Here is a 56,215-nt window from a genome sequence, read left to right as displayed (position 1 = left end):
CGGCCGTGCGGCTCGAAACGTCTCCGGTCAGGTCCACATGTACGCGGACAACATGACCGATTCCATGGCGAAGGCCATCGAAGAGACCGAGAGACGTCGCGAGAAGCAGATCGCCTACAACAAGGCCAACGGCATCGACCCGCAACCGCTGCGGAAGCGGATCGCCGATATCACGGAGGTCCTGGCGCGGGAAGGTGCCGACACCGCCGACATGATGTCCGGACGCGGACGCGCATCGGGCAAGGGTAAGTCCCCGACGCCCAACCTGCGCCGCACCGGCATCGCCGCCGAAGGGGCGCAGCAGCTCGAGGCGACCATTCAGGACCTTTCCGACCAGATGCTGGCGGCTGCCGCCGAGCTCAAGTTCGAGTTGGCCGCGCGACTGCGTGACGAGGTGCAGGACCTCAAGAAGGAACTCCGCGCCATGGAACGCGCGGGCCACGCCTGAGAGGTGCGCCGTTCATGGACGCTGCAGGGGAGGAGCTCGCTGACCGGATCAAGGCGTTGCTCGGCGCCGACCCCGCGGTTGAGGAGAGACGGATGTTCGGCAGCCGCACGTTCCTCGTCGACGGGCGGATTCTCGTGGGCGCGCGAGCAGGCGGCGTGCTCCTCGTGCGTGTGGCCGAGGAACAGGGTGCTGCGCTGAGCGTGCGGTCGGGTGTCTCTCCGGCGGCGATGGGGGCCAGGACGATGAGCGCTCGCTGGCTGGACGTCGCACCAGCGGTCATCGCGGATGACCAGGCATTGATGTTCTGGCTCGACGTGGCGCGGGAGCACGACGACGGCCGACGTCATGCGGCGCGGGGAAGCCGGTCCGAGGGGAGCGACGCGTGCCGGCTGCGGCGCTGCTCGATGCCATCGGTGCGGTCCCACCCGGCCCGCGCCGCACGTGCGCTCCTGCTCACGGGCACTGCATCAGCCTGCTCACGGTCAGTGCGTCAGCGTGCTCACGGGCAGTGCATCAGCGGCTTCGGCCCGGAACGATCGATCTCATGCTGCCTCATCGGAGCGCCGCAGAGGGGACAGGCACGTTCAGCCCTCTCGGCAGCGCTGGGCGGGGGCGTCTTCTCATACGGTCCGACGGATGCCGGTCCCGCGAAGCGGATGAGGTTTCGGTTGATCCAGCTGTAGAGACCGCCCGCCTCACGGATGCGGTCGCGGAGGGGGAGCCGGTCGGAGTCCGTCATGATCCTTAGTGTACTAACTATTAGGGTGGCTGTATCGTTGTGCCGTGCCGGCACCTGACGATCCCCTTGCTCTCGAGAACCAGCTGTGCTTCGCCCTCGTGACGGCGGCGCGCACTGTGGTGTCGGTCTATCGCCCGATCCTCGAGCCGCTCGGGCTGACCCACCCGCAGTACCTCGTGATGCTGGCTCTGTGGGAGGAATCGCCGCGATCCCTCAACGATCTGGCGGCTGCGCTGGCGCTCGAGCCGGCGACGGCGTCGCCCCTCGTCAAGCGTCTCGAGGCCGATGGTCTCATCGTGCGACAGCGCAACGCGGAGGATGAGCGGCGGCTCGACATCACGCTCACCGATGCGGGCCGATCGCTTCGCGAGCGGGCGCTGGCGGTGCCCGGTCGCGTCATGGCGGCGGTCGGCATGGACCTCGAGGAGATCGGTGCGCTGCGAGACGGCCTCGCGCGCTTCGCAGGCCGCCGCCGTCCCGATGCCGAACGCGCCACCAAGGCGGGGCCCGCCGAGATCGTCGGGCCCGCGGAGGCCTGAGAGGAGCCAGTGTCCGTGGCCCCTCGTAGACTTGGACGGTGCCTATCGTCCCGGTTGCAACCCCAGGAAAACTCAGTGTTCGCGGTGCCCGCGTCCACAATCTGAAGAACGTCGACATCGACATCCCCCGCGACTCCCTCGTGGTGTTCACGGGGCTGTCCGGGTCGGGAAAATCCAGTCTCGCGTTCGACACGATCTTCGCCGAGGGTCAGCGCCGCTACGTCGAATCGTTGAGCGCGTACGCGCGGCAGTTCCTCGGTCAGGTCGACCGGCCAGACGTCGACTTCATCGAAGGATTGAGTCCCGCCGTCTCGATCGACCAGAAGTCGACCAACCGGAATCCGCGTTCGACGGTCGGTACCATCACCGAGATCTACGACTACATGCGACTGCTGTGGGCGCGCATCGGCGTGCCGCACTGCCCTGAGTGCGGCGAGAAGATCCAACGCCAGACGGTGCAGCAGATCGCCGACCAGCTCATGGCCCTGCCAGAGCGCACCCGTTACCAGATCGTCGCTCCCGTCGTCTCCCAGAAGAAGGGGGAGTTCGTCGACCTCTTCCGCGAACTGGGGGCGAAGGGCTACTCCCGGGCGATCGTCGACGGTGAGCTCATCCAGCTCGCGGAGCCGCCGGCGCTGAAGAAGAGCTACAAGCACGACATCGCCGTGGTGGTCGACCGCCTCGTGGCGTCGGACGACATCCTCGGGCGCGTCACCGACTCGGTGGAGACGGCGCTCGGGCTCGCGGGCGGCGTCATGCAGGTGAATTTTGTGGACGAAGAAGGCGACGACGCCTGGCAGTCCTTCTCCGAGAAGCTCGCGTGCCCGAACGGCCATCCGATCACGCTCACCGAGATCGAGCCGCGCACGTTCTCGTTCAACGCCCCCTTCGGCGCATGCCCGGCATGCTCGGGCCTCGGCACACGCATGTCCGTCGACGTCGACCTTATGCTCGGCGACGAGGAGCTTTCGATCCGCGAGGGTGCCATCATCCCGTGGACCACACAGGGGAAGGGCCTGTTCCAGTACTACGAGCGCCTGCTCGAGGGACTGGCCGCCGATCTGAACTTCTCCCTGGACACCCCCTGGAAAGACCTTCGCGTCGATGTGCAAGACGCGGTGCTGAGAGGCGACAACTACAAGGTCACCGTCAAGTGGAAGAACCGGTACGGACGCGAGATGCGGTACGCGTCGGGGTTCGAGGGTGTCGTGCCGTACATCGAACGCCAGTACGCACAGGCCGAGTCCGACACCCAGCGTGCGCGCTGGGGCGAGTATCTGCGCGAGGTTCCGTGCCCGGTCTGCAACGGCAATCGCCTCAAGCCGGAGGTGCTCGCCGTGAAGGTGCACGGTCATTCGATCGCCGAGGTGTCGCACCTCAGCCTCGCGGACGCACGCGCTTTCATGGAGAAGCTCGTGCTGACCGAGCGCGAGGCGAAGATCGCTGCGCAGGTGCTCCGCGAGATCCGACTGCGCTTGGACTTCCTTCTGCAGGTGGGGCTGTCTTACCTCAACCTCAGCCGCTCCGCGGGCTCGCTCTCCGGAGGTGAGGCGCAGCGCATTCGGCTCGCCACCCAGATCGGATCAGGCCTCACCGGGGTGCTCTATGTGCTCGATGAGCCCTCGATCGGGCTTCATCAGCGCGACAACCGGCGCCTGATCGAGACCCTGCTCACCCTTCGCGACCTCGGCAACACCCTCATCGTCGTCGAGCACGACGAAGAGACCATCGAAGCCGCCGACTGGGTGGTCGACATCGGGCCGGGAGCAGGAGTCAACGGCGGAGAGGTCGTGCACTCCGGGCCCTACAACGCACTGCTGGGCGAGAAGGCGTCCATGACGGGCGACTACCTCTCAGGGCGTCGTGAGATCCCCACTCCGGCGAAGCGACGAAAGGTCGACCGTAAGCGCATGCTGACGGTCGTGGGCGCGCGGGAGAACAACCTCAAGAACGTCACCGCGGAGTTCCCGCTGGGATTGCTCACGGCCGTGACGGGCGTCAGCGGCTCAGGGAAGTCCTCTCTCGTCAACGACATCCTCTATCGGGTGCTCGCATCGCGGTTGAACGGTGCGCGGACGGTGCCCGGTAAGCACACCAGGGTGTCGGGGCTCGACAACCTCGACAAGGTCGTGCACGTCGACCAGGCACCCATCGGACGCACTCCGCGGTCCAACCCGGCGACCTATACGGGTGTGTTCGACCGCATCCGCACGCTCTTCAGCGAGACGCCGGAGGCGAAGGTGCGCGGCTATCAGCCGGGGCGCTTCAGCTTCAACGTCAAGGGCGGCCGGTGCGAGGCCTGCTCGGGCGACGGGACGATCAAGATCGAGATGAACTTCCTGCCCGACGTGTACGTGGACTGCGAGGTCTGCCACGGCAAGAGGTACAACCGTGACACTCTCGCCGTGCACTACAAGGGCAAGAACATCGCCGAGGTGCTCGAGATGCCGATCGCCGAAGCCGCCGAGTTCTTCGAGCCGATCCAGTCGATCCACCGCTACATGAAGACACTGGTCGACGTCGGCCTCGGCTACGTGCGCCTCGGTCAGTCTGCGACGACGCTCTCCGGAGGCGAGGCGCAGCGCGTCAAGCTCGCGACGGAGCTCCAGCGCCGCAGCAACGGACGCAGCATCTATGTGCTCGACGAGCCGACGACGGGTCTGCACTTCGAAGACGTCCGCAAGCTGCTCGAGGTGCTCAACGGCCTCGTCGACAAGGGCAACACCGTCATCGTGATCGAGCACAACCTCGACGTCATCAAGTCCGCCGACTGGGTGATCGATCTGGGCCCCGAGGGCGGTTCCGGCGGCGGTCAGATCCTCGCCACAGGCACCCCGGAGCAGATCGCGCGCGTGGAGGAGAGCCACACGGGCCGGTTCCTGGCCGAGATCCTCGGCGAGGGGCGGTCGGCGCGGAAGGCCAGTTGATGGCCGACGTCCTCCCGTACCGGCCACGCACGGGCGAGATCCCCACCGACCCCGGCGTCTACCGGTTCCGCGACGCCGACGGCAGGGTGCTGTACGTCGGCAAGGCGAAGAACCTGCGTCAGAGGTTGTCGAACTACTTCGCCCCGCTGCACACGCTGCACGAGCGCACCCGCCGCATGGTGACGACCGCGGCATCGGTGGAATGGACGGTCGTCGCGACCGACGTCGACTCGCTCCAGCTGGAGTACATGTGGATCAAGGAGTTCGATCCGCCGTTCAACGTCCGTTATCGCGACGACAAGTCGTACCCCTTCATGGCGGTGACGCTGGCGGATGAAGCGCCACGGGTGATCGTGACGCGCAACCGCAAGATCCCCGGCGCACGGTACTTCGGTCCCTACCCGAAGGTGTGGGCCGTGCACGAGACGATCGACCTGATGATCAAGGCGTTCCCGATCCGCACGTGCAGCGATGCCAGCTATAAGCGGGCGATGCAGACCGGGCGCCCGTGCTTTCCCGGGCAGATCGGCAAGTGCGGCGGGCCCTGCTCGATGACGGTGACGATCGAGGAGCATCGGGCGATGGTCGACGACTTCGTCGCGTTCATGGCAGGAGGTGACGAACGTTTCACCAAGGAGCTCACGAAGCGGATGCTCGCCGCCTCGGCGGCCATGGACTACGAGGCCGCAGCGAAGTATCGCGACAAGCTCTCCGCTATCGAAGCAGTGCTCGGCAAGAGCGCCCTCGTGCTCCCAGCCGACGAGGATGCCGATCTCTTCGGCATAGCCGAGGACGAGCTGTCCGCGGCTGTGCAGCACTTCGTGATCCGCGGCGGGCGTGTGCGTGGTGTGCGCGCCATGACTCTCGACAAGGAGATCGACATCGCCGGTGCCGATCTCGTCGACCAGGTCCTGCAGCGTGCGTACGGCGAGGGCGGCGACGTCCCGCGGCGCATCCTCGTCCCGGTTCTCCCTGACGACATCGCTGAGCTCGAGGAATGGCTGCGTGAACGCCGCGGACGGAAGGTCGAGATCGCCGTCGCCCAGCGCGGACAGCGAGCCGACCTCATGCGCACCGCGACTGTGAACGCCCAGCAGGCGCTCATCCGTCACAAGACCCGACGAACGAGCGACTACGTCGCACGCACGCAGGCGCTCACCGACCTGCAGGATGCTCTGGGCATGCCGGAGGCGCCGCTGCGCATCGAGTGCTTCGACATCTCGCACCTCGGTGGCACCAACGTCGTCGCGTCGATGGTCGTCTTCGAGGACGGGCTGCCGCGCAAGGACCAGTACCGCTCCTTCAACATCGCCGAGACGACCGACGACACCGACTCGATGTATCAGGTGCTCATGCGGCGACTCGCATACCTCGACCGCCCGGAACATGCCGACGACGACGGGGCGGACGAGACCACCACGCGGAAGAAGCCACGGTTCGCGTACCCTCCGCAGTTGCTGCTCGTCGACGGGGGCACGCCGCAGGTCGAGGCGGCAGCCCGCGCCCTGCGCGACGCGGGGCACACCGAGATCGCCGTCTGCGGCATCGCCAAGAGACTGGAGGAGATCTGGCTTCCCGGTGAGGACTTCCCGGTGATCCTGCCGAGGACGAGTGAAGCCCTGTACCTTCTGCAGAGGCTGCGTGATGAAGCCCACCGATTCGCCATCACGCATCAGCGCAAGCGGCGGCGCAAGGACATCACGACCGTTCTCGCCGAGGTCCCCGGGCTCGGCGCAGCGCGCATCAAGGTGCTGCTGAAGCACTTCGGCTCCGTCACGGCGCTGCGAGGCGCGAGCCCCGAGGAGATCCAGCAGGTCCAGGGCATCGGGCCGGTGCTCGCCCAGAACATCCACGCTCATCTCGCCACTCGCTAGGCTGGTCTCGTGGGGGAGAAGGAGCGACGATGTCAGACGGGGACCAGGGCGAATTCCTGATCGTTACGGGCATGTCCGGGGCAGGCCGCACCACCGTGGCCAACGCGCTGGAAGACCTCGGATGGTATGTGGTCGACAACCTCCCGCCCCAGATCCTCCGCCCATTTCTCGACCTCACCGACATGGGCGGCGACGCCCTCCCGAAGATCGCCGCGGTCGTCGACGTGCGAGGACGCAACCTCTTCGACGACTTCCCCGGCGTCGCCCGTGCTCTGCGGTCGCGCGGGTCCGTCCGAGTGCTTTTCCTGGACGCGTCCGATGACGTGCTCGTCCGTCGTTTCGAGGCCGTCCGCCGTCCGCATCCGCTGCAGGACGACGGAACGCTTCTCGACGGCATCCGCACCGAACGATCCCGTCTCGCACCCGTTCGGGAGGCGGCTGACCTGGTGATCGACACCTCGTCGCTCAACATCCATCAGCTGGCGACCAAGGTCTCCGACCTGTTCTCCGAGGAGGGGGCGGCGCGTCATCGGGTGACGCTGCTCAGCTTCGGGTTCAAATACGGCCTGCCGACCGACGTCGACCTCGTCGCCGACATGCGGTTCCTGCCCAATCCGTTCTGGAACGAAGAGCTCCGCGGGCTGACCGGACAGGACGAGGCCGTCCGGGAGTACGTGCTGTCTCGCGAAGGCGCGTCCGAGTTCCTCGAGGCATACGCCGCAGCGCTCACGCCGGTGCTGGAGGGGTATCAGCGTGAGAACAAGAGCCACTCCACGGTGGCGATCGGATGCACCGGCGGCAAGCACCGATCCGTCGCGATGGCGGAGGAGCTGGCTCGCCGGTTGGCGGCCGTCCCGGGAGTTGCCGTGAACGTCCGTCACCGAGACCTCGGGCGAGAGTAGCGGCGCCCGCGGCCGAGTAAGCTGGAGGTTTGCGTCGCGATCCGACGCGTGATCGTGAAGGAGTCCCGTGGCACTAACCACCGACGTCAAAGCCGAACTCGTCAGCATCCGCAACGCGCCGCCGACGGTGCGGGTGGCCGAGGTGACCGCGATTCTTCGGTTCGCCGGTGGTCTGCACTCGATCGCGGGCCGTGTGGCTGTCGAGGCCGAGGTGGACGCCGAGGTGCTCGCACACCGCGTCGCGCGTGACCTCGCGGAGATCTACGGCGTGCGCCCGGAGATCGCCCAGGTGCAATCGAGCACGGCCAACGACGGTGCCCGCTGGGCTGTCCGCGTGATTGCGGCAGGGGAGACCTTGGCTCGCCAGACCGGACTTCTCGATCAGCGTCGTCGGCCCGTCCGCGGACTCCCGAACAGGCTCACGACGGGATCGCGCGCCGAGATCGCCGGCCTGTGGCGCGGGGCGTTCCTCGCCGCAGGGACGCTCAGCGAGCCGGGACGCTCCGCGATGCTCGAGATCTCCTGCCCTTCGTCCGAGGCCGCCATGGCCCTCGTCGGCGCTGCACACCGCCTCGGTGTCGCGGCGAAGGCGCGCGAGGTGCGCGGCATGCCCCGCGTCGTGGTGCGCGAAGGCGAGGCGATCCGCACGATGCTCAGCGAGATCGGCGCGCATCGCACGGCCGTCGCGTGGGAAGAGATGCGCCAACGTCGAGAAGTGCGCGCCGGCGTGAACCGCCTGGTGAACTTCGACGACGCGAACCTGCGACGCTCCGCTCAGGCCGCGGTGGCGGCGTGCGCACGTGTCGAGCGCGCTCTGGAGATCCTCGGAGAGGACGTGCCGGAGCACCTCAAGGTGGCCGGCGAGCTGCGTCTTGCGCACCGGGACGCAAGCCTCGACGAACTCGGCCACCACGCCGACCCGCCCATGACGAAGGACGCGGTGGCGGGCCGCATCCGCCGCCTGCTTGCGATGGCGGACAAGCGCGCGCAGCAGGAGGGGATTCCCGGCACGGAAGCCGCTGTTCCCGCAGGTCTCGACGTCTGACGTCACACGCGGAAGGTTCCTGTCCGGCGTCGCGTTGTCGTCACTAGGATGAAAGTGTCCGCTCCGCACCGCACTTCGGCGTGGCGGAGGATCGGCAAGCGCCGCGGCGCGGCGCGGATTGGATGAATGCGACATGGCAACCTATACGCTCCCCGACCTGCCCTACGACTACGCAGCCCTCGAGCCGCACATCAGCGCCAAGATCATGGAGCTCCACCATGACAAGCACCACGCGGCCTACGTCGCCGGCGCGAACACCGCGCTGGAGCAGCTGGCGGAGGCGCGCGAGACCGGCAACCTGGCGAACGTCAACAAGCTGGAGAAGGACCTCGCCTTCAACCTCGGTGGTCACGTCAACCACTCGATCTTCTGGACCAATCTCTCGCCGAACGGCGGCGGTCAGCCGGAGGGTGAGCTGAAGGCGGCCATCGACGAGTTCTTCGGTTCCTTCGAGAAGTTCCAGGCGCACTTCACCGCGGCCGCCACGGGAATCCAGGGCTCCGGCTGGGCTGTGCTGAGCTGGGACCCGATCGGCGCGCGACTGATCATCCAGCAGCTGTTCGACCAGCAGGCGAACACGGCGCAGGGCACGATCCCGCTGTTCCAGCTGGACATGTGGGAGCACGCGTTCTACCTCGACTACCTGAACGTCAAGGCGGATTACGTCAAGGCGGCATGGAACATCGCCAACTGGGAGAACGTGGCCCAGCGCTTCGATGTAGCCCGCGAGAAGACGAGCGGGCTGCTGGTACTGTCGTAACCAAGACGGGCGTCCCGACGGACTTCTCGCCCGTCGGGACGCCGTTGTCCATGCTTCTCTAGTTTGAAACCGCGCATTCGCGCATGAGAAATCAGGAGACCTTCGTGTCTGTCAAGATCGGTATCAACGGCTTCGGCCGCATCGGACGCAACTACTTCCGCGCGGCTCTCGCGCAGGGCGCGGACATCGACATCGTCGCGGTCAACGACCTCACCGACAACAAGACCCTGGCGCACCTGCTGAAGTACGACTCGGTCGGCGGGGTGCTCGACGCGGAGATCAGCTACGACGACGAGAGCATCACCGTCAACGGCAAGGCGATCAAGGCGTTCGCCGAGCGTGACCCCGCCAACCTCCCGTGGGCCGACCTCGGCGTCGACATCGTGATCGAGTCGACCGGCTTCTTCACCAAGGCGGAGCTCGCCAAGAAGCACATCGACGCCGGCGCCAAGAAGGTGCTCATCTCCGCTCCCGGAACGGGCGTCGACGCCACGTTCGTGATGGGTGTGAACGAGGACACCTACGACCCGGCATCGCACCACATCATCTCCAACGCGTCGTGCACCACCAACTGCCTCGCCCCGCTGGCAAAGGTGTTCAACGACGCTTTCGGTATCGACCGCGGCTTCATGATGACCGCGCACGCGTACACCGCTGACCAGAACCTGCAGGACGGGCCCCACAGCGACCTGCGCCGCGCTCGTGCGGCGGCGATCAACATCGTCCCCGCCTCGACCGGGGCTGCGAAGGCCATCGGCGAGGTGCTGCCCGAGCTGAACGGCAAGCTCAGCGGATCGTCGTACCGCGTTCCGGTCCCCACCGGGTCGATCGTCGACCTGACCCTCATCACCGACCGTGAGAACCTCACCGTCGACGAGGTCAACGAGGCATACAAGAAGGCCGCTGCCGAGGGGCGTCTCGCCGGCTACCTGCAGTACAACGAGGATGCCATCGTCTCGAGCGACATCGTGCACAACGCGCACTCGTCGATCTTCGACTCCACGCTGACCAACGTCAGCGGCAACCTCGTGAAGGTCTCCAGCTGGTACGACAACGAGTGGGGCTACTCCAACCGTCTCGTCGACCTCACCGAGTACGTGGCCGAGCGTCTCTGAGCTCGAACCATGACTCTGCGCACCCTGGACTCACTGGGTTCGCTCGAGGGCAAGCGCGTCATCGTCCGTTGTGACCTGAACGTCCCGCTCCGGGACGGGGTCATAACGGACGATGGCCGTGTTCGCGCCTCGCTGCCGACCCTCAATGCCCTCATCAACGCCGGCGCCCGCGTCGTCGTGTGCTCGCACCTCGGCCGCCCCGACGGTGCTCCCGACCCCCGGTACAGCCTCGAACCGGTCGCCCAGCGGCTGGCCGAGCTCCTCGGCAAGCCGGTCGCCTTCGCCCGCGACACGGTCGGCGAGTCCGCACGTGACGCCGTCGCCTCGCTCGAGGACGGCGAGGTCGTCGTGCTCGAGAACCTGCGGTTCAACCCCGGAGAGACGTCGAAGGACGACGAGGCACGCGGGGCCTTCGCGGCGCAGCTCGCGGAACTCGGCGACGCGCTCGTCTCCGACGGCTTCGGCGTGGTGCACCGCAAGCAGGCGAGCGTCTACGACCTCGCGCAGCTGCTGCCGTCCGCCGCCGGCTTGCTGATCGCGACCGAGCTGGACGTGCTCGACCGTCTCACCGAGAACCCCGAGCGTCCGTACGCCGTGGTGCTCGGCGGCTCCAAGGTCAGCGACAAGCTGGGCGTCATCTCGCACCTGCTGCCGCGCGTCGACCGCATCCTCGTGGGCGGCGGCATGCTCTTCACGTTCCTGAAGGCGCAGGGCCACGATGTCGCTGCGAGCCTTCTCGAGGAAGACCAGCTCGACACGGTGCGCGGATACATCGCCGAGGCCGCCGAGCGCGGTGTCGAGCTCGTCCTGCCGACGGATGTGGTCGTCGCGGAGAAGTTCGCCGCCGACGCGGCGCACGAGGTCGCCCGCGCGGACGCGCTCGAGGACACGACCTTCGGCGCCTCCGGAATCGGTCTCGACATCGGGCCCGAGACCGCCGCCGCGTTCGCCGAGGTGATCCGCGGTTCGAAGACGGTGTTCTGGAACGGTCCCATGGGCGTGTTTGAGTTCCCGGCGTTCGCGGCTGGGACCAAGGCAGTCGCCGAGGCGCTCACGAAGGTCGACGGACTCGGCGTCGTGGGCGGTGGCGACTCCGCCGCGGCCGTGCGCCAGCTCGGGTTCTCCGACGATGCGTTCGGCCACATCTCGACCGGTGGCGGGGCAAGCCTCGAGTTCCTCGAGGGAAAGAAGCTTCCGGGACTCACCGTCCTGGGATGGGAGTGACGACGATGGCGACGAACAAGCGCACCCCGCTGATCGCGGGCAACTGGAAGATGAACCTCGACCACCTCCAGGCGGTCGCGTTCGTGCAGAAGCTGCACTGGACTCTCAAGGACGCGAAGCACGAGGACGGTTCGGTCGACGTCGCCGTCTTCCCGCCGTTCACCGACCTCCGGAGCGTGCAGACGCTCATCGACGCCGACAAGATCCCCTTCGCTCTCGGTGCTCAGGATCTGTCGGTCCATGACTCGGGTGCGTACACCGGCGAGGTGTCGGGTGCCTTCCTCAGCAAGCTCGACGCGACCTACGTGATCATCGGCCACTCCGAGCGGCGCGAGTACCACAACGAGACCGACGAGGTCGTCGCAGCGAAGGTCCGGGCGGCGCTGAAGCACGGGATCGTCCCCGTGATCTGCGTCGGTGAGACGGCCGAGGATCTCGAGAAGTTCGGTGCGAGCGCTGTTCCCGCTGGCCAGCTGGAGGCGGCGTTGCAGGGCGTGTCCAAGGATGCCGACATCGTGGTGGCCTACGAGCCCGTCTGGGCCATCGGCTCCGGACAGGCAGCGACTCCCCAGCAGGCTCAGGACGTGTGCGCGGCCCTGCGCGGCGTGATCGCGAAGGTGCTCGGAGAGGACGCTGCGTCTCGCACGCGCATCCTGTACGGCGGGTCCGTCAAGGCGGCGAACATCGCGAGCTTCATGCGTGAGCCCGACGTGGACGGCGCACTGGTCGGCGGGGCGAGCCTCGTCGTCGACGAGTTCGCCGCGATCATCCGGTTCGAGAAGCACGTCGGCGTGTGAGTGTGGCGGGGCCGCGGCCCCGCCACACCGTATACTTGACCGTTACCGGGGCAGTCGTGCCCCAGCGAAAGGCTCTTCCTCGTGGATATTCTCGAGTTCGTTCTGCAGGTGCTGCTGGGCATCACCAGCGTCCTGCTGACTCTCCTCATCCTCCTCCACAAGGGTCGCGGAGGCGGCCTGTCCGACATGTTCGGCGGAGGCATGTCCTCGGCCGTCGGCTCGTCCGGTCTCGCGGAGCGGAATCTCAATCGTTTCACGGTGGTGCTCGCGCTCGTCTGGTTCGTGGCGATCGTGGCACTCGGTCTCATCACGAAGTTCGAGGTGATCTGATGGCAACGGGAGGAAACGCCATTCGTGGCACGCGTGTCGGCTCCGGCCCTATGGGCGAGCAGGACCACGGGTATCACGCAGACCGCATCGCGGTCTCGTACTGGGACGGGCTCGGCAATGAGACCGTGCGCTATTTCGCAGCTGGACTGCCGGAGGACGAGATCCCGGAGATCATCGACCATCCACAGACCGGTCTGCCTGCCGGGCGCGACAAGGACAACCCGCCTGCCCTCGCCAAGACCGAGCCGTACAAGACGCACCTCGCGTACGTCAAGGAACGTCGCACCGACGAAGAAGCGATGCAGCTTCTCGAGGACGCGCTGGCTCAGCTGCGGGAGCGCCGCGGGCAGTAGTCGTTTCATGAAACCGCCACGATCATTCGGATCGTGGCGGTTTCTGCATGCCGGACGGGATCCGCTGTCCAGTGGATATCAACGGCACCCGGACGCCGCGTCGATGTATGCCTGAGGCGGGAACCCGTACGCCCAGACGCCGTTCGCGTCGTCGGTGTAGCCCATGCCTATCGCCCATGCGGTCGCCCACTTCTCGATGCTGTCCTGGGTGGACGCGTCGTACATGCCTTCGCACTTGACGCTGATGGCGTGGCCGACCTCGTGTGCGACGAGGGACTTGCTGCTGTACGAGGGCCAGCGCTCCGCGACGGAGTCGGACAGCTGGATCGCTGCGCGATCGGGGTCGTCCCACCACCACGTCGTCAGCCCGCCCATGCTTCCTCCGTTCCCGGCACCGTTCACGACCGGGCTCCAGTCGAACTCGAGGAGCACCCCCGGCGCGAGCGAGCGCGCGAAGGCCTCGACCTCGAGACGGGCGGACAGCAGCGGGCCCGCCTTCTCGGCCAGCTCCGCCTGTTCTGAGGAGAGCACCTGAGCTGCGGCGTCCTGCAGGGTGCCGAAGGCGGACGCGGCGTCGTGATCGAGCGAGGTCCGCGACGCGACATCGGATGCGGCAGCACGCAGCGCGACGACGTCGTCGTTCCGCGCCGAGACGTGGGCGGTCTCGAACGTCGCTGCGGCTGCTGCGGACGTCGAGAGCACCGCGAGTCCGGCATCCGACACCTCTGCACGGGACGCGAGCAGCGACGGCGCCGTCGCCGTGATCTCGGTGTCGAGATCGTCCACGTGGCCGCGCGCCTGGTCGACCTGCGTCGCGGCGGCGAAGAGATCCCAGAACCAGAACGGTGCATCCGGGGCTTCCGGGACGTCGCGGTCGAGCAGGGTCTCGGCCGACCCAGCGACCACAGCGCTCTTCTGGAGGGCATCGGAGAGCGGTGCGACGGCGGCGGGGTCGACCAACGGCGCGGGGGAGCGGTCGCTGATCACGCGCGCCGTCGACACCGTGTCCTGCAGCGTCCTCAGGTAGCCGCGCAGCTGCTGCACGTCGTCGCCGAGCGTGCTCATGGCCGTCGAGAATGCCTGTGCGGCCCGGTCGTATGCAGCAGATGCGGCCACCTGTGCGGCAGCGGCGCCGCCGATGCAGACCGCGAACACTGCGAGAAACGTGAGCAGCCGACGGCGGCGGCGGACCGGCATCCGCACCGTGGGCGCGTCATCGGAGAACGCAGGCGGCATGTCGTGGCCGCCTGCTGCGGAGCCACTCGCGTCGGTCACGATTCACCTCCGTACAGAAAAGGTCCCCGTCCGTACAGAAAAGGTCCCCGCCGAACGACGAGGACCTGATGTGGAGGGGGTGACGGGAATCGAACCCGCGCAATCAGTTTGGAAGACTGAGACTCTACCATTGAGCTACACCCCCGAAACCGGAGTTCCGGACTCATCGATCATAGCGGACTCTGAAGGGTGCTCCCGTCCGTTAGACTCTTGGGGGCCGAATCTGCGGATTCCCCGGGGCGTAGCTCAGCTTGGTAGAGCGCCCGCTTTGGGAGCGGGAGGTCGCAGGTTCAACTCCTGTCGCCCCGACACGGCACACTTCAGCCTCACAGCCGCGTGTCAGCGCGGGAACCACAAGGAGAACACACCAGCATGGCGAACAGCACCGTCGAGAAGCTGACCCCGACCCGGGTGAAGCTCAGCATCACGGTCACCCCCGAAGACCTCAAGCCCAGCATCACGCACGCATACGAGCACATCGCTCAGGACGTGCAGATCCCCGGCTTCCGCAAGGGCAAGGTTCCGGCGCCGATCATCGACCAGCGCATCGGACGCGGCGCGGTCATCGAGCACGCCGTCAACGAGGGCCTCGACAAGTTCTTCCGCGAGGCCACCGTCGAGCACAAGCTGCGCATCGTCGGCCGTCCGTCGGCTGAGGTCGTCGAGTGGCCGAGCGAGAAGGACTTCTCCGGCGACCTTCTGGTCGACATCGAGGTCGACGTGCGGCCCGAGATCGAGCTCCCCGACTACGACGGCATCACCCTGACGGTCGACGCGGTCGAGGCTGATGAGGCCGCCCTCGACGCCGAGCTCGACCGCCTTCGTGCGCGCTTCGGCACCCTCATCCCCGTCGACCGTCCGGCGGCGAAGGGCGACTTCGTCGAGCTCGACCTCGTCGCGACCATCGACGGTGCCGAGATCGACCGCGCAGAGGGCGTCTCGTACGAGGTGGGCTCGGGCGAGCTGCTCGAGGGCATCGACGACGCGATCGAGTCGCTGACCGCCGGTGAGGACACCACCTTCCGCTCGACCCTCGTCGGCGGCGACCACGCCGGTTCCGAGGCCGAGGTCTCGGTGACCGTCAAGTCGGTGAAGGAGCGGGAGCTCCCCGAGGCCGACGACGACTTCGCGCAGATCGCCAGCGAGTTCGACACGATCGCAGAGCTTCGTGCCAGCCTCGCCGAGCGGGTCGCGCAGCAGGGTGTCTTCACCCAGGGTTCGGCCGCACGCGACAAGCTCGTCGAGACTCTGCTCGAGCAGATCGACATCCCTGTGCCGCCGCAGCTCATCGAGGACGAGGTGCACAACCACCTCGAGAGCGAGGGCCGCCTCGAGGACGACGTGCACCGCGCCGAGGTGACCGAGGCGAGCGAGAAGCAGTTCCGCACGCAGGTGCTGCTCGACACCATCGCCGAGCAGGCCGACGTGCAGGTGTCGCAGGAGGAGCTGTCGCAGTACCTCATCCAGTCCGCAGCGCAGTACGGCATGGCTCCGCAGGAGTTCGTCGAGGCTCTGCAGTCGTCGAACCAGCTGCCGGCCCTGGTCGGCGAGGTCGCCCGCAACAAGGCTCTCGCGATCGCCCTGGGGAAGGTGAAGGTCGTCGACACCAACGGCAAGCCCGTCGACCTGAGCGACTTCATCGTCACGGACGACGAGGACGAGGCGCCGGCCGCAGAGGCTGAGACCGAGGAGAAGCCGGCCAAGAAGGCCCCTGCGAAGAAGCCGGCCAAGAAGGCCGACGCCGACGCTGAGGAGAAGCCTGCGGCCAAGAAGCCTGCGGCCAAGAAGGCTCCGGCCAAGAAGACCGCCGCGGCCAAGGCCGACGAGAAGGCGGCCGACAAGGCCGAGTGATCGACCGATCGACCAGAAGGGCGGATGCTGCGGCATCCGCCCTTCTCGCATCCGAGGGAAGGAAACGGCATGACCAGTTGGAGCGACCGCATCGACGAGGTGTGGGCCGACGCGTCGGGGGAGGAGGTCGGCGACGAGATCATCGCCCGCATCGACGCCCTCGCCGCGGAGCGCGGTGAGGACGACGGTCGTGCGGAGTTCGAGCGCGCAGGGGCACGCGATTCCGCCGGGCGTCCGGAGGAAGCCGTCGAGCTCTATCGGCGGGCACTGGAGCTCGGACTGGACGAGGACCACCGTTCGCAGGCGATCGTGCAGCTCGCGAGCTCGCTGCGAAACCTCGGTCGGTTCGATGAGGCCCTTGCGCTCATCGAGGGCGAGCGCGAGAGAGCAGGGGCCGGCCCGTACCGCGACGCGATCGCCGCGGTGCACGCGCTCACCCTGGCCAGCGCCGGGCGCCCGGCCGAAGGGCTGTCGGTGGCGCTCCTCGCGCTCGTCCCGCACCTGCCGCGCTATCACCGTTCGATGACCGCGTACGCCCGCGAGATCGCTGACGCCGACACCTGATATGCCGACGGCGAACATGACCTGGAGCGCGTGTTGTCGCCGGTAGATTCGAATCACCGAAACACGGAAACAGGAGCTGACATGGCTGAACCCCTGGTCGCGACGAGCGTCTTCGACAGGCTGCTCAAGGATCGCATCATCTGGCTGGGCTCTGAGGTGCGGGATGAGAACGCGAACGAGATCTGCGCGAAGATCCTCCTTCTCGCCGCCGAGGATCCCGAGAAGGACATCTACCTCTACATCAACTCGCCCGGCGGATCGATCACCGCAGGCATGGCCATCTACGACACCATGCAGTTCGTGCCCAACGACATCGTGACGGTCGGCATCGGCATGGCTGCCTCGATGGGGCAGCTGCTTCTCACGAGCGGCACCAAGGGCAAGCGTTACATCACGCCGAACGCGCGTGTGCTGCTGCACCAGCCGCACGGTGGATTCGGCGGTACGGCGAGCGACATCCAGACGCAGGCGCAGCTGATCCTGTCGATGAAGCGCCGCCTGGCCGAGATCACCGCGGCCCAGACCGGCAAGTCCGTCGAGCAGATCAACGCCGACGGCGACCGCGACCGCTGGTTCACCGCCGATGAAGCCCTCGAGTACGGATTCGTCGACCACATCCGCGAACACGCCAGCGACGTGCACGGCGGCGGCGGCACCGGCGCGGACAAGTAAGGCAGGACAGCACACATGTACACACCCACCTTCCGTTCCGCAGGCACCCTTCCCTCGAGCCGCTACATCCTCCCGCAGTTCGAGGAGCGCACGGCTTACGGCTTCAAGCGCCAGGACCCGTACAACAAGCTCTTCGAGGATCGCGTCATCTTCCTGGGCGTCCAGGTCGACGACGCGTCGGCCGACGACGTGATGGCACAGCTCCTGGTCCTGGAGAGCCAGGACTCCGAGCGCGACATCACGATGTACATCAACTCGCCCGGTGGCTCGTTCACCGCGATGACGGCGATCTACGACACGATGCAGTACGTCGCGCCGCAGATCCAGACCGTCGTGCTGGGCCAGGCGGCATCCGCGGCGTCCGTCCTGCTCGCGGCGGGCGCGCCCGGCAAGCGCCTCGCGCTGCCCAACGCCCGCGTGCTGATGCACCAGCCGGCGATGGGTGAAGCCGGGCACGGTCAGGCGTCGGACATCGAGATCCAGGCCGCGGAGATCCTCCGCATGCGCACCTGGCTCGAGGAGACGATGGCGCGTCACACCGGCAAGTCCGTCGAGCAGGTGAACCGCGACATCGACCGCGACAAGATCCTGTCCGCTGAAGACGCCAAGGAGTACGGCATCGTCGACCAGGTTCTGACGACGCGCAAGCGCTCCTGAGTTCACAGGCGCGAAAGGGCGGCGATCCACGGATCGCCGCCCTTTCGTCGTCTGCAACGGACGAGCGAACGAGGTCGGCCGATGTGCTCATATGAGCAATCGCGTGCGCAGAGGGTGAACCCGTCGTAGGCTGAGAGTGAAGGAGGATGCCGTGGAGGACGAACTCACGATGGTCCGCGTCGCCGAGCTGTACTACGACGAGGACAAGACACAGGACGAGATCGGCGGCATCCTCAAGCTCTCGCGATGGAAGGTGGGGCGTCTGCTCACTCAGGCCAGGGAGCGCGGAATCGTGCGCATCGAGATCGTCCATCCGCGCGCACGACGTCTGGGGCTCGAGCGCCAGCTCGTCGAGCGTCACGGACTCGCGGCCGCCGTGGTCGTGCCTGCGCCCGACGGTGACGAAGGGACCCTGGAGCGCGTGGCTCACGCCGCCGCCGACTATCTCAGCGCGATGCGCCCCGTGCCGCGCACGCTCGGCGTGAGCTGGGGGCGTACCCTGCGCGCCGTCGCCGAAGCCCTGCCCGACGGGTGGGCGACGGGAGTCACCGTCGTCCAGCTCAACGGCGGAGTCAGCCTCAACAGGCGCTCCGGAGGAGCCGCGGGACTCGCCGTCACCATCGCACAGCGCGCGTCGGGGCAGGTCTCCCTGCTGCCGAGCCCGGCGATCCTCGAGCGAGTCGAGACGAAGCAGGCCATCGAAGCCGACCGAACGGTTGCGGCCGTGCTGGCGGAGGCAGCCGAGGCGCAGGCGTTCCTGTTCACGGCCGGGCCGTGCGACGCGAGCTCCGCGCACGTCGAGAACGGCTATCTCACGGCATCCGACGTCGAGGAGCTCGCGCGCCGCGGAGCGGTCGGCGATGTGCTCGGCCGCTACATCGACGCGGACGGGAACATCGTCGATCCCCAGCTGGACGCCCGCACGGTCGGGGTGGGGCTCGAACGCCTGAGGGCGGCGAAGCGCGCCATCTTCGTCACCGCCGGCTCAGCCAAACATGACATCGCGCGCACGGTCGTCACCAGCGGACTGTGCAGCGTGCTTGTGACAGATGAGAACACAGCCCGAGCATTGTTGGAGGAACAGTGACAACCACAGAACTCACCCGCCGCACCGCGGTGGACGTGCTGGGCGGTGAGCCGGACGACGCCACTCTCCGCCGCTTCCTGCACGGGCTCCCGGGTGTCGACGCGGTCGGCCTCGAACAGCGTGCGGCGAGTCTCGGCACCCGCTCGATCAAGACGACGTCGAAGGCGTGGGCTCTCGACACGATCATCCGTCTGATCGACCTCACCACTCTCGAAGGCGCCGACACGCCAGGCAAGGTGCGCTCCCTCGCGGCGAAGGCGAAGACCCCGGATGCTTCTGACGCGTCGACGCCTCGCGTGGCGGCGGTGTGCGTGTACGGCGACATGGTCGGCTACGCCGTCGACGCCCTCGGCGAGCTGCACGGCGACCCCGACGACGGGAAGATCTCGGTCGCCGCCGTCGCCACGGCCTTCCCGAGCGGGAGGGCGTCCCTGGCGATCAAGCTCGCCGACACGGCAGAAGCCGTCGCCGCCGGGGCGGACGAGATCGACATGGTGATCGACCGCGGAGCGTTCCTCTCCGGGCGCTACGGATTCGTCTTCGACCAGATCGCGCAGGTGAAGGAAGCGTGTCGGCGTCCTGACGGTTCGTACGCCTCGCTCAAGGTGATCCTGGAGACCGGTGAGCTGAACACCTACGACAACATCAAGCGCGCGTCGTGGCTGTCCATCCTGGCCGGAGGCGACTTCATCAAGACGTCGACGGGCAAGGTGCAACCTGCCGCGACGCTGCCGACGACGCTGCTGATGCTCGAGACCGTTCGCGACTGGTACCGCGGCACGGGGGAGAAGATCGGCGTGAAGCCGGCCGGCGGCATCCGCTCGTCGAAGGATGCCGTGAAGTACCTCGTCACCGTCGCCGAGACCGCCGGCGAGGAGTGGCTCCAGCCGCACCTGTTCCGCTTCGGCGCGTCCAGCCTGCTCAACGATGTGCTGCTGCAGCGTCAGAAGCTCACCTCAGGCCACTACTCGGGCCCCGACTACGTCACGATCGACTGACGGGAAGAAGAACATGTCATTCCTGGAATACGCACCGGCACCGGAGTCGAAGGCGATCCTCTCCCTCAAGGACAGCTACGGACTGTTCATCGACGGTGACTTCGTCGACGGCAGCGGGAGCAGTTTCGTCACGATCTCGCCCGCAGACGAGTCGCGAATCGCGGAGATCGCGTCGGCGTCGGACGATGACGTCGACCGTGCCGTCGCCGCGGCTCGCCGAGCATACGAGAAGACCTGGTCGAAGATGAGCGGTCGCGACCGCGGGAAGTACCTCTTCCGCATCGCGCGCCTCGTGCAGGAGCGCTCGCGCGAGCTCGCCGTGGCCGAGAGCCTCGACAACGGCAAGCCGATCAAGGAGAGCCGCGACGTCGACGTGCCTCTCGTGGCCTCCTGGTTCTTCTATTACGCAGGCTGGGCGGACAAGCTCGACTACGCGGGCCTCGGTGCGAACCCGCGCGCGCTCGGGGTGGCTGGCCAGGTCATCCCGTGGAACTTCCCGCTGCTGATGCTGGCGTGGAAGCTCGCTCCCGCCCTCGCCGCGGGCAACACGGTCGTGCTCAAGCCCGCCGGGACCACGCCGCTGACGGCGCTGATCTTCGCGGAGATCCTGCAGCAGGCCGACCTCCCCGCCGGTGTCGTGAACATCGTCACCGGAGCGGGCGCGACCGGCGCGGCGCTCGTGCGGCACCCGGATGTCGACAAGGTGGCGTTCACCGGCTCGACCGGGGTCGGCCGGGACATCGCTCGCGCGGTCGCAGGCACCGGCAAGAAGCTCACGCTGGAGTTGGGTGGCAAGGCCGCGAACATCGTGTTCGACGATGCGCCGATCGACCAGGCCGTCGAAGGCATCGTCAACGGCATCTTCTTCAACCAGGGGCACGTGTGCTGCGCCGGCAGCCGCCTGCTCGTGCAGGAGTCGATTCACGACGAGGTCATCGATCGGCTGAAGCACCGTCTGTCGACGCTGCGCCTGGGCGATCCGCTCGACAAGAACACCGACATCGGCGCGATCAACTCCGCCGCGCAGCTCGCCCGCATCCGCGAGCTCAGCGACATCGGCGAGGCAGAGGGCGCCGAGCGCTGGACCGCCGACTGCGCGATCCCTGAGAAGGGATTCTGGTTCGCTCCGACGATCTTCACCGGCGTCGAGGCGTCGCACCGCATCGCGAGGGACGAGGTCTTCGGCCCTGTGCTGTCGGTGCTCACCTTCCGCACGCCCGCCGAGGCCATCGCCAAGGCGAACAACACCCCCTACGGTCTGTCCGCCGGCATCTGGTCTGAGAAGGGATCGCGCATCCTCGCGGTCGCCGACCGGCTCCGGGCGGGTGTGGTGTGGGCCAACACGTTCAACAGATTCGACCCGTCGAGCCCGTTCGGAGGCTACAAGGAGTCCGGATACGGCCGCGAGGGCGGCCGCCACGGACTCACGGCGTACCTGCAGGGAGCAGCATCATGAGCAAGCGACTGACCGTGCCGAAGACCTACAAGCTCGCGATCGGCGGCGCCTTCCCGCGCAGCGAGTCCGGACGTACCTACGAGGTGCAGTCGGCCAAGGGCACGTTCCTCGCCAACGCGGCGAAGGCCTCACGCAAGGACGCCCGTGATGCCGTTGTCGCCGCGCGCGGCGCCGTGAAGGGGTGGTCCGGCGCGACGGCGTACAACCGCGGCCAGGTGCTCTACCGCGTGGCCGAGGTGCTCGAGGGCCGGCGCGCACAGTTCGTCGACGAGATCGTCGCCCAAGAGGGCGTCTCGAGCGCGGCCGCCGGCGCCCAGGTCGACGACGCCATCGATCTCTGGGTCTGGTACGCGGGGTGGTGCGACAAGTACGCCCAGGTGGCGGGTAACGCGAACCCCGTCGCAGGACCGTACTTCAACATCTCGGTTCCTGAGCCGACCGGCGTCGTGGCGATCGTCGCGCCGCAGGACTCTGCCCTCCTCGGTCTCGTGTCGGTCGTCGCCCCGGCCCTGGTCGCGGGCAACACCGTCGTCGTGCTCGCGAGCGAGCGGTATCCGCTGTCGGCGATCAGCCTCGCCGAGGTGCTCGCGACGAGCGACGTGCCGGGGGGAGTCGTCAACGTGCTCACGGGATCTCCCGCTGAGATCGCGCCCTGGCTCGCGTCGCATCAGGACGTCAACGCCCTCGACCTCGCCGGTGCCGGCGACCTCGACTGGGTGGACCTGCAGATCGCGGCCGCCGAGACGCTCAAGCGAGTGCTCCCGCCGGGGGCCGTCGTCGCGTCGCCTGAGCGCATCGCCGCCTTCACCGAGGTGAAGACGGTGTGGCACACGAAGAGCATGGTCTGATCGGCGAGGATCGCGGCGGGCCTCTGGAGTGACCGGGGCCCGTCTTCGTCCCGACCACGGCTTCGTCCGCGGCGCGCGGATCCGGACGCGCAGCACGGACTCCGCGCCAATGCGTCCCAGTGTCGGATACAGCGGTTAGGCTCAGAACACGATCTCGGCATCCTGAGGAGGACGCGCATGGCCCGCATCGGTGAAAGCGCTGACCTGTTCAAGTGCTCCTTCTGCGGAAAGAGCCAGAAGCAGGTGCAGCAGCTCATCGCCGGCCCCGGTGTGTACATCTGCGACGAGTGCGTCGAGCTGTGCAACGAGATCATCGAAGAGCGGATGGCGGAGTCCGCGGCCGAGGGCACGGCAGACTTCGACCTTCCGAAGCCTCGGGAGATCTTCTCGTTCCTCGAGGAGTACGTGGTCGGGCAGGAGCCCGCGAAGAAGGCGCTGTCTGTCGCCGTGTACAACCACTACAAGCGCATCCGTGCGCATGGCGCGCTGCAGCCGGCCGAGCAGAAGGCTGAGAGCGTCGAGATCGCGAAGAGCAACATCCTTCTGATCGGACCGACGGGCTGCGGCAAGACGTACCTCGCGCAGACCCTCGCGAAACGGCTCAACGTGCCGTTCGCCGTGGCAGACGCGACGGCTCTGACCGAGGCAGGTTACGTCGGCGAGGACGTCGAGAACATCCTCCTCAAGCTCATCCAGGCGGCGGACTACGACGTCAAGCGCGCGGAGACCGGCATCATCTACATCGATGAGGTCGACAAGATCGCGCGCAAGGCGGAGAACCCGTCGATCACCCGCGACGTCTCGGGCGAAGGCGTGCAGCAGGCGCTCCTCAAGATCATCGAGGGCACCGTGGCCTCGGTTCCTCCGCAGGGCGGACGGAAGCACCCGCACCAGGAGTTCCTGCAGATCGACACCTCGAACGTCCTGTTCATCGTCGCGGGCGCGTTCGCCGGTCTCGAGGACATCGTCTCGGCGCGCGTGGGCAAGCATGGCATCGGCTTCGGCGCCCCGCTGCACGACAAGGGCAAGGACCTCGACCTCTTCAGCGAGGTGCTTCCCGAGGACCTGCACAAGTTCGGGCTCATCCCGGAGTTCATCGGGCGCCTCCCCGTGGTGACCTCGGTGTCCCCGCTCGACCAGGACGCGCTCATCGACATCCTGACCGGGCCGCGCAACGCGCTCGTGAAGCAGTACCAGCGTATGTTCGAGCTCGATGGCGTGCAGCTCGAGTTCGAAGACGACGCGCTGCGCTCGATCGCCGACCTCGCGGTCGAGCGTAAGACCGGTGCCCGCGGACTGCGCGCGATCCTCGAAGACGTGCTGGGGCCGATCATGTTCGAGATCCCCTCCGTCGACGACGTCGCCAAGGTGATCGTGACGCGCGCGTCGGTCGATGAGGGCGCGCCGCCCACGATCGTCATGGAGCGCAAGCGCAAGAGTGCGTGACAGCTCGCCCGACGACGGTTGCGGCATCCCGCGGACCGTCGCGGATCGCTGGAGGGTCTGCGCACCGACGACTGTGCGCGAGCCACCCGGGGCGCTCAGCTGTCGAGCCCGCGCCGCTCGAGGAGCGGGCGGATGTCGGCGTCGCGACCGCGGAAGTCGCGACAGGCCTCCAGGGGATCCTTCGAGCCGCCCACGGCGAGCAGCCGCGAGCGGAACCGCTCGCCGTTCTCCCGGGTGAGCCCGCCGCTCTCGCGGAACCACTCGACCGTGTCGGCGTCGAGCACCTCGCTCCAGATGTAGGAGTAGTAGCCCGCGCTGTACCCGCCGGAGAAGACGTGCGCGAAGTACGACGACGAGTACCGGGTGGGGACGAGCGGATCATCGAGCCCGATGTCGGCGAGGGCTGCCGCTTCGAACGCCGCGACGTCGTCCACGCCGTCCGCGTCCGCGCCGAGCCGATGCCACGCCTGATCGAGCCAGGCGGCCGCGAGGTACTCGCTGGTGGCATGTCCCTGATCGAAGGCCGTCGTGGCACGCAGGCGCTCGACGACGGCCTGATCGAGGGGCTCGCCGGTCTCGTGGTGACGCGCGTAGTTGTCGAGCACCTCGGGCCACAGGATCCACATCTCGTTGACCTGGCTCGGGAACTCGACGAAGTCCCGGAACACGTTCGTGCCGGCGAAGTGCGGGTACGTCACATGTGCGAACAGGCCGTGGAGCGCATGCCCGAACTCGTGGAAGAGGGTGGTGACCTCGTCGAGGGTGAGCAGAGTGGGCTCGCCGTCGCCCGGTCGGGGGACGTTGAGGTTGTTCACCACGACTGGACTCGTACCGCGCAGCGTCGACTGGCTGACGATCGAGTTCATCCACGCACCGCCGCGCTTGGAGTCGCGTGTGTACAGATCGAGGATGTAGAGCCCGAGCGCGGTGCCGTCCTCCTCGAACACCTCGAAGACCCGAGCGTCGGGATGGTAAGCGGGGATGTCAGGCCTCTCGGCGAACGTCACACCGTACAGCCGCCGTGCCGCGAAGAACACGCCGTCGCGCAGCACGCGCTCGGCTTCGAACCAGGGCCGCAGCGCCGCGGTGTCGATGTCGTACCGCTTGACGCGGACCTTCTCGGTGTAGAACGCCCAGTCGTGCGCCTCGATCGCGAAGGGTTCCGGTTCCTCCTCATCGATCAGGGCCTGGAGCGCAGCGCCCTCCGCGCGTGCGTTCCGCGCGGCTGGAGCAGCCAGGTCGCGCAGCATCCGCTCGACCGCCTGCGGACTGCCGGCGGTCTCGTCGGCCGTGACGTATGCCGCGTGGGAGTCATAGCCGAGGAGCATGGCCCGCTCGGCTCTGAGGCGAGCGATCTCGCGCAGCACGGGTCTGTTGTCCGCCGCATTCTCCCTGGCGCCGCGGAGGCGTGAGGCGGTCATGATCCGCTGACGTGAGGCCCGGTTGCGAAGGTGCGCCAGATACGGGTGCCCGGTGAACAGCGGCAGGTTCACGACGTACGCACCGTCGAGGCCCCGGTCTGCGGCGGCCCGCGCGGCCGCCGATAGCTCACCCGTGCCGAGCCCGTCGAGCTCATCCGCCGACGTGAACACGACGGCGAGGTCGTTCGTGTCGGCGAGAAGATTGCGCTCGAACGTGTTGCTGAGCGCGGAGAGCTGCTGGTTGAGGAGTGTGAGGTGCGCCTTCGCAGCGTCGTCGAGCGCGGCGCCGGCGTGCGTCATCTCACGGTGGTGGCGCTCGACGAGGTACCGCTGCTCTGCCGTGAGACCGAGCGCGTCACGCTGGTCGTACACCTGCTGGACCCGCCAGTACAGCGCGCTGTCGAGCATCACCGCATCGCGATGCGCGGCCATGAGGGGAGCGAGCTGCTCATCGACCGCCTGGATCTCGGGCGTCGCGTCTGCGGAGCTCACGGTGTAGAACGCGTGCGACAGGCGTTCGAGCAGCGCACCGGCGTGCTCGAGTGCCTCGATCGTGTTCTCGAATGTCGGCATCGAACGGACCATGGTGATCCTGGCGATCTCGCGACGGTGCTCGTCGAAAGCGGCGCGGAACGCCGGCAGATAGTGCTCGGGTCGGATCGCGCGGTAGTCGGGCATGCCGTACGGCAGTGCGGGCGAGACGAGCAGGGGGTTCGAGGAAGCCGTCATTCTGCGAGCCTATCCAGGTGGGGGGCTCGTCGCGTCGCAGGGATGTCGTCCCGGTCGTCCGGAGTCGTCGCCGCACACTGAATCGCCAAGCACGGCGTGCAAAGAAATGTTTGCAAAGAATCGTTTGCAACGGTATCTTTGGATGCATGACGAACGAGCCACAGGGAAGGGTGCTGGATGCCGGGGCGTTGAAGGCTCTGGCGCATCCGCTCCGCGTGAAGATCTTCGACCTGCTGAGCGAGCGAGGTCCGCAGACCGCCAGCTCGCTGGCTGCGCTGGTCGGGGAGACGTCCGGCTCGATGAGCTACCATCTGCGAGCTCTGGCCGCGCATGACCTGATCCGCGAGGTCGAAGGCCGGGGGACTGCGCGCGAACGCTGGTGGGAGCGCCCGAAAGGTCGCATCAACCTGCCCGGTCCTGACGAATCGATGACGCCGTCGGGCCGTGCGGCAGCGCAGATCGTGACCGCGGAGTTCTTCCGCTTGCGCCACGAGACCCTCATGGCGTACCTCAACCGCTCCGAGGCCGAGGTGCCCGAGGAATGGCGCGATGCGGGGATCGTCATGACGACCTTCCTCGACCTCACTCCGAGTCAGATGGCGGAACTCCGTGCTGAACTCAGCAGTGTGGTCGACGCGGCCGTCGAACGATACCGCGGACAGACCGGACCGGATGTGCGCAGGGTCACACTCCGCGCCGAGTTGTTCGACGTCCCGACCCCTGCGAAGACGACGAACGTGACGGAGGAGTCATGACCAGCGCCGCATTGCGCCTCGCTTCGCCCACACGTGTCGAACGCGGGCTTCTCGCTCTCGCCGCGCGCCTCACCGCGTTCGTGGAGCATCGCGTCGCGGAGCGTGCCGCGCGCCGTGAGCTCGCGCTCGATCTGCTTCGCGAGCAGCAGTCGCGGAGGGCCGATCCTCGTGCGGTGGAGCATCTGCTCGCGCTATCGGGCCTGCCGCGTCGCTGATCGCCGCGATCCGTCGGCGCAGGAACGGGGGCGCGTCAGTCGTCGAACGGTCGGGCGACGACCTCGCCCGACGCCGTCTGGACGACCTCCCACCCCGCATCGAGCTCGGCGATCGCGCGCCCTTCGAGCCAGGTGAGCGTCCAGTGCCCGGAGAGCCCGCGTCCCTCGACCTCGGCGATCGCCGCACGCAGAGCGGCAGGAACGGATGCCGGGGGCTCCGACCCCGCGGCCCATCGCGTACCGAGCTGCATCATGCCCCCTCTGCTGGAGCGAGCTCGATCGCGGTGACGGCGAGCTCTTCCGCCTCGGTGAGTTCGAGCTCCGCGATGCGGCCGACGGCACGGAGGTCGTCGGCCGCTGCCCGGAGGGCTTCGATCGTGTCGGACGGTGCTGCGATCGCAGCGCGCGAGACCGGAGTCTTCTGCGACGCCTTCGCCTCGGTCTTCGCGCGACGGATGCCGATCAGAGCGGCGCTCGCGGCGGCGAGCACGGCCGGGTCGCCCTCGATGCCGAGCGGGGCGGGCCAGGTCGCCGTGTGCACGGAACCCTCCTCGAACCACGACCACGCCTCCTCCGTCGCGAACGACAGGATCGGCGCGAGCAGACGGAGCAGCGTCGACAGCGCGAGGCGCAGCGCGAGGGCAGCGGACGCCTGCCCCACGTCGGCCTGGTTGTAGGCGCGTTCCTTCACCAGCTCGAGGTAGTCGTCGCAGAACGTCCAGAAGAACGCCTCCGTGACCTCGAGTGCCTTCGCCTGGTCGTAGTTCTCGAACGCCTTCGTCGCCTCGGTGATCACGGAGTCGAGGGCGGCCAGCATCGAGGCGTCGAGCGCGTGGGTGATCTCGGCGCCCTCCGGCACCGGGAAGGACAGCACGAACTTCGCCGCGTTGAGGACCTTGATCGCCAGGCGGCGCCCGATCTTCACCTGCGTCGGGTTCTGCGGGTCGAAGGCGGCGTCCATGCCGAGACGGCTTGACGCGGACCAGTAGCGCACGGCATCCGACCCGTGGGCGTCGAGGATGTCTGCCGGGGTCACCACGTTGCCCTTGGACTTGGACATCTTCTTGCGGTCGGGGTCGACGATGAAGCCGCTGATCGCCGCGTTGCGCCACGGCGAGCGCCCGTCTTCGAGTGTCGAGCGCAGCATGGTCGAGAACAGCCAGGTCCGGATGATGTCCTGGCCCTGCGGACGCAGGTCGAAGGGGGCCACCAGGTCCCACAGCTCCTCGTCACGCTGCCAGCCGCCGGCCAGCTGAGGGGTGAGCGACGACGTCGCCCAGGTGTCGAGGATGTCGGCCTCGGCGTCGAACCCTCCCGGCACGCCGCGCTGCTCCTCGGTGTAGCCCGGCGGAACGTCGGTCGTCGGATCGATCGGCAGGGACGAGAGGTCGGGCGTGAGGACGCGGTCGTAGTCGCGCTCCCCGTTCTCGTCGAGGGCGTACCAGAGCGGGATCGGCACGCCGAAGAACCTCTGCCGCGACACCAGCCAGTCACCGGTGAGCCCGCCGACCCAGTTCTCGTAGCGCACGCGCATGAAATCGGGGTGCCAGGTCAGCTCGCTGCCGTGCGCGAGGAGCTGGTCGCGCAGCCCGGCATCACGCGCGCCGTTGCGGATGTACCACTGACGCGTCGACACGATCTCCAGCGGCCGGTCGCCCTTCTCGAAGAACTTCACCGCGTGATTGAACGGCTTGCCGACGGCGGTCATGTCGCCGGTCTCCTGCAACTTCTCGACGATCGCCTTGCGCGCCGAGAACACCGTCTTGCCCGCGAGGTTCGCCTCGTACCATGAGATCGCCTCGGGGTTGCGCACCGAGGCGGGGGCGTTCGGCAGGAAGCGGCCGTCGAGCCCGATCGTGGTCATGTTGGGAAGCTCGGCGCCGTCGGTCGTGCGCAGCTCGCGCCACCACACGATGTCGGTCACGTCTCCGAAGGTGCAGACCATGGCGGCGCCCGTGCCCTTGTCGGCGAGCGCGAGGTGGTGTCCGTGGATCTCGATCTCGGCGCCGAAGAAGGGCGTCTTCACCTTCGTGCCGATGAGGTGCTTGTGCGGACCCTCCGGGTGCGTCACGATCGCGATGCAGGCGGGGAGCAGCTCGGGACGGGTGGTCTCGATCGTGATCGCGCCCGAGCCGTCCGCGAAGGGGAAGTCGATCGTGTGGTACGAGGCCTGCTGCTCGCGGTCCTCGAGCTCCGCCTGTGCGATCGCCGACCGGAAGTCGATGTCCCACAGTGTCGGCGCCAGCGCCTGGTAGGCCTCGCCGCGCTCGAGGTTGCGCAGGAACGCCAGCTGGCTCTGCCGGATGGTCTCGTCGGAGATCGTCCGGTACGTCTGGGTCCAGTCCACGCTCAGGCCGAGCTGGCGGAAGAGGGCTTCGAAGTGCTTCTCGTCTTCGACGGTGAGCTTCTCGCACAGCTCGATGAAGTTGCGGCGGCTGATCGGCACCTGGTCGGCCGCGCGCGACGACTTGTTGTCTCCGCCCTCGAACGGCGGGGTGAAGTCGGGGTCGTAGGGGAGCGACGGATCGCAGCGCACCCCGTAGTAGTTCTGTACGCGGCGCTCGGTCGGTAGGCCGTTGTCGTCCCAGCCCATCGGGTAGAACACGGTCTTGCCGCGCATGCGCTCGAAGCGCGCCTTGATGTCGGTGTGCGTGTACGAGAACACGTGGCCGATGTGCAGGGATCCGGATGCCGTCGGCGGCGGAGTGTCGATCGAATACACGCCCTCACGGCCGGCCTGGGCTGCCCGGATGCGGTCGAACAGGTAGGTGCCCTGTTCGGCCCAGGCGTCGTTCCACTTCGCTTCGAGACCTTCGAGCGCGGGCTTGTCGGGTATCACGGACATGAGGTCTCCTCGAGCGATGTATGCGGCACTGTGTGAGCGTGCCTGAGTGTGAGTGTGTCCCCAGTGTACCGAGCGGGTAACGGAGCCGGCGTACATCGACCGCGTCCAAAAATCGGCCCTAGACTGGCAGCATCCCGAATCTCTCGTACCGAGGACGTCCCATGCCTGCACGCGCTGCGCGTCGCCTTGTTCCCTTCGCCGCCGTCGCGGCGTCCGCCGCTCTCGCCCTCAGCGCCTGCGCGCCCGCCTCGGGAGGTGACGCGTCCAGCGAGCTCGTGTGGTCGATCGAAGGCGCGAACCTGTCCGCCGGCCACATGGATCCGCAGGTCAGCCAGCTCGACGTGTCCGGTATGGTGCAGCGCGCCGTGCTCGATTCGCTGGTCTTCCAGGAGGAGGACGGCTCGTTCACCCCTTGGCTGGCGACGAAATGGGAGGTGTCGCCCGACAGCACCGAGTACACCTTCACCCTTCGCGACGACGTGACGTTCACGGACGGAGAGAAGTTCGACGCCGCCGCTGTGAAGGCGAACTTCGACCGCATCGTCGACCCGAAGACGAAGTCCGCCCAGGCGGCGAGCATGCTCGGAGCCGACTTCTACGACGGCACCGAGGTGATCGACGAGCACACCGTGAAGGTCAGCTTCACCCAGCCCTACGCGCCGTTCCTGCAGGCGGCGAGCACGCCCCAGCTCGGCTTCTACTCGCCCAAGGTCCTCAAGGAGTCCGCCGGCCAGCTCAAGGCCGGGGGGCCCGGGGTGACGGTCGGCACCGGGCCCTTCGAGCTGACCGAATACACGCCCGACCAGGAGCTCGTGTACACGCGCAACGACGACTACGCGTGGGGCCCGCACGGTGAGAAGGCGCCGAAGTTCGAGACGCTGCGGGTGGAGATCCAGCCCGAGGCATCCGTCCGTGCCGGCGTCGTCACCAGCGGCGAGGCCGACCTCGCGAGCAACATGCCCCCCAACCTCGTCGGCGAGCTGGGCGACGGCGTGACGGTCGACTCCATCGAGTACCCCGGGCTGCCCTACTCGCTCTACCTCAATGAGAAGTACGGCGTATTCGCCGACGAGAAGGTGCGTCAGGCATTCGCGCGAGGTATCGACATCGACGCCGCCGTAGAGGAGATCTTCTTCGGCCAGTTCCCCCGCGCCTGGAGCATCCTGGGGTCCACGACGCCGGGATATGACGCCGCTCTCGAGGGCACGTGGCCGTATGACCCGGACGAGGCGAACCGCCTCCTCGATGAGGCCGGCTGGACGCAGCGCGACGATGACGGCATCCGTATGAAGGACGGCGCCCGCCTGTCGGTGCGCTGGATCGCGTGGACACCCGTTCCGGGCGACCGTACCGCGCTGGCGAACGCGATCCAGTCCGACCTGAAGAAGGTGGGCATCGACGTCGTGCGCGAGGTCCTCGACCCGGGTGCCTACAACGAGCAGTACGAGCCCAAGACGTTCGACCTCACCGACTGGGGCTTCTCCGGCGTCGACCCGGATCTGCTGCGCAGCCACCTCCACACCGACGGATTCCAGAACGCGTCCCAGGTGTCCGACCCGTCGATGGACGCGCTCCTGGAGGAAGCGGTCGCCAGCAGCGACGCCGAGGCACGCAACGAGCTGTACACACAGGTGCAGGAGTGGAACGCGCAGCACGTGGCGATCGTGCCGCTGTACAGCCCGTCGGCCATCACGGCCGTCGGCGACCGGGTGAGCGGACTGCAGTACGACCTCTACGGTCGGCCGCTGTTCTACGATGTGAGCGTCGGCTGATGACCTTCCGCCGGTGAGCGCGGCGGGATCGATCGTCGCGCAGATCGTCCACGGACCATGGAGAGAGTCGTGAGAGCGGTGCTCGGCCGGATCGGCGGGCTCGCCGCATCCGTCGTCGTCGTGCTGTGGGGCACGGCGACCCTGGTCTTCCTCGCATTCCGGGTCATACCCGGGGACCCGGTCTCGGTGATGCTCGGTCCGCAAGCACAGGTGGGCGAAGACGTCAAAGACGCGATCAGGGCAGAACTCGGGCTCGATCGGCCCCCGTTCGAGCAGTACGTCACGTTCATCGCGCAACTCGCCCGCGGAGATCTGGGCGAGTCGTATCAGCTGCGGATGCCGGTCGCCGACGTGATCGGACGACAGCTGGGCGCGACTCTGCAGTTGTCCGTGCTCGCACTGGCCATCGCCGTGGTGCTGGCGCTCGCCGTGGCCGTGTTCGTGCGCGACCGCGCGGGCCGCGCCGTCGCGGCCGCCGTCGAACTCGTGGTGCTCTCGTCTCCCGTCTTCTGGATCGGACTCGTGCTGCTCAGCGTGTTCGCGTTCGGCCTGGGGTGGTTCCCGGTATCGGGGGCGCGGAACCCCGCCACCCTCGTGCTCCCGGCGCTCACCCTCGCGCTTCCGGTCGCCGCGCTCCTCAGCCAGGTCCTGCGCGACGGGCTCGTGCAGGCCGAACGTATGCCGTTCGCCGAGACGGTCAGAGCGCGGGGAGCCGGACCGACCTGGTTCGTCCTCCGGCACGGCCTGCGCCACGGCGCCGCGGAGGCCGTCACCTTGGCCGCCTACCTCACCGGGTCGGTGCTCGGGGGAGCGGTTCTCGTCGAGACGGTGTTCGCCCGGCCCGGCCTCGGCCGGGTGACCCTCGCCGCGATCAGCGACCGTGACCTTCCGGTCATCACCGGCGTCATCCTGCTCAGCGCCGTCGTGTTCGTCGTGATCAACGTCGTCGTGGAGCTGCTGCATCCGCTCATCGATCCGCGGCTGCGACGAGCCGGGGCGGCGCTGCGATGAGACGCGCACAGAGCGTTCTCCTGTGGCTGTCGGTCGCGGTGCTCGCGATCGTCGTGGTGGTGGCCGTCGCGCCGGGGCTGTTCGCCACGCACGACCCCCTGCAGACCGACGTCCGCGCAGCACTGCGACCGCCCAGTGCTGCGCACCTCTTCGGCACCGATCAGAGCGGGCGCGACGTGTTCTCCCGGGTCGTCCACGGCGCCGGCCGCTCCCTCGGCATCGGCGTGCTCGCGACCGGCATCGCCCTCGTCGCCGGCCTGCTCATCGGCGCGCTCGCCGGCATCGCCCCCCGCGCCGTCGACCTCACCCTCATGCGCGTCAACGACGTGCTCATGGCCTTCCCGGAGTTCCTCGTGGCACTCGTCGTGGTCGCGGTGCTCGGCCCGGGGCCGGCGAACATCGCGATCGCGGTGACGCTCGCCGCGACTCCGGTGTACGTGCGCCTCGCACGGGTGCAGACCCGCTCACTCGTCATCGCAGAACACGTCGAAGCCGCCCGCATCCTCGGCGTCCCCGCCGTCCCCGCGTTCGTGCGGCACGTCGTGCCCGGCGTGCTGGGGTCGCTCAGCGTGCTGGCCACCATCGGCATCGGCTCGAGCATCCTCGCCGCGGCGGGGCTCAGCTTCCTCGGGCTCGGACCGACGGAGCCCACCCCCGAATGGGGGCTCATGCTCGCGGGGGGACGCAACGTGCTGGGACAGGCATGGTGGGTGGCGGTGTTCCCCGGACTCGCGATCACGGTAACGGTCGTCGCTGCCACCGTCGTCGGGCGGCTGCTCCGAGCGCGCGCAGACGAGGGGCGGGCATGAGCACCGCTCTCGAGGTGCAGGGGCTGCGGGTCGCGTTCGGCGCCCGCACGGTCGTCGACGACGTGTCGTTCACCGTGGAACCGGGCGAGTGCGTCGCGATCGTGGGCGAGTCGGGAGCGGGCAAGTCGCTCACAGCCCGCGCGCTCCTCGGTCTCACGCCGCAGGGGGCCACGGTGCGTGCCGAGAAGCTCATGATCGACGGCGCGAGCGCGGAGTCGCTGTCGGAGCGCGGGTGGCGCGGGCTGCGAGGCGCCCGAGTCGGGCTGGTCTCGCAGGATGCGCTCGTGTCTCTCGACCCCTTGCAGCGCATCGGCACGGAGGTGGCAGAACCGTTGCGGTTGCATGGGCTCCCGGCGGGCGCCGATCAGGTGCACGCGCTGCTGCGGCGGGTGTGGATGCCCGAACCCGAGCGCCGTGCGCGCCAGTACCCGCATCAGCTGTCGGGCGGGCTCAGGCAGCGGGCGTTGATCGCCTCGGCGATCGCCGCCGGGCCGGCCGTGCTCATCGCCGACGAGCCGACGACTGCACTGGATGCGACAGTGCAGGCGCGCATCCTCCGCCTGCTGCGCGAGATCGCAGACAGGGGGACCGCGGTCGTCTTCATCAGCCACGACTTCGCCGCCGTGCGCAGACTGGCAGACCGCGTGGTGGTCATGCGCGACGGCCGTATCGTCGAATCCGGCCCCGTCGGCGAGGTGCTCGCCGCTCCTGCGCACGAGTACACGAGGCAGCTGATCGCCGCGACCATCCACGAGCCTCGCGCCCCCTCTGCCGGTGTGCCCGAGATCCTGCTGACGGCGAGGGGCCTGACGAAGCGCTTCGCGGAGACGACCGCCGTCGTCTCCGCCGACCTCACGCTCGGCGCCGGCCGCACCCTCGGGATCGTCGGGGAGTCGGGCTCGGGCAAGACGACGCTCGCCCGCATGATCGTCGGAGTGGAGCGGCCGGACGAGGGCGAGCTCAGCTGGAGCGGCCGGCCCCGTGTGCAGCTCGTGCACCAGAACCCCCTCGGCGCCTTCGATCCGCGCTGGACCATCGGACGGTCTCTCCGCGAGGCGCTCGCGGCGGGCGGCGTGCCGCGAGCGTCTCGCGCCGACCGCGTCGACGCGCTGCTGGACGAGGTCGGACTCGACCACGACACGGCCCGCCGGCGGCCCCGCGCCCTCTCCGGAGGGCAGCGTCAGCGCGCCGCGATAGCTCGCGCCTTGGCGGCTGACCCTCAGGTGCTCGTGCTCGACGAGCCCGTCTCGGCCCTCGACCCCTCCGTGCGCGAGCGCGTGCTCGCGCTGCTTCGGCGTCTGCAGCGCGACCGCGGCCTCACGATGGTGTTCGTGTCGCATGACCTCGACGTCGTCGGCGCGGTCTCCGACGACGTGCTGGTCATGCAGGAAGGCGCCGTCGTCGAGAGCGGGCCGGTCGCGCGAGTCTTCGCGGAGCCGCGGCACCCCTTCACGCGGGAACTCCTCGCAGCGAGCGTCAGTCCGTGACGAGGATGCCGATCCCCGCTGCGAGCATCGGCGCGAGCTGCTGCACCTGGAAGCTCGTGAGCGTCGCACCGCGCAGGCTGTTCGCGTCGAGATAGCTCACGGCGTCCAGTCCTCGCAGATCGACATCGACCGCCTTCATGCCGCGCGGGTCGACCTCGTCGCAGCGCGTCGCGGTGAATCGCACTCTCGTGAGCTCGGCGAGGGGCATGTCGATGGTGCGGATGCCGCTGTCGACGATCTCGACGTCGAGCAGCGTCGCCCCTGTCAGGTCGACGGTGTCGGCTTCGGCACAGAGCGTGCACTGCTCGAGTGTCGCGTACGCGAGGTCGGCATCGGCATCGAGCCGCAGGCGAGCGGCGAGGAGGTCGGCCCCTCGAGCCGGTCGCGCGTCATCGAGGTGCTCGGGGAGGTCGGGCGGCGAGACGCGCGGCGCGACGGGGGAGTCGGGTGTGCGAGGCATGACGAGATCCCTTCGAGGCTCACCGGCTGAACGAGCCGTCATCCTTGAGCGCGGTGGCGATGAGGGCTCCGAGGAGGTCGAGGAGATACGGGTCGGCATCGACCTCGTACCGCAGCTCCCGCTCCTGCGCAGATCCGGTCAGCACACCGCGGTCCATCGCGAGAGTGCGCAGCTTCACCCGCTCGTGTGGAGCCGCCCGCACGAAGAACATCCCCTCCGCACGGAAGATCACCGTGAAATACGCATCAGGGTCGCCCTCCTCGTACCGGCCGACGCGCAGCGACTCGAGCAGGCCATGCTCGAAGAGCACCTCGATCCGATCCTTGCCGTGATGCCGGAGCGGAGCGGCGCGAGAAGCGAGATCCGCCATCGCGGCGAAGAGGATCCGATCGCACGGCGCGTCGCTGCGCACCTCGTATCGTTCCCCGGCAGCTCCGAACGCCAGCGTCCCGCCGTCGCGGGACAGCGTGACGTCTTCGACCGGCACCAGCTCGGGATCGCCGAACGGCGAGACATCCAGCCACAAGCCTGCACGGCCGTCATGGACCAGCCCCACTCCCGTGACGAGCGCGAGCTCGGGCGTACGGGGCACGTACGTCATCGCGGAGTACTCCGGCGGGTCGATGAGATGCATGCGCGGCTTCCTCCGACTCATGATCCTCTCATGACGCCACATCTCGTGGACCCGTCGTCCTCCGGCATCCGGCATGGCTGCTCGATGACCCGGCGTCCCCGACGCGGCGGGCCGCGTACAATGGACGTCACGAGCGTCGATCCGGCCATCACCGGGGAGCTCTCGGAAGAACACCTCGCGAGAGGTCAGTAGAACCGAGCGGGTCAGGCCCGTCACAGCCGCAGTGAGAGTGGCCCCGCCGGGAGGCGCGGCACGCGGGGTGGTACCGCGGTCCACAGGAACGAGAGGTCCGGGATCGTCCTCGCAACAGCATCCGCCACGACTCCTGCGAGACGACATGACCTATCCCCGCACCTCCGCCTTCGGCCCCGCCGCAGACCAGGCGGCCTCCGTCGCACCGAGCCCTCGCTTCCCCGACATCGAGCGGGAGGTGCTCGAGTTCTGGGAGGCCGATCAGACCTTCCGTGCTTCGATCGAGAACCGTGACGGCGCGGAGGAGTGGGTCTTCTACGACGGTCCGCCGTTCGCCAACGGGCTGCCGCACTACGGGCATCTGCTCACCGGCTACGCCAAGGACCTGTTCCCGCGCTTCCAGACCATGCTCGGCAAGAAGGTCGACCGTGTCTTCGGCTGGGACACGCACGGCCTGCCTGCAGAGCTCGAGGCGATGAAGCAGCTCGGTCTCACCGAGAAGAGCGAGATCGAAGACATGGGCATCGGGGTCTTCAACGAGAAGGCCAAGGCGTCGGTGCTCACCTACACGCGCGAGTGGCAGGACTACGTCACACGGCAGGCCCGCTGGGTCGACTTCGAGCGCGGATACAAGACGCTCGATCTCGGCTACATGGAGAGCGTGCTCTGGGCGTTCAAGACGCTGTACGACAAGGGGCTCGCCTACGAGGGCTACCGCGTGCTCCCGTACTGCTGGCGCGACGAGACGCCGCTGTCGAACCATGAGCTGCGCATGGACGATGACGTCTACCAGGACAGGCAGGACCCGTCGGTCACCGTCTCCTTCCCGCTGACCGGGCCGGATGCCGCCGCGAAGGGCCTCGACGGAGTGCGGGTGCTCGCATGGACGACGACGCCCTGGACGCTGCCGACGAACATGGCGCTCGCCGTGGGACCGGAGATCGCCTACGTCGTCGTGCCGGCCGGTCCGAACGGCGCGGCCGAGGGCGTCGACGGAGCACGGTACCTCCTGGCGCGCGACCTCCTCGGCGGATACGCGAAGGACCTCGGCTACGAGGACGCCGCCTCCGCGACCGAGGCCGTCGAGCGCACGATCACCGGAGCGGAGCTCGGCGGGCTCGCATACGAGCCGCTGTTCGACTACTACGCCGACGTCGACACCTACGGCACGCAGAACGCGTGGCGCGTGCTCGTCGACGACTACGTGACCACGAGCGACGGCACGGGGGTCGTCCACCAGGCTCCCGCCTATGGTGAGGACGACCAGCGGGTCGCCGAGGCCGCAGGCATCCCCACGATCCTCTCGCTCGACGACGGCGGACGTTTCCTCAGCAACGTCACAGATGTCGCGGGGATGCTGTGGATGGAGGCGAACACGCCGATCATCCGCCTGCTGCGAGGCAAGCAGCGCCTGCTCCGCGAACAGAGCTACATGCACTCCTACCCGCACTGCTGGCGGTGCCGGAACCCCCTCATCTACAAGGCGGTCTCGAGCTGGTTCATCCGCGTCACCGACCTCAAGGACCGCCTGCTCGCGAACAACGAGCAGATCACCTGGGTGCCCGAGAACGTCAAGCCCGGCCAGTTCGGCAAGTGGCTCGAGGGCGCCCGCGACTGGTCGATCAGCCGCAACCGCTACTGGGGCTCGCCGATCCCGATCTGGAAGAGCGACGACCCGGAGTACCCGCGCGTGGACGCCTACGGGTCGCTGGAGGAGCTCGAGCGCGATTTCGGCACGCTGCCGCGCAACGCCGAGGGCGAGATCGACCTGCACCGCCCGTACATCGACGAGCTCACCCGGCCGAACCCCGACGACCCCACAGGGAAGTCCACGATGCGACGCATCGAGGACGTCTTCGACGTGTGGTTCGACTCCGGATCGATGCCCTACGCGCAGGTGCACTACCCGTTCGAGAACCAGGAGTGGTTCGACACGCATGCGCCTGCGGACTTCATCGTCGAGTACATCGGACAGACGCGCGGCTGGTTCTACGTCATGCACGTGCTGTCGACCGCCCTGTTCGACCGTCCCGCGTTCACGGGTGTGAGCTGCCACGGCATCGTGCTGGGCAGCGACGGCTACAAGATGTCGAAGTCGCTGCGCAACTACCCTGATGTCAGCGAGGTCTTCGACCGCGACGGCTCCGACGCGATGCGCTGGTTCCTCATGTCGAGCTCCGTGCTGCGCGGCGGCAACCTCAGCGTCACGGAGGAGGGCATCCGCGCGGGCGTGCGGGAGTTCCTGCTGCCGCTGTGGAACTCGTGGTACTTCTTCGCCACCTACGCCAACGCGGCGAAGGAAGGCGGCTACGAGGCCTCGTGGCGCACCGACTCCGCCGATGTGCTCGACCGGTACATCCTCGCGCGGCTCGGCGACCTCGTCCGCGAGGTCCGCGCCGACCTCGAGGGCCTGGACTCGACCACGGCACCCGCCCGCCTGCGGGACTTCGCCGAGATCCTCACGAACTGGTACATCCGCCGTTCGCGCGACCGGTTCTGGGAGGGCACCGACACCTCGGCGTTCGACACGCTCTACACGGTGCTCGAGACGCTGTGCCGCGTGGCGGCGCCGCTGGTGCCGCTCGTGAGCGAGCGCGTCTGGCAGGGGCTCACCGGCGGCCGGAGCGTGCACCTGCAGGATTGGCCGGACGCCGACGCCTTCCCGGCGGCGGACGAGATCCGCGATGCGATGGACGCCGTGCGCGAGCTGTCGAGCGTCGGCAACGCGCTGCGCAAGAAGGAGAAGCTGCGCGTGCGGCTCCCGCTCGCGCGGTTCACGGTGGTCTCGCCCGTGGCGGCCGCGCTGGGCCAGTTCGAGGACATCCTCCGCGAGGAGCTCAACGTCAAGGAGGTCGAGCTCGTCGAGCTCACCGAGACCACCGCGGCGGACTACGGCATCGACCATCGTCTCAGCATCAACGCGCGCGCGGCAGGGCCGCGCCTCGGCAAGGACGTGCAGAAGGCCATCCAGGCGGCCCGCACAGGGGACTGGACCGAGGTCGACGGGGTCGTGACCGCTGGGGGGATCGCCCTCGAGCCCGGAGAGTACGAGCTGGTGCTCGAGACCACGGGCCGTCCAGAGGGTGAGGCGCTCGCGATCGTGCCCAGTGGCGGCTTCGTGCTGCTCGACACGGCAACGACCCCCGAGCTCGAGGCCGAGGGGCTGGCCCGAGACGTCATCCGGGCCGTGCAGGACACTCGCAAGAACGCCGGCTTCGACGTCAGCGACCGCATCCGCCTCGACCTGCGGTTCTCGAGCGAGGAGGACGCGGCTGCCGTGGAGCTGGTGTTCGACGCAGCGAACGTGGCAGGGGAGACCCTCGCCGTCGAGCACGCCGTGCATCGCAGCGATGCCGAGCTTCCGGTTGCCGAGCACACGGCGGTGATCCCTGCGGGAACGTACGCCAACCGAGACGATTTCACGGTCGCGGTCAGCAGGATCGGAGCAGCATCATGAGCGACGACTTCGACCCGGAACAGCGCCGGCGTGCGGATGCCGTCTACGAGACGCTGCTCGCGCGGGCAGGGGAGCGCTGGGTGCAGCCCAGGAAGGAGCGCGTCGCGCGCATCCTGGCGTTCCTCGATGACCCGCAGAAGACCTATCGCGTCGTGCACATCACTGGCACGAACGGGAAGACGTCGACCGCGCGCATCATCGAGAGCCTGCTGCGCGCGCACGACCTGCGCACCGGTCTGTTCACGAGCCCTCATCTGGAGCGGTTCACCGAGCGGATCATGATCGACGGGGAGCCGATCTCCGACGCCGCGGTGGCCGACGCATGGGACGAGATCGAGCCCTTCGTCGGGATCGTCGACGCAGAACTGCAGTCGGCAGGAGAGGAGCCGCTGACCTTCTTCGAGCTGCTCACCGTGCTGGCCTTCGTCGCCGTAGCCGATGCGCCGGTCGACGTACTCGTGCTCGAGGTCGGCATGGGCGGCGAGTGGGATTCCACGAACACGGCAGACGGAGACGTCGCCGTGTTCGCGCCCATCGACATCGACCACGCCGACCGGCTCGGCAGCACGATTGCGGAGATCGCCACGGTCAAGGCCGGGATCATCAAGGACGGCGCCGCCGTCGTCTCGGCGCAGCAGCCCGCCGAGGCCGCGGAGGTGCTCCGCCGCGTCGCCGCCGAGAAGAACGCGACCATCGCGTTCGAGGGTGAGGACTTCGGCCTTGCGGATCAGAAGCTCGCGGTCGGCGGGCAGCTGATCACGATCCGCGGTCTCGCGGGGGAGTACGTGGAGGAGTACCTGCCCCTCTACGGCGCTCACCAGGGGCACAACGCCGCACTCGCCGTGGCTGCGGTCGAGTCGCTGATCGGCGGAGCGAGCCAGGCGGTCGCAGGCGACGTCATGTCGGAGGGCCTGCAGGCGGCGACCTCTCCTGGTCGTCTCCAGCTCATCGGCATCGCGCCCACCGTGATCGTGGACGCCGCGCACAATCCGCACGGGGCGGCGGCACTGGCGCAGGCGATGGGCGACAGCTTCGACTTCGACGAGTGGGGCGTCGTGCTCGGCGTCCTCGCCGACAAAGATGCGGCCGGCATCGTCGCGCGGCTCGCTCCCGTCGCGGCTCACGTCTTCGCCACGGCCCCCGACTCCGACCGTGCCAGCGACGCGGATGCCATCGCCGACCTCGTCGAGGCCGCTGGCCACAGGGCCACGGTGCATCCGACGCTGGCGGATGCCGCAGACGCCGCGCGCGAATGGGCCGCGGCATCCGACCGCCGCGCGGTGGTGATCGCGGGCTCCGTCGTGCTGGCAGGGGAGGCGATCGCGATGTCGGATGAGGAGGACTGGAAGTCGGGGTGGCGCGCGTGAGCGCCGCGGCGGCGCGGGCTCGCGCTCCCCGACCGGCGCGCACGCTCGTTCAGAAACTGGCGCCGATCGTGCTCGGCTTCGAGTCCATCGTCGTGTTCCTCGCCGGGCTGACCGTCTTCGGTCTCAAGGCGCTCCCCGACGGTATCGAGCAGTGGTGGGGCATCGTCGGAGGAGCCGTCGTCGCGCTGGCGTGCCTCGCGGTCGCCGGCATGATCACCGCGCCGTGGGCCATCACCGCGGGGTGGGTGATCCAGGCGATCATCGCGCTGTCGGCCTTCCTCGTTCCGGCGATCCTGCTCGTCGTGCTGATTTTCGGCGGCATGTGGGCGTATGCGACGATCATGGGGGCCCGGTTGGACGCGCGACGCCCGGCCGAGCCGCAGGTTCCGACTCAGACAGAGAGTGAATGACATGGCCACCGAAGAAACCCTCGTCCTCGTCAAGCCCGACGGCGTGGCCCGCGGCCTGACCGGCGCGATCCTCGCGCGCATCGAGGCGAAGGGCTACGCCCTCGTCGACATCCGCCTGGTCGAGCCCGACCGTGACCGCCTCGCCGCCCACTACGCCGAACACGAGGGCAAGCCCTTCTACGAGCCGCTGCTCGAGTTCATGATGTCGGGGCCTTCTGTCGCCATCCGCCTGGCGGGGAACCGGGTCATCGAGGGCTTCCGGTCTCTCGCGGGCACCACCGACCCGACGTCGGCGGCGCCCGGAACGATCCGCGGCGACTACGGTCGCGACTGGGGTCTGAAGGTCCAGCAGAACCTCGTGCACGGGTCGGACAGTCCCGAGTCGGCAGCACGCGAGCTGAGCATCTGGTTCGACTGAGCCGGATCGGACGAAGGCCCTCCCGCTCTCGCGGGAGGGCCTTCGTCGTCGCAGAGGCCGGAGTGCCGCCGCATGCGGCCGTGCGCGCTGTGCGGTGCGCACGGAGCGGCGCCGCAGGCTGCGGAGCGGTGCGGCGTCAGAAGAAGAGCCGCGACACCTCGCCGATCACGTCTATGCCGTAGCTCTGCGCCATCACGACGATGACGGCGAACGTGAGGATCGTGGCCAGCGGAACCCAGGCCATCATGCGCCGCGCACGATCCTGTGCCTTCGCCGAGGAAGTGAAGGTGCCGTTCCGAATGAGCTGGAGCGTCGTGGCATAGAAGGTCGGGATCGTGACAGCCCAGGTGACCATGCACCACGGGCAGAGCACGACCAGGTCGTAGATGCTCTGCGAGATGAGCCAGCAGACGAATCCGAAGGCGAACGTGATGCCTGCGCCGAAGAGGGCCCAGAACCATCGGGGGAACCGGGCACCCGCGAGCAGGGCGACGCCGACGACGAGCGGGGCCATCCAGCCCGTCAGGCCAAGGATCGGGTTGGGGAAGCCGAACACCGACCCCTGCCAGGACTCGAGATTCTTGCCGCACTGGATGAACGCGCTGAAGTCGCAGCTCAGCGCTGTGTCGGGCTTCTCGAGCAGCGCGAACTTCTCGACGGTGAGCTGGAATGCTGCGAACCACCCCACGATGCTCGCGATGATCAGCCAGACGGCGTAGACGGTGGGGCGGGTGCGCTGCTCGCTCATATGTGGATTATCACAGCGATTGCTATGGGCGTGACGTGAGGCGCGGGCCCGGCGCGGCGCGAACACGGTGCCGTTCCGGTGAACGGATGCCGCGAACGGGCACGCGAGGTGCGATAATGGCGTGTGATGCATCGCTCGGCACCTGCCGCGGCACGCATCGACGCAGACTTCGGGGCCGTATGCCCCACGTGACCAGAGCCGAGAGCCGGTTGCACGCCGAGTGAGTTCGCGGCACCAGCGGGTGCCGCATGAGATTTCGCGGAGCACGAGATGCCCCGCGCGAGGAGTACGCCAGAGATGGCTGATGACAACAATGACTACGACGCCCCTACCCTCGATTTCCCTGCGGATGCCGACGCGCCCGCAGAGGTGACGGCTGGCCGAGACGACGAGGCAGCCGGCGCGCCGTCGCAGGAGGCGCGGTCGAGCGAGGAACCGCTGGGCGATTCGCCGGCCGACACCGCCGGGACCGAGCCTGCTGAGGTCGAGGCTGCTGAAGCTGACGCCAGTGCGACTGAGCCTGCCGAGGCCGAGTCGACCGAGGCTGAGCCCGCCGAAGCTGAGCCCGCCGAGGCCCCGTCGACCGAGGACGAGCGTGCCGGGGTGGAGGCTGACGCGGATGGTGCGGATGCCGCCCCCGCCCAGCCGGTGGCCGAGACGGTGACTCCGGAGGCGGCGACTCCCGAGTCGGGGACTCCCGAGGTCTCCGAGCCCGAGCCGCCCGCACCGGTGACGGCCGTGTCGCTGGGGCTGCTGCCCGAGGTCTTCGTCTCGCGGGTGTCCACCCAGCTGCACTTCTACGCACCGGAGATCGTGCCGCTCCCCGCACGCCCCGGCCGCGACCGAGACGTCGCCCGTGACCAGGAGGAGCCGGCATCCGGCCGTCGCGGTCGGCGCCGCCGGGGCGGCTCCGATTCCGATGATGAGCGCTCCGAGCCGCGCCAGCGGCAGCGCGTCGTCGAGTACATCACCGAGCCGAAGGCCATCAAGGGCTCAACGCGTCTCGAGGCGAAGAAGCAGCGCCGACGCGACGGGCGTGACGCCGGGCGCCGTCGTCCCGTCGTGACCGAGGCCGAGTTCCTCGCGCGCCGCGAGTCCGTCGACCGCAAGATGGTCGTGCGCTCCAAGAACGGCCGTACCCAGATCGGCGTGCTCGAAGACGGCGTGCTCGTGGAGCACTACGTCGCCCGTAACCAGGATGCGTCGCTGATCGGCAACGTCTACCTCGGTCGCGTGCAGAACGTGCTGCCGAGCATGGAGGCCGCGTTCGTGGACATCGGGCGCGGACGCAACGCCGTGCTGTACTCCGGCGAGGTGGACTGGGACGGCGTGGAGACCGGCAACCAGCCCCGTCGCATCGAGCTGGCGCTCAAGCCGGGGGACCGTGTGCTCGTGCAGGTCACGAAGGACCCGGTCGGCCACAAGGGCGCGCGGCTGACGAGCCAGATCTCCCTCCCCGGCCGCTACCTCGTGTACGTTCCCGGCGGATCGATGAACGGCATCAGCCGGAAGCTCCCCGACAACGAGCGTGCGCGGCTCAAACGGATCCTCAAGGAGGTGCTGCCCGAGTCGTCCGGCGTCATCGTCCGCACAGCGGCGGAGGGGGCAACCGAGGAGCAGCTGACGCGTGACGTGCAGCGGCTCACGACCCAGTGGGAGCACATCCAGAAGCAGGTCGAGACGCAGCAGGCGCCCGCGCTCCTGCACGCCGAGCCGGATCTGCTGGTCAAGATCGTCCGTGACGTCTTCAACGAGGACTTCGGCAAGATGCTCATCCAGGGCGAGGATGCGCAGCGCACCATCACGGCCTACCTCGAGAGCGTCGCTCCCGACCTGCTCGAGCGCGTCGAGCCGTACACGGACGAGGTGGACCCCTTCGACGCCTTCCGCATCACCGAACAGATCGAGAAGGCGCTCGATCGCAAGGTCTGGCTGCCGTCTGGCGGTTCGCTCGTCATCGACCGCACCGAGGCGATGACCGTGGTCGACGTCAACACCGGCAAGTTCGTCGGTTCGGGCGGCAATCTCGAGGAGACGGTCACCAAGAACAATCTCGAAGCCGCGGAGGAGATCGTCCGGCAGCTGCGTCTGCGTGACATCGGCGGCATCATCGTCGTCGACTTCATCGACATGGTGCTGGAATCCAACCGTGACCTCGTGCTGCGCCGGCTCATCGAGTGCCTGAGCCGCGACCGCACGAAGCACCAGGTCGCCGAGGTCACCTCGCTCGGCCTCGTGCAGATGACGCGCAAGAAGCTCGGGCTCGGTCTGCTCGAGACGTTCAGTGAGGCATGCGAGGTCTGCGCAGGGCGCGGGGTGATCGTGCACCACGACCCCGTGATCAAGCACCGCTCCTCGTCGAACGGGAACTCTTCGTCGAACCGTCGCCAGCGCGGCGGGAACGGGCAGAGCCAGAGCTCTCAGCCGGTGGCGGGCACGACACACGTCATCCCAGAGGGTGCGAAGACGGCACTGGCGCAGATCGCCGCCTCGACCATCGCACCACCGGCCGAAGGGCAGCAGGAGGTCGTCACGGTCACCGTGCAGACCGAGTCGATCGTCCCCGAGCGCGCGAAGAAGTCCCGCAAGAAGCGGGGGAGCGAGCGCAAGGGGCCGAAGACCCCGGCCGAACAGCTGCTCGACTCCGTTCTCGACGCGCTGCCGGAGCCGAAGGCACCGGGTCAGGGCCGCGCGCGACGCAGGGTGACCACGGCGGCGCTGACCGGCACGCCGATCTCCGTGAACACGGAGACGTCAGCGCCGATCACGAGCGGGGATGCGCAGGCCTGAGGCGATCAGGCGGCGCACCAGCTCCTTGCCGTCGACGCGCTCGGCGCCTGCGGAGACCAGCCGGGGGACCAGTTCCTCCGGCACGTCGTAATGGTCGAGGTCGAAGGCTCGCGCCGGCACCTCGTTGGCGCGCGCGAAGGCGTGCAGCTCGTCGAGACTCGCATCGCTCACCAGGTGCGCCCAGAGGCGTCCGTGGGCGGGCCAGCGTGGGTCGTCGACGAGCACGGTCATGTCGCCAGCCTAGGGCCGGACACGCGCCTCCGGACGTTTTGCGCCGCGCCTAGGCATCCGGTAAAGTAGTCCCTTGGTGCGTAGGCCGCATCGACCTCGCCGGTCGGAGCGGAAAGTCTTGTATTCGCACCCGTCGCTCCGCGACGCACGCAAGCAACAGTCTTCCCGTGAGATTCTCGGAGCCTCGCGCTCCCCAACGAAACAGGTATGAAGTGGTTTACGCAGTAGTGCGCGCCGGTGGGCGGCAGGAGAAGGTCGAGGTCGGCACGATCGTTCAGCTCGACCGTGTTCAGGCTGCCCAGGGCGAGAAGATCGAGCTGCCCGCAGTGCTGCTCGTCGACGGCGCCACGGTGACCACCGACGCTGACAAGCTGGCGAAGGTCAAGGTCACCGCCGAGGTCATCGGCAACCTCCGCGGCCCGAAGATCGTCATCCAGAAGTACAAGAACAAGACCGGCTACAAGAAGCGTCAGGGCCACCGCCAGGAGCTCACGCGCGTCAAGATCACCGGCATCAAGTAAGACCCGAGGAGACAGGTCATGGCACACAAAAAGGGCGCGAGCTCGACCCGCAACGGTCGTGACTCCAACGCACAGCGACTCGGCGTCAAGCGCTTCGGCGGCCAGCAGGTCCTCGCCGGCGAGATCATCGTCCGCCAGCGTGGCACTCACTTCCACCCCGGCGTGAACGTCGGCCGTGGTGGCGACGACACGCTGTTCGCTCTGGCCGCGGGTGCGGTGCAGTTCGGCGCGAAGGGCGGCCGCAAGGTCGTCAACATCGTCGCCGCTGCGGAGTGACCGCAGCGCGACACGAGACATCCGGTTCGGGGCGGGCTTCGGCTCGCCCCGAATTCGTCTATCCACGCCCCGCGGCATCGGGGCCGTCATCGAGGAGAGAGACATGGTCAGCTTCGTCGACACCGTGACGCTGCACCTGCGCGCCGGTAAGGGCGGCAACGGCTGTGTCTCGGTGCATCGCGAGAAGTTCAAGCCGCTGGGTGGTCCCGACGGCGGCAACGGCGGAGACGGCGGCGACATCGTTCTCGTCGCCGACCCGCAGACGGGCACGCTGCTGTCGTACCACCACTCACCGCACCGCACCTCGCCGAACGGAGGCTTCGGCATGGGCGACCACCGCTCCGGGTACGCCGGTGAGGACGTCGAGCTCCCGGTTCCCGTCGGCACCGTGGTCAAGACCCCCGAGGGCGAGATCCTCGCAGACCTCGTCGTGCCGGGTGAGCGCTTCGTCGTGGCGAAGGGCGGGCAGGGCGGCCTGGGCAATGCGGCTCTCGCGACGCCGAAGCGCAAGGCCCCCGGCTTCGCACTGCTCGGCACGCCGGGCTTCGAGGGCGACGTGGTCCTCGAGCTCAAGACGGTCGCCGACGTCGCTCTCGTCGGCTATCCGTCCGCGGGGAAGTCCAGTCTGATCAGCGCGATCTCCGCGGCTCGACCGAAGATCGCCGACTACCCCTTCACCACCCTTCACCCCAACCTCGGCGTGGTGCAGGTGGGCGACTTCCGCTACACGGTGGCGGATGTCCCCGGTCTGATCGAGGGCGCCAGCGAGGGTAGAGGGCTCGGTCTGGAGTTCCTGCGTCACGTCGAGCGCTGCTCCGCCCTGCTCCACGTTCTCGACTGCGCCACTCTCGAACCAGGACGCGACCCGATCTCCGATCTCGACGTGATCCTCGCCGAACTCGGGGCCTATGAGGTGCCCGAGGGGCAGACTCCATTGCTCGAACGTCCGCAGCTCGTCGCGCTCAACAAGATCGACGTGCCGGAGGCGCGCGACCTCGCGGATCTGGTGCGGCCCGAACTCGAGGCTCGGGGTTACCGTGTCTTCGACATCTCCACGGTGTCGCACGAAGGTCTCCGTCCACTCACCTTCGCGCTCGGCGAGATCGTCGAGAAGCACCGCGCCGAGGTTGCCGCCGAGGTGCCGCGGGAACGCGTGGTCATCCGTCCCAAGGGCGCCGAGAAGGACTTCACGATCCGCGTCGAGGGCGGAACCTACGGCAACGTCTACCGCATCATCGGCGAGAAGCCGGTGCGCTGGGTGCAGCAGACCGACTTCCAGAACGAGGAGGCCGTCGGCTACCTCGCCGACAGGCTCGAGAAGCTCGGGGTCGAAGACGAGCTGTTCCGCCTCGGTGCCGTGCAGGGCTCGACCGTCGTGATCGGCGAGGGCGACAGCATCGTCTTCGACTGGGAGCCGACCATGAGCTCCGCCGCCGAGCTGATGACCGCACCGCGAGGCACCGATCCGCGTCTGGCCCCGCAGGGCCGGCGGACGACGTCCGAGCGCCGCGAGCAGTACTACGAGCGGATGGACGCCAAGGCCCAGGCGCGGGCCGAACTGGAGGCGGAGCGGCTCGCGACCTACCGCGAGGACGCGGAGTGACCGCGCGGACGCGGGCCGACCTCGCCACGGCTTCCCGCATCGTGGTGAAGGTGGGATCCTCGTCGATCAGCGGCGAGTCGTCATGGCGTATCCCGATGCTCGTGCACGCCCTGGCCGGCGCTCATGCGCGGGGCACCGAGGTTGTCCTGGTGTCGTCCGGGGCGATCGCCACCGGCATCCCCTTCCTCAAGCTCGACGCGCGGCCGACCGACCTGGCGACGCAGCAGGCGGCCGCGGCCGTCGGGCAGAACATCCTCGTGTTCCGCTATCAGGAGGCGCTGCGGCCGTTCGGCATCGTGGCAGGGCAGGTGCTGCTCACCACAGGCGACCTGGAGAACGCGACCTCGCGCTCGAACGCCCGACGCGCCATGGAGCGGCTCTTGGGCCTGCGAGTGCTGCCCATCGTGAACGAGAACGACACGGTGGCGACCCAGGAGATCCGCTTCGGCGACAACGACCGGCTGGGCGCCCTCGTCGCCCAGCTCATCGAGGCCGACGCCCTCGTGCTGCTCAGCGACATCGAGTCGCTGTACACCAAGCCGCCGACCGACCCGGGCGCGCAGCCGATCGACGTCGTCGCCCCGGATGCCGATCTCACGGGTCTCGAGTTCGGCTCGACGGTCGTGAACAGCGTAGGAACGGGCGGCGCGGCCACGAAGGTCTCCGCGGCCCGGCTCGCCGCGGCATCCGGCATCGGCGTCCTCGTGACCAGCGCCGACCTCGTCGATCAGGCGCTCTCCGGCGCCGAAATAGGGACCTGGTTCGAACCCGTCGTCTCCTAGACTGGGGCGATGACCGACCAGACCCCGCAGGTGCGCCTGGAGCGCGCCAAAGAGGCCTCACGCGCGACGGCCGCGCTGACCAGCGACGACAAGGCGACAGCGCTCGAAGCGATCGCCGCGGCTCTCGAAGCGAATGCCGCGCGCATCATCGCCGCCAATGAGAAGGACGTCGTGCGGGGCCGCGACGAGGGCATCGGCGACTCGCTGATCGACCGTCTGCGCCTCGACGACAAGCGCGTGGCCGCTCTGGCGTCGGCGGTGCGGGAGGTCGCGGCACTTCCCGACCCGGTCGGCCAGGTGGTCGGCGGTCACCGCATGCCGAACGGTGTCGCGCTCGAGCAGGTGCGCGTGCCGTTCGGAGTCGTAGGCGCCATCTACGAGGCACGGCCGAACGTGACGGTCGACATCGCCGCCTTGGCGCTGCGCTCGGGCAACGCCGTCGTGCTCCGCGGCGGGAGCGCGGCACTCGAGTCGAACACCGTGCTCGTCGCCGTCATGCGCGAGGCCCTCGAGAGCGTCGGAGTGACGCCCGAAGCGATCCAGACCGTCGATGACTTCGGCCGTGACGGCGCACGCGCGCTCATGCACGGACGCGGGTACGTCGACGTGCTGGTGCCGCGGGGGAGCGCAGGGTTGATCGAGACCGTGGTGACCGAATCGACCGTGCCGGTCATCGAGACCGGGGCGGGCAACGTCCACATCCTGCTCGATGAGAGCGCCCCCGACGACTGGGCGCGCGACATCGTCGTGAACGCGAAGATCCAGCGGCCGAGCGTGTGCAACGCCGTCGAGACGGTGCTCGTGCACCGCCAGGCTGCGCCGCGTCTCGTGCCCCTGGTCGCCAGCGCACTGCAGAGCGAGGGCGTCGCGATCCACGGGGACGACGTCGTCGCGGGGCTCGTCTCGAACGTGATCCCGGCGACGGAGGACGACTGGCGCACCGAGTACCTGAGCCTCGACATCGCCATGAAGGTGGTCGACTCGCTCGACGATGCGCTCGACCACATCCGCCGCTACAGCACGGGTCACACCGAGTCGATCGTCACGACCGACACCCGCAACGCCGAACGGTTCCTCGCCGAGGTCGACTCCGCCGTCGTCATGGCCAACGCGTCGACGCGGTTCACCGACGGAGGCGAGTTCGGCTTCGGTGCCGAGGTGGGCATCTCGACCCAGAAGCTGCACACTCGGGGCCCCATGGGGCTCTCGGAGCTGACCAGCACGAAATGGCTCGCGCGTGGAGCGGGGCAGACGCGCGGTTGAGGGCTAGACTGGAGGACGCTGTCCAGCCCGAAGGCCACGAAACGGAGTCAGGATGAACCTCATCGCACAGGTCGCGATGGCCGCTGCAGAGACCGAGCACCACGGCAACGTCGCGCTCGAGACGCTGATCTTCGGTGTGATCGCCGCGATCGTGTTCACCTTCCTGGCCCTGGTGACCTTCTCGTACAAGAACGTCGCGAACCGTCACTCGGCCAAGGCCGAGGCCTGGGCAGCCAAGCACGGCAACGAGGGCCACGAGGCAGGACACGGCCACTAGCCCGCATGAGCACAACGACCTCGCGCCCTCCGCGCATCGGCGTGATGGGCGGGACGTTCGATCCGATCCATCACGGTCACCTGGTAGCCGCCAGTGAGGTCGCGCACTCGTTCGGTCTCGATGAGGTCATCTTCGTGCCGACCGGGCACCCGTGGCAGAAGTCGGACGTCACGCCCAGCGAGCATCGCTATCTCATGACGGTGATCGCCACGGCATCCAACCCGCAGTTCACCGTGAGCCGGGTCGACATCGACCGCGGAGGACCGACCTACACGATCGACACGCTTCGGGACCTCAAGAAGGAGCGTCCGGACGCCGAGCTGTTCTTCATCACCGGAGCGGATGCCGTAGCGCAAATTCTCAGTTGGAGGGACCATGATGAGTTGTGGGAGCTGGCCCACTTCGTCGCGGTCTCGCGCCCAGGTCATGTCCTGAGCACCGACGGCCTCCCGAGCGGCGACGTCAGTCAGTTGGAGGTGCCGGCGCTGGCGATCTCATCGACCGCCTGCCGCGAACGCGTGCACGATGGCGAGCCGGTCTGGTATCTCGTTCCCGACGGAGTCGTTCAATACATCGCGAAGCATCATCTGTATCGGAGCAAGGCATGAGTACATCGGATCAGCAGGGTCGGGGTCCGCTCACGCGAAAGCAGCTGCGGGAGATCCGGCTGACGGGAGCGACTCCTGTCATCACCGCAGAGGAGGCAGCCGCCGCGGCCCCGCCTGCTCCGCCCGTGCCTCCGCTCCCGCGCCCCGCCCAGCCCGTCGAGGTCGCCCCTGTGCCTGCCCGCGACACGGACGTCGACGTGCGTGCCGTTCCGCTCACGCGGCGACAGGCGCGAGAGCAGGAGCGCATCAAGACCGCATCCGTTCCCGTGCTCGGGGGCGACGGTGCGCCGACCTCCGCGACGGACGCCGCCCCCTCGATCGAGGACGCCGATGCTCCGGTCGTCCCCGAGGCCCCGCAGGCCGCGCCCCACGGGGCGGACGGCGCATCCGAGAGCGCTGCCGACGCTGCGGAGCCGGAACTCGTCTCGGCCGTCCCGGAGTTCCCGACCGTGGCCGAGACCGCCGATGAGGATGCTGACGACGAGCCCGACGAGCCCGTCGACATCGTTCCGCTCAGCGCGTCTGCCGCAGCCGACACCGTCGGTGACGTTCCGCTCGCGCCCGACGCGAGCGAAGACGTGGCGGACGAGCAGGAGGGGGCGAATCCCGTGGCCGGCGCCCCTGGTGTCGAGAGCGCAGAGGCGACGGCGTCGGATGAGGAGCACGACGCGAGCGGCCCGGCCGAGGACGAGGTCGTCGAGACGGGCGAACGCCCGACGGTCAGCCCGACGTTCGGCAGCGGAGTGCTCTCTGACTCTGCAGTGCCGGCGTCGACGCCATCATCGTTTGACGACATCCTGGGCGCGGGTGACTCTGCGGGGTCCCACGTCGCGTCCAACACCCTCATCTTCAACCCGCCGCCCGGCGAAGGCTCGCTGTCGGGGCCGGTCGCGTCGACAGGGGAGATCCTCGTCACCGGCTCGTACGAGCTGCCGCAGGGGCTCGGCTCCCAGGGGCACGCCCACGGCACCGCCGACGGCAAGGAAGTGGACGCCGTGCTCATCGACGGCGAACTGCCGCCGGCGTCGTCACCCACGCCCATCGCCGCCAGTTCGGCGGTGAGCACCATCAAGCCCGCCGGCGAGGTCATCCGGCCTCCGGCTCCGGAGAAGGGCAACCGACTCATGCTCATCCTGGCGATCGTGGCGGGTGGTCTTGCGCTTGCGCTCGGCGTCGTCCTGGTCGTCGCCTTCACCACGAATGTGCTCTGATGCAATCACCTGAAAACGCTGCAGACATGCTGCAGATCGCCGTCGACGCCGCCGTGTCGAAGGGCGGCGAAGACCTCGTGGCGCTCAACGTCTCAGAGCCGCTGCCGCTGGTCGACATCTTCCTGCTCGTCACGGGGAACAGCGAGCGCAACGTCGCCGCGATCGCCGACGAGGTCGAGGACAAGCTCGTCGAGGCCGGGCACAAGCGGGTACGCCGCGAAGGCCGCGCAGAGGCGCGGTGGGTCCTGCTCGACTTCGGCGACCTCATCGTGCACGTGTTCCACCAGGAGGAGCGTGTGTACTACGGCCTGGAGCGGCTCTGGAAGGATTGCCCGGTCGTCCCGTTCGACCTTCCGGACCACGCGGTCGACCCGGCCTGACATGCGCACCCACCTCATCACGGGGGCCGGGTCGGGAATCGGCTCGGTCGTGGCGCGTCGGCTCATCGAGCGGGGTGACCGCGTGGTGCTGCTGGCACGGGACGCCGGTCGTGCGCGTGCGATCGCGACGGAGCTCCCGGGCGCGGAAACGCTCGTCGGGGACCTGGCGCAGCCCGGCAGGCTGTCGTGGGCGCTGTCGACGCAGCAACTGCCGGACCGCATCGATTCGCTCGTGCACGTCGCCGGCGTGGTCGACCTCGGATCCGTCGCTGAACTCCCGGCTTCGCTGTGGGAGCGGCAGATCGCGGTCAACCTCCTTGGCCCCGCGGAGCTCACGCGACTGATGCTCCCTCTGTTGCGGGTATCACGCGGCCGGGTCGTCTTCGTCAACTCCGGAGCCGGGCTGCATGCGAATGCAGGTTGGTCGGCGTACGCCGCATCGAAGCACGGGCTGCGGGCACTGGCCGACGCGCTGCGTGCCGAAGAGGCGGAGCACGGTGTGCGGGTCACGTCGATTTACCCCGGGCGCACCGCCACGCCGATGCAGGAGCGGGTGCACCAGCAGGAGGGGCGTGAGTACGACGCGTCGCGCTACATCGCACCCGAGTCGGTGGCGACGACGATCCTGACGGCTCTCGACCTGCCCGACGACGCGACCCTGACGGATCTCAGCATCCGTCCCGCGCACTGAGCGCGACCACAGAGCGAATCCGCCCGGAGGGCGGGCAGGATGTCAAGGGTCTTTTCGGGATGACCGCCGACCCGCAGACTCTCTTCCAGGGAGATTCTTGGAGGGCTGTCAGATGTCTGTTGATCCTGATCCGCGTTACGTTCTGCGTCGCATCACCCCGTCGGAGTGGGTGATCAACGACCTGCGTTTCCCGCAGGATGATACGCGGCATGTGGTGGCCTGCGTCTACGAGCTCGCACCGACGGAGGTCGAGGTCGTGTGGCTGCGGGATCTGCCACTCGCGATCCGCTATGGGTCGCCGTTCGAAGTGCTGGAGCAGGTGGAACGGATTCAGGGGACGAGTCGCGCGACGCGTCCCATCTCGATCCCGCCCCTCCCGCCACTGGTCGCCGACTGAGTCTGCGACCGACACCGGAGGGGCAGGATGCCGTCGCGTGATCGCGGCGGCATCCTTCGTTTCCTCCTCGGGGTGGCGTCGATCGCTCCGCGACGGTGCGGGCGCGATCATCGTTCACCGGCCGTCGTCGTCATCCCCGCCCTCTGCCGCGAGACGGTCGGCCTCCGCGCTGTCGACGGCATCCGGATCCGCATCCGGATCGAGCGTCTCCTCGCCGTCGACCTCCCGCGTCGCGACGTCGTCATCCGTGCTGTCGTCATCGTCGGGAAACGGCAGGACTGGGGGAGTGGGGTTGGTCATGGTGCACTCCTTTCATGAGGTGGCCGACACGCTAGGTGGGCGACCGGTGCGAGCGCGAGAGGGTTGACCGCGTGATCTGGTCTGGCTAGCAGCGACGTCGACCGACTCGGCGCGCATCGGGTGCGACGCGCCCGGGCTCCCGTGCCCGATTGGTGCTCGCCACGCCTCCTGTAGTACGCTTTTCGAGTTGCCCCGCTGAGGCGGGGAAGCATCTGGGCCTGTGGCGCAGCTGGTAGCGCACCTGCATGGCATGCAGGGGGTCAGGGGTTCGAGTCCCCTCAGGTCCACCATGATGCTCTTACTCGAACCCTCGACAAGAGCAATGAACTGATCGGACAGTACGTCCAGGGAGAGCCCGCCGGTTTCGGCGGGCTTTTTCGTTTGCCCCGCGATGTCGGGGATGGCGTCGTGCTGTGCGTGTCGTGCCTCGTGGACGAATGCTCGGGTATCTGGGCTGTAGATGACGTCGAATGGTGCCCGGGAGGTTCCCTCGACGTGGTGCTGGCCGTTGTCGTCGGTAGTGACGAGGAGTTTGTCGAAGAGGAGCTGGTTGAACATGCGGCGGATGTGCTCGGGGGCCTGCCGGTAGGTGTTTCCAGCGTGCTGGGCAATGTCGAGCGCGATCGATGAACCGTCCCCGGTTTGATGCCGCTTCCTTTCGAGTCTGGAAGGAAGATGATGATCATGCCGAAGAGGATTCCGGCGGAGACGAAGCAGCGCGCTATCCGGCTCGTGCTCGATCACCTCGATGAGTACCCGAACTTCACGACCGCGTGCGAGACGGTGTCGAAGCGGCTTGGGTTCGGCGCTGAGAGCTTGCGCCGGTGGGTGCGGCAGGCGCAGGTCGACGCCGGCGACCGGCAGGGGGTCAGCACGACCGAGTCGGAGCGGATCCGCAAGTTCGAGCGCGAGAACCGCGAGCTGCGTGAGGCCAACGCGATCCTGCGGGACGCGGCGGTCTTCTTCGCCGGGGAGCTCGGCCCCCGAAAGCGCTGATCGTCTCGTTCATCGACGAGCGGCGCGCCCAGGGCCGCGCGGTCGAGTCGATCTGCGATGTCCTGCGGGAGCAGGGCGTCAAGGTCGCCGCGCGAACCTATCGGTCCTGGAAGACCGCCCAGCCCAGCAACCGCGATCTGGAGGACGCGGCGGTGATCGACGCGATCCTCGCCGCTCGCGTCGATGAGAACGGGAAGGCGACGCCGGAGTCGATGTATGGCCGGCGGAAGATGACCGCGCTCCTGCGGCGACGCGGTCTGGCCGTGTCGAAGCGGCGCGTGGACCGGCTGATGCATCGGTGGGCTGGTGGAGCGCTCGATTACCGCCGACCGACTCACCGCCCACCTCGAGGACCTCGTCGTCGCCCGGGGCGCCCCCGGCGGTGCTCAGGTCGGACAACGGGCCGGAGTTCATCAGCGAAGCGATGGCCGACTGGGCAGGCACCCGCACCGGCCTGTCCTACATCCCACCGGGCTCGCCGTGGCGGAACGGGTACGTCGAGTCGTTCAACAGCCGGCTCCGTGACGAGTGCCTCAACATCAACAGCTTCTACTCGCTGCTGCACGCGCAGGTCGTGGTCGGCGACTGGAAGGACGAGTACAACCATCACCGCCGGCACTCCTCGCTCGGCTACTTACCCCCAGTCGAGTACGCTCGGCAGTGCAACCATCAAATGGAAACCGACGACTCACAGAGCGTCCGGACCGAATGAAGGGGGCGGCCCAACTGCTGTTCACCATCCGCATAGGGTTCATCGGGGACCAGCCCGCCAGTATCTGGAAGTTCGAGGGAACAAGCCCGTTCGCCCGCCCACACGCCGCCAACGACTACAACCGCGTCCAGCTCGACGCCCGAGGCACCACGACCCTCACCCTGCGTGACGTCCACGGTGGCCTCTTCAACGGCTTCGCCTGGAGCTGTGACGCCTGACCGAGGCCACAGGGTCTTCTCGAAAAGGCCAGGTCATGAGATAATCACAGGTAGATCGCAGTGCCCGGTCGACGCGACACATGCTCCCGGCTGCATCGCCCCTCAGCCTCATGCCGCGCATGGCACCCGACCGATGTCAGTGCCTGGCGCTACGGTGAGGGTAGCCCGTAACCATAACTTAAGACGCGCCCAGGCGCAGGAGACGAACACATGGCACCGACCACCAAAGAAGGACAGCGCGCCGAACTGCACAAGACCATCTGGCGCATCGCGAACGACCTCCGCGGCTCTGTCGACGGCTGGGACTTCAAGTCGTACGTGC

Annotated in this window: 57 protein-coding genes, 3 tRNA genes and 2 pseudogenes (2 of these 62 cut by a window edge); 51 read left to right on the top strand and 11 right to left on the bottom strand. The window is 68.2% G+C overall.

The features are described from left to right. Both uvrB and AB663_RS17655 read left to right on the top strand, forming a co-directional pair. A protein-coding gene (gene uvrB / locus AB663_RS14055) for an excinuclease ABC subunit UvrB (RefSeq protein ID WP_067200478.1) crosses the window boundary here: on the top strand, window positions 1-448 show its 3' portion. Its footprint begins 1,625 nt before the window's first position; the window shows 448 of its 2,073 coding nt (coding positions 1,626-2,073); the start codon falls outside the window, past its left edge; its stop codon occupies window positions 446-448. A 14-nt stretch (window positions 449-462) separates the two neighbouring features. Beyond that, window positions 463-756, top strand: a pseudogene (locus AB663_RS17655) (TfoX/Sxy family protein); the annotation flags it as partial. 191 nt (window positions 757-947) lie between these two features. On the opposite strand, the gene AB663_RS16965 reads toward AB663_RS17655, so the two are convergent. Continuing rightward, complete coding sequence (locus AB663_RS16965; RefSeq protein ID WP_083511253.1) at window positions 948-1,187, bottom strand: hypothetical protein; 240 nt, start codon at window positions 1,185-1,187, stop codon at window positions 948-950. A 44-nt stretch (window positions 1,188-1,231) separates the two neighbouring features. Here AB663_RS16965 and AB663_RS14045 point away from each other — a divergent pair, with 44 nt between their 5' ends. From AB663_RS14045 to AB663_RS13995, 11 genes are all read left to right on the top strand, one after another. Next, the gene (locus tag AB663_RS14045; RefSeq protein WP_067200475.1) at window positions 1,232-1,726 is read left to right on the top strand and encodes a MarR family winged helix-turn-helix transcriptional regulator; all 495 of its coding nucleotides are present in this window, start codon (window positions 1,232-1,234) and stop codon (window positions 1,724-1,726) included. A gap of 38 nt (window positions 1,727-1,764) precedes the next feature. Next, window positions 1,765-4,653: an excinuclease ABC subunit UvrA gene (gene uvrA / locus AB663_RS14040; protein WP_067200472.1), complete on the top strand. Its 2,889-nt coding sequence runs from the start codon at window positions 1,765-1,767 to the stop codon at window positions 4,651-4,653. Next, complete coding sequence (gene uvrC / locus AB663_RS14035) at window positions 4,653-6,527, top strand: excinuclease ABC subunit UvrC (protein ID WP_067200470.1); 1,875 nt, start codon at window positions 4,653-4,655, stop codon at window positions 6,525-6,527. The genes uvrA and uvrC overlap by 1 nt, the downstream gene beginning before the upstream one ends. Before the next feature lie 29 nt (window positions 6,528-6,556). Beyond that, window positions 6,557-7,429 (top strand): RNase adapter RapZ, encoded by an 873-nt coding sequence (gene rapZ / locus AB663_RS14030; RefSeq protein ID WP_067200467.1) that lies wholly within the window; start codon window positions 6,557-6,559, stop codon window positions 7,427-7,429. Window positions 7,430-7,496: 67 nt separating this feature from the next. Continuing rightward, window positions 7,497-8,474 (top strand): DNA-binding protein WhiA, encoded by a 978-nt coding sequence (whiA, locus tag AB663_RS14025; RefSeq protein WP_067200464.1) that lies wholly within the window; start codon window positions 7,497-7,499, stop codon window positions 8,472-8,474. A gap of 133 nt (window positions 8,475-8,607) precedes the next feature. After that, window positions 8,608-9,234, top strand: coding sequence for a superoxide dismutase (locus AB663_RS14020; RefSeq protein WP_067200461.1), 627 nt, complete (start codon window positions 8,608-8,610; stop codon window positions 9,232-9,234). A gap of 104 nt (window positions 9,235-9,338) precedes the next feature. Beyond that, entirely contained in the window at window positions 9,339-10,349 is a 1,011-nt protein-coding gene (gene gap, locus AB663_RS14015; protein ID WP_067200458.1) for a type I glyceraldehyde-3-phosphate dehydrogenase, read from the top strand. A gap of 9 nt (window positions 10,350-10,358) precedes the next feature. Then, the gene (locus AB663_RS14010) at window positions 10,359-11,573 is read left to right on the top strand and encodes a phosphoglycerate kinase (protein ID WP_067200456.1); all 1,215 of its coding nucleotides are present in this window, start codon (window positions 10,359-10,361) and stop codon (window positions 11,571-11,573) included. Between the two features lie 5 nt (window positions 11,574-11,578). Further along, on the top strand, window positions 11,579-12,370 hold the full coding sequence (gene tpiA / locus AB663_RS14005) for a triose-phosphate isomerase (protein WP_067202776.1): 792 nt from the start codon (window positions 11,579-11,581) through the stop codon (window positions 12,368-12,370). An 81-nt stretch (window positions 12,371-12,451) separates the two neighbouring features. Further along, a complete protein-coding gene (secG, locus tag AB663_RS14000) occupies window positions 12,452-12,700 on the top strand; it encodes a preprotein translocase subunit SecG (RefSeq protein WP_067200453.1) in 249 nt (82 codons plus the stop codon). Beyond that, entirely contained in the window at window positions 12,700-13,053 is a 354-nt protein-coding gene (locus tag AB663_RS13995; RefSeq protein ID WP_067200450.1) for an RNA polymerase-binding protein RbpA, read from the top strand. The genes secG and AB663_RS13995 overlap by 1 nt, the downstream gene beginning before the upstream one ends. 78 nt (window positions 13,054-13,131) lie before the next feature. Here AB663_RS13995 and AB663_RS13990 read toward each other — a convergent pair whose 3' ends face one another. Next, window positions 13,132-14,328 carry a hypothetical protein gene (locus AB663_RS13990; RefSeq protein ID WP_067200447.1) on the bottom strand — a complete coding sequence of 399 codons (1,197 nt, stop codon included), beginning with the start codon at window positions 14,326-14,328 and terminating at the stop codon, window positions 13,132-13,134. A 71-nt stretch (window positions 14,329-14,399) separates the two neighbouring features. Further along, a tRNA-Gly gene (locus tag AB663_RS13985) sits at window positions 14,400-14,473 on the bottom strand. Window positions 14,474-14,563: 90 nt separating this feature from the next. On the opposite strand from AB663_RS13985, the gene AB663_RS13980 reads away from it, so the two are divergent. The 10 genes from AB663_RS13980 (at window position 14,564) to clpX (ending at window position 23,907) form a co-directional block, all read left to right on the top strand. Then, a tRNA-Pro gene (locus AB663_RS13980) sits at window positions 14,564-14,637 on the top strand. 63 nt (window positions 14,638-14,700) lie between these two features. Beyond that, window positions 14,701-16,179 (top strand): trigger factor, encoded by a 1,479-nt coding sequence (tig, locus tag AB663_RS13975; protein WP_067200443.1) that lies wholly within the window; start codon window positions 14,701-14,703, stop codon window positions 16,177-16,179. Window positions 16,180-16,248: 69 nt separating this feature from the next. Continuing rightward, window positions 16,249-16,743, top strand: a complete 495-nt coding sequence (locus AB663_RS13970) for a tetratricopeptide repeat protein (protein ID WP_067200440.1) — start codon at window positions 16,249-16,251, stop codon at window positions 16,741-16,743. A 33-nt stretch (window positions 16,744-16,776) separates the two neighbouring features. Beyond that, entirely contained in the window at window positions 16,777-17,415 is a 639-nt protein-coding gene (locus AB663_RS13965) for an ATP-dependent Clp protease proteolytic subunit (RefSeq protein ID WP_257720785.1), read from the top strand. 15 nt (window positions 17,416-17,430) lie between these two features. Then, window positions 17,431-18,072, top strand: a complete 642-nt coding sequence (locus tag AB663_RS13960; protein WP_067200433.1) for an ATP-dependent Clp protease proteolytic subunit — start codon at window positions 17,431-17,433, stop codon at window positions 18,070-18,072. Between the two features lie 151 nt (window positions 18,073-18,223). Next, window positions 18,224-19,159, top strand: coding sequence for a sugar-binding transcriptional regulator (locus tag AB663_RS13955; protein ID WP_067200430.1), 936 nt, complete (start codon window positions 18,224-18,226; stop codon window positions 19,157-19,159). Beyond that, entirely contained in the window at window positions 19,156-20,157 is a 1,002-nt protein-coding gene (deoC, locus tag AB663_RS13950; protein WP_083511252.1) for a deoxyribose-phosphate aldolase, read from the top strand. Before AB663_RS13955 ends, deoC begins: the two co-directional genes overlap by 4 nt. A 13-nt stretch (window positions 20,158-20,170) precedes the next feature. Beyond that, entirely contained in the window at window positions 20,171-21,613 is a 1,443-nt protein-coding gene (locus tag AB663_RS13945) for an aldehyde dehydrogenase family protein (RefSeq protein WP_067200425.1), read from the top strand. Continuing rightward, window positions 21,610-22,461, top strand: coding sequence for an aldehyde dehydrogenase family protein (locus AB663_RS13940; protein WP_067200421.1), 852 nt, complete (start codon window positions 21,610-21,612; stop codon window positions 22,459-22,461). The genes AB663_RS13945 and AB663_RS13940 overlap by 4 nt, the downstream gene beginning before the upstream one ends. A 177-nt stretch (window positions 22,462-22,638) precedes the next feature. Continuing rightward, entirely contained in the window at window positions 22,639-23,907 is a 1,269-nt protein-coding gene (gene clpX / locus AB663_RS13935; protein WP_067200417.1) for an ATP-dependent Clp protease ATP-binding subunit ClpX, read from the top strand. A 95-nt stretch (window positions 23,908-24,002) separates the two neighbouring features. Here the strand turns inward: clpX and AB663_RS13930 are convergent, their stop codons facing one another. Continuing rightward, the gene (locus tag AB663_RS13930) at window positions 24,003-26,057 is read right to left on the bottom strand and encodes a M3 family metallopeptidase (RefSeq protein ID WP_067200413.1); all 2,055 of its coding nucleotides are present in this window, start codon (window positions 26,055-26,057) and stop codon (window positions 24,003-24,005) included. A 146-nt stretch (window positions 26,058-26,203) separates the two neighbouring features. Between AB663_RS13930 and AB663_RS13925 the strand changes: the two genes are divergently transcribed. Beyond that, window positions 26,204-26,812, top strand: coding sequence for an ArsR/SmtB family transcription factor (locus AB663_RS13925; RefSeq protein WP_067200409.1), 609 nt, complete (start codon window positions 26,204-26,206; stop codon window positions 26,810-26,812). Then, a complete protein-coding gene (locus AB663_RS13920; RefSeq protein WP_067200406.1) occupies window positions 26,809-27,027 on the top strand; it encodes a hypothetical protein in 219 nt (72 codons plus the stop codon). Before AB663_RS13925 ends, AB663_RS13920 begins: the two co-directional genes overlap by 4 nt. 35 nt (window positions 27,028-27,062) lie before the next feature. On the opposite strand, the gene AB663_RS13915 is transcribed toward AB663_RS13920, so the two are convergent. Continuing rightward, on the bottom strand, window positions 27,063-27,281 hold the full coding sequence (locus AB663_RS13915) for a hypothetical protein (RefSeq protein ID WP_442922632.1): 219 nt from the start codon (window positions 27,279-27,281) through the stop codon (window positions 27,063-27,065). Further along, window positions 27,278-29,872, bottom strand: a complete 2,595-nt coding sequence (valS, locus tag AB663_RS13910; protein WP_067200403.1) for a valine--tRNA ligase — start codon at window positions 29,870-29,872, stop codon at window positions 27,278-27,280. Before valS ends, AB663_RS13915 begins: the two co-directional genes overlap by 4 nt. Before the next feature lie 161 nt (window positions 29,873-30,033). Here valS and AB663_RS13905 point away from each other — a divergent pair, with 161 nt between their 5' ends. The 4 genes from AB663_RS13905 to AB663_RS13890 all read left to right on the top strand — a co-directional run bounded on the left by AB663_RS13905 (window position 30,034) and on the right by AB663_RS13890 (window position 34,951). Then, window positions 30,034-31,644, top strand: coding sequence for an ABC transporter substrate-binding protein (locus AB663_RS13905; RefSeq protein ID WP_067200399.1), 1,611 nt, complete (start codon window positions 30,034-30,036; stop codon window positions 31,642-31,644). A 69-nt stretch (window positions 31,645-31,713) separates the two neighbouring features. Beyond that, window positions 31,714-32,655, top strand: coding sequence for an ABC transporter permease (locus AB663_RS13900; RefSeq protein WP_232304554.1), 942 nt, complete (start codon window positions 31,714-31,716; stop codon window positions 32,653-32,655). Then, a complete protein-coding gene (locus AB663_RS13895) occupies window positions 32,652-33,464 on the top strand; it encodes an ABC transporter permease (protein WP_067200392.1) in 813 nt (270 codons plus the stop codon). Before AB663_RS13900 ends, AB663_RS13895 begins: the two co-directional genes overlap by 4 nt. After that, window positions 33,461-34,951 carry an ATP-binding cassette domain-containing protein gene (locus AB663_RS13890; protein WP_067200387.1) on the top strand — a complete coding sequence of 497 codons (1,491 nt, stop codon included), beginning with the start codon at window positions 33,461-33,463 and terminating at the stop codon, window positions 34,949-34,951. Before AB663_RS13895 ends, AB663_RS13890 begins: the two co-directional genes overlap by 4 nt. On the opposite strand, the gene AB663_RS13885 is transcribed toward AB663_RS13890, so the two are convergent. Continuing rightward, a complete protein-coding gene (locus AB663_RS13885) occupies window positions 34,941-35,411 on the bottom strand; it encodes a hypothetical protein (RefSeq protein ID WP_067200381.1) in 471 nt (156 codons plus the stop codon). The genes AB663_RS13890 and AB663_RS13885 overlap by 11 nt on opposite strands. Before the next feature lie 19 nt (window positions 35,412-35,430). After that, the gene (locus AB663_RS13880) at window positions 35,431-36,045 is read right to left on the bottom strand and encodes a hypothetical protein (RefSeq protein ID WP_067200378.1); all 615 of its coding nucleotides are present in this window, start codon (window positions 36,043-36,045) and stop codon (window positions 35,431-35,433) included. A gap of 337 nt (window positions 36,046-36,382) precedes the next feature. Between AB663_RS13880 and ileS the strand changes: the two genes are divergently transcribed. From ileS to ndk, 4 genes are read left to right on the top strand one after another with little or no spacing between them, the layout of a single operon-like run. Further along, a complete protein-coding gene (gene ileS / locus AB663_RS13875) occupies window positions 36,383-39,694 on the top strand; it encodes an isoleucine--tRNA ligase (protein WP_067200376.1) in 3,312 nt (1,103 codons plus the stop codon). After that, complete coding sequence (locus AB663_RS13870; protein WP_067200373.1) at window positions 39,691-41,061, top strand: bifunctional folylpolyglutamate synthase/dihydrofolate synthase; 1,371 nt, start codon at window positions 39,691-39,693, stop codon at window positions 41,059-41,061. Before ileS ends, AB663_RS13870 begins: the two co-directional genes overlap by 4 nt. Then, on the top strand, window positions 41,058-41,471 hold the full coding sequence (locus AB663_RS13865; RefSeq protein WP_232304553.1) for a DUF4233 domain-containing protein: 414 nt from the start codon (window positions 41,058-41,060) through the stop codon (window positions 41,469-41,471). The genes AB663_RS13870 and AB663_RS13865 overlap by 4 nt, the downstream gene beginning before the upstream one ends. 1 nt (window position 41,472) lies before the next feature. Then, window positions 41,473-41,889 carry a nucleoside-diphosphate kinase gene (gene ndk, locus AB663_RS13860; RefSeq protein WP_067200367.1) on the top strand — a complete coding sequence of 139 codons (417 nt, stop codon included), beginning with the start codon at window positions 41,473-41,475 and terminating at the stop codon, window positions 41,887-41,889. Window positions 41,890-42,025: 136 nt separating this feature from the next. Here ndk and AB663_RS13855 read toward each other — a convergent pair whose 3' ends face one another. Further along, complete coding sequence (locus AB663_RS13855; RefSeq protein ID WP_067200364.1) at window positions 42,026-42,637, bottom strand: vitamin K epoxide reductase family protein; 612 nt, start codon at window positions 42,635-42,637, stop codon at window positions 42,026-42,028. A 297-nt stretch (window positions 42,638-42,934) separates the two neighbouring features. Here AB663_RS13855 and AB663_RS13850 point away from each other — a divergent pair, with 297 nt between their 5' ends. Next, on the top strand, window positions 42,935-45,427 hold the full coding sequence (locus AB663_RS13850; protein WP_067200361.1) for an Rne/Rng family ribonuclease: 2,493 nt from the start codon (window positions 42,935-42,937) through the stop codon (window positions 45,425-45,427). On the opposite strand, the gene AB663_RS13845 is transcribed toward AB663_RS13850, so the two are convergent. Next, window positions 45,392-45,658, bottom strand: coding sequence for a DUF4031 domain-containing protein (locus AB663_RS13845; protein ID WP_067200360.1), 267 nt, complete (start codon window positions 45,656-45,658; stop codon window positions 45,392-45,394). The two genes, AB663_RS13850 and AB663_RS13845, sit on opposite strands and share 36 nt — an antisense overlap. Window positions 45,659-45,870: 212 nt before the next feature. On the opposite strand from AB663_RS13845, the gene rplU reads away from it, so the two are divergent. The 11 genes from rplU (at window position 45,871) to AB663_RS13790 (ending at window position 53,667) form a co-directional block, all read left to right on the top strand. Continuing rightward, window positions 45,871-46,179: a 50S ribosomal protein L21 gene (rplU, locus tag AB663_RS13840; RefSeq protein WP_067200357.1), complete on the top strand. Its 309-nt coding sequence runs from the start codon at window positions 45,871-45,873 to the stop codon at window positions 46,177-46,179. Between the two features lie 18 nt (window positions 46,180-46,197). After that, the gene (gene rpmA / locus AB663_RS13835; protein ID WP_028501603.1) at window positions 46,198-46,455 is read left to right on the top strand and encodes a 50S ribosomal protein L27; all 258 of its coding nucleotides are present in this window, start codon (window positions 46,198-46,200) and stop codon (window positions 46,453-46,455) included. 103 nt (window positions 46,456-46,558) lie between these two features. Continuing rightward, window positions 46,559-48,058, top strand: coding sequence for a GTPase ObgE (gene obgE / locus AB663_RS13830; protein WP_067200355.1), 1,500 nt, complete (start codon window positions 46,559-46,561; stop codon window positions 48,056-48,058). After that, window positions 48,055-48,840: a glutamate 5-kinase gene (gene proB / locus AB663_RS13825; RefSeq protein WP_067200352.1), complete on the top strand. Its 786-nt coding sequence runs from the start codon at window positions 48,055-48,057 to the stop codon at window positions 48,838-48,840. Before obgE ends, proB begins: the two co-directional genes overlap by 4 nt. 9 nt (window positions 48,841-48,849) lie before the next feature. Next, on the top strand, window positions 48,850-50,103 hold the full coding sequence (locus AB663_RS13820) for a glutamate-5-semialdehyde dehydrogenase (protein ID WP_067200349.1): 1,254 nt from the start codon (window positions 48,850-48,852) through the stop codon (window positions 50,101-50,103). A 52-nt stretch (window positions 50,104-50,155) separates the two neighbouring features. Then, window positions 50,156-50,380: a 4-hydroxybenzoate polyprenyltransferase gene (locus AB663_RS13815; RefSeq protein ID WP_067200346.1), complete on the top strand. Its 225-nt coding sequence runs from the start codon at window positions 50,156-50,158 to the stop codon at window positions 50,378-50,380. A 5-nt stretch (window positions 50,381-50,385) separates the two neighbouring features. Beyond that, on the top strand, window positions 50,386-50,988 hold the full coding sequence (gene nadD, locus AB663_RS13810; RefSeq protein WP_067200343.1) for a nicotinate-nucleotide adenylyltransferase: 603 nt from the start codon (window positions 50,386-50,388) through the stop codon (window positions 50,986-50,988). After that, window positions 50,985-52,199 (top strand): hypothetical protein, encoded by a 1,215-nt coding sequence (locus tag AB663_RS13805; RefSeq protein WP_067200340.1) that lies wholly within the window; start codon window positions 50,985-50,987, stop codon window positions 52,197-52,199. The genes nadD and AB663_RS13805 overlap by 4 nt, the downstream gene beginning before the upstream one ends. Before the next feature lie 26 nt (window positions 52,200-52,225). Then, entirely contained in the window at window positions 52,226-52,579 is a 354-nt protein-coding gene (gene rsfS, locus AB663_RS13800; protein ID WP_442922630.1) for a ribosome silencing factor, read from the top strand. Window position 52,580: 1 nt separating this feature from the next. Then, window positions 52,581-53,270, top strand: coding sequence for an SDR family oxidoreductase (locus tag AB663_RS13795; protein ID WP_067200334.1), 690 nt, complete (start codon window positions 52,581-52,583; stop codon window positions 53,268-53,270). Window positions 53,271-53,382: 112 nt separating this feature from the next. Next, window positions 53,383-53,667, top strand: coding sequence for a hypothetical protein (locus tag AB663_RS13790; protein ID WP_067200331.1), 285 nt, complete (start codon window positions 53,383-53,385; stop codon window positions 53,665-53,667). Window positions 53,668-53,781: 114 nt separating this feature from the next. Here the strand turns inward: AB663_RS13790 and AB663_RS13785 are convergent, their stop codons facing one another. After that, the gene (locus AB663_RS13785) at window positions 53,782-53,967 is read right to left on the bottom strand and encodes a hypothetical protein (protein ID WP_067200328.1); all 186 of its coding nucleotides are present in this window, start codon (window positions 53,965-53,967) and stop codon (window positions 53,782-53,784) included. 214 nt (window positions 53,968-54,181) lie between these two features. Between AB663_RS13785 and AB663_RS13780 the strand changes: the two genes are divergently transcribed. From AB663_RS13780 to AB663_RS13755, 6 genes and pseudogenes are all read left to right on the top strand, one after another. Continuing rightward, window positions 54,182-54,257 (top strand) — tRNA-Ala (locus tag AB663_RS13780). A gap of 205 nt (window positions 54,258-54,462) precedes the next feature. Then, on the top strand, window positions 54,463-54,597 hold the full coding sequence (locus AB663_RS17650; RefSeq protein WP_257720784.1) for a hypothetical protein: 135 nt from the start codon (window positions 54,463-54,465) through the stop codon (window positions 54,595-54,597). A 54-nt stretch (window positions 54,598-54,651) separates the two neighbouring features. Beyond that, complete coding sequence (locus tag AB663_RS13770) at window positions 54,652-54,963, top strand: transposase (RefSeq protein WP_067202767.1); 312 nt, start codon at window positions 54,652-54,654, stop codon at window positions 54,961-54,963. Window positions 54,964-55,254: 291 nt separating this feature from the next. After that, window positions 55,255-55,675: pseudogene (locus AB663_RS13765) on the top strand (integrase core domain-containing protein); the annotation flags it as partial. Beyond that, entirely contained in the window at window positions 55,672-55,893 is a 222-nt protein-coding gene (locus AB663_RS13760; RefSeq protein WP_067200322.1) for a hypothetical protein, read from the top strand. The pseudogene AB663_RS13765 and the gene AB663_RS13760, both read left to right, overlap by 4 nt. Before the next feature lie 210 nt (window positions 55,894-56,103). Then, on the top strand, window positions 56,104-56,215 hold the 5' portion of the coding sequence (locus tag AB663_RS13755) for a type I restriction-modification system subunit M (protein ID WP_067200319.1). The gene runs 1,457 nt beyond the window's last position; only the first 112 of its 1,569 coding nucleotides appear in the window; it begins with the start codon at window positions 56,104-56,106; its stop codon lies off the right edge, out of view.

It is taken from the genome of Microbacterium sp. XT11 (assembly GCF_001513675.1).
Taxonomy (GTDB): Bacteria; Actinomycetota; Actinomycetes; order Actinomycetales; family Microbacteriaceae; genus Microbacterium.
The sequence above is the reverse complement of the archived record's forward strand: the minus strand, read 5'-3'. Positions and strand labels throughout refer to the sequence as shown.

Bases quoted from the DNA above. Each gene is read 5' to 3' on its own strand.
- AB663_RS16965 (WP_083511253.1), bottom strand. From the start codon at position 1,187: ATGACGGACTCCGACCGGCTCCCCCTCCGCGACCGCATCCGTGAGGCG.
- uvrC (WP_067200470.1), top strand. From the start codon at position 4,653: ATGGCCGACGTCCTCCCGTACCGGCCACGCACGGGCGAGATCCCCACC.
- rapZ (WP_067200467.1), top strand. From the start codon at position 6,557: ATGTCAGACGGGGACCAGGGCGAATTCCTGATCGTTACGGGCATGTCC.
- AB663_RS14020 (WP_067200461.1), top strand. From the start codon at position 8,608: ATGGCAACCTATACGCTCCCCGACCTGCCCTACGACTACGCAGCCCTC.
- AB663_RS14010 (WP_067200456.1), top strand. From the start codon at position 10,359: ATGACTCTGCGCACCCTGGACTCACTGGGTTCGCTCGAGGGCAAGCGC.
- tpiA (WP_067202776.1), top strand. From the start codon at position 11,579: ATGGCGACGAACAAGCGCACCCCGCTGATCGCGGGCAACTGGAAGATG.
- AB663_RS13995 (WP_067200450.1), top strand. From the start codon at position 12,700: ATGGCAACGGGAGGAAACGCCATTCGTGGCACGCGTGTCGGCTCCGGC.
- tig (WP_067200443.1), top strand. From the start codon at position 14,701: ATGGCGAACAGCACCGTCGAGAAGCTGACCCCGACCCGGGTGAAGCTC.
- AB663_RS13970 (WP_067200440.1), top strand. From the start codon at position 16,249: ATGACCAGTTGGAGCGACCGCATCGACGAGGTGTGGGCCGACGCGTCG.
- AB663_RS13960 (WP_067200433.1), top strand. From the start codon at position 17,431: ATGTACACACCCACCTTCCGTTCCGCAGGCACCCTTCCCTCGAGCCGC.
- AB663_RS13945 (WP_067200425.1), top strand. From the start codon at position 20,171: ATGTCATTCCTGGAATACGCACCGGCACCGGAGTCGAAGGCGATCCTC.
- AB663_RS13940 (WP_067200421.1), top strand. From the start codon at position 21,610: ATGAGCAAGCGACTGACCGTGCCGAAGACCTACAAGCTCGCGATCGGC.
- clpX (WP_067200417.1), top strand. From the start codon at position 22,639: ATGGCCCGCATCGGTGAAAGCGCTGACCTGTTCAAGTGCTCCTTCTGC.
- AB663_RS13930 (WP_067200413.1), bottom strand. From the start codon at position 26,057: ATGACGGCTTCCTCGAACCCCCTGCTCGTCTCGCCCGCACTGCCGTAC.
- AB663_RS13925 (WP_067200409.1), top strand. From the start codon at position 26,204: ATGACGAACGAGCCACAGGGAAGGGTGCTGGATGCCGGGGCGTTGAAG.
- AB663_RS13920 (WP_067200406.1), top strand. From the start codon at position 26,809: ATGACCAGCGCCGCATTGCGCCTCGCTTCGCCCACACGTGTCGAACGC.
- AB663_RS13915 (WP_442922632.1), bottom strand. From the start codon at position 27,281: ATGATGCAGCTCGGTACGCGATGGGCCGCGGGGTCGGAGCCCCCGGCA.
- valS (WP_067200403.1), bottom strand. From the start codon at position 29,872: ATGTCCGTGATACCCGACAAGCCCGCGCTCGAAGGTCTCGAAGCGAAG.
- AB663_RS13905 (WP_067200399.1), top strand. From the start codon at position 30,034: ATGCCTGCACGCGCTGCGCGTCGCCTTGTTCCCTTCGCCGCCGTCGCG.
- AB663_RS13895 (WP_067200392.1), top strand. From the start codon at position 32,652: ATGAGACGCGCACAGAGCGTTCTCCTGTGGCTGTCGGTCGCGGTGCTC.
- AB663_RS13890 (WP_067200387.1), top strand. From the start codon at position 33,461: ATGAGCACCGCTCTCGAGGTGCAGGGGCTGCGGGTCGCGTTCGGCGCC.
- AB663_RS13885 (WP_067200381.1), bottom strand. From the start codon at position 35,411: ATGCCTCGCACACCCGACTCCCCCGTCGCGCCGCGCGTCTCGCCGCCC.
- AB663_RS13880 (WP_067200378.1), bottom strand. From the start codon at position 36,045: ATGCATCTCATCGACCCGCCGGAGTACTCCGCGATGACGTACGTGCCC.
- ileS (WP_067200376.1), top strand. From the start codon at position 36,383: ATGACCTATCCCCGCACCTCCGCCTTCGGCCCCGCCGCAGACCAGGCG.
- AB663_RS13870 (WP_067200373.1), top strand. From the start codon at position 39,691: ATGAGCGACGACTTCGACCCGGAACAGCGCCGGCGTGCGGATGCCGTC.
- ndk (WP_067200367.1), top strand. From the start codon at position 41,473: ATGGCCACCGAAGAAACCCTCGTCCTCGTCAAGCCCGACGGCGTGGCC.
- AB663_RS13855 (WP_067200364.1), bottom strand. From the start codon at position 42,637: ATGAGCGAGCAGCGCACCCGCCCCACCGTCTACGCCGTCTGGCTGATC.
- AB663_RS13850 (WP_067200361.1), top strand. From the start codon at position 42,935: ATGGCTGATGACAACAATGACTACGACGCCCCTACCCTCGATTTCCCT.
- AB663_RS13845 (WP_067200360.1), bottom strand. From the start codon at position 45,658: ATGACCGTGCTCGTCGACGACCCACGCTGGCCCGCCCACGGACGCCTC.
- rpmA (WP_028501603.1), top strand. From the start codon at position 46,198: ATGGCACACAAAAAGGGCGCGAGCTCGACCCGCAACGGTCGTGACTCC.
- obgE (WP_067200355.1), top strand. From the start codon at position 46,559: ATGGTCAGCTTCGTCGACACCGTGACGCTGCACCTGCGCGCCGGTAAG.
- AB663_RS13820 (WP_067200349.1), top strand. From the start codon at position 48,850: ATGACCGACCAGACCCCGCAGGTGCGCCTGGAGCGCGCCAAAGAGGCC.
- AB663_RS13815 (WP_067200346.1), top strand. From the start codon at position 50,156: ATGAACCTCATCGCACAGGTCGCGATGGCCGCTGCAGAGACCGAGCAC.
- nadD (WP_067200343.1), top strand. From the start codon at position 50,386: ATGAGCACAACGACCTCGCGCCCTCCGCGCATCGGCGTGATGGGCGGG.
- AB663_RS13805 (WP_067200340.1), top strand. From the start codon at position 50,985: ATGAGTACATCGGATCAGCAGGGTCGGGGTCCGCTCACGCGAAAGCAG.
- rsfS (WP_442922630.1), top strand. From the start codon at position 52,226: ATGCTGCAGATCGCCGTCGACGCCGCCGTGTCGAAGGGCGGCGAAGAC.
- AB663_RS13795 (WP_067200334.1), top strand. From the start codon at position 52,581: ATGCGCACCCACCTCATCACGGGGGCCGGGTCGGGAATCGGCTCGGTC.
- AB663_RS13790 (WP_067200331.1), top strand. From the start codon at position 53,383: ATGTCTGTTGATCCTGATCCGCGTTACGTTCTGCGTCGCATCACCCCG.
- AB663_RS13785 (WP_067200328.1), bottom strand. From the start codon at position 53,967: ATGACCAACCCCACTCCCCCAGTCCTGCCGTTTCCCGACGATGACGAC.
- AB663_RS13770 (WP_067202767.1), top strand. From the start codon at position 54,652: ATGCCGAAGAGGATTCCGGCGGAGACGAAGCAGCGCGCTATCCGGCTC.
- AB663_RS13760 (WP_067200322.1), top strand. From the start codon at position 55,672: ATGAAGGGGGCGGCCCAACTGCTGTTCACCATCCGCATAGGGTTCATC.